Origin of the sequence: Pelagibaculum spongiae, assembly GCF_003097315.1 — a bacterium.
In the GTDB taxonomy this organism is placed as follows: domain Bacteria; phylum Pseudomonadota; class Gammaproteobacteria; order Enterobacterales; family Pelagibaculaceae; genus Pelagibaculum; species Pelagibaculum spongiae.
Window position 1 is genome coordinate 230,685 of sequence record NZ_QDDL01000002.1, and the last position, 57,671, is coordinate 288,355.

Below are 57,671 nucleotides of genomic sequence, written 5' to 3' on the forward strand. Positions count from 1 at the left end.
CAATTGCTTGCTGGATTGATTGCTTTAATGGCTCAGCAACTTTTTCACAGGCCTCGCTAATTTCCGTTGCAGATAACTGCAGCTGCTCCACCTGAACACCATCAAACTTCTGATTAAATTCAGCCAGCGCCACATCGCCTTTCTCGGCGACTGATTCAATAATCCCCCGGACGGTTTGCCCTAGACTTTCTGAACCAATTAATGGTGAGCGTTGCAAAGCTTGTCGTTGTTCACTAGCTGACAATTGCTGCCAATTTAAAACCTGCATTTTCTTTACCTCAAAACCCGCTGGTTTGATAAACACCTGCGCAACCAAATAAAAAAAACTGCGCTTTTACATGTTTGATTTCGCTAGTGCTCATCAAACCTACATAGAATTTAACCGAGCATTTTCTCAATCGGCATAACCAAAATTGAGCTTGCGCCCAGTTCGGTCAATTGCTCCATGGTATCCCAAAATAAATCTTCGGTACTGACGGCATGTACCGCAACCCGATTACTGTCATCATTTAATGGCAATACCGTTGGGTTTTCAGCACCCGGCAACAAGGCTACAATTTGCTCTAGTTTGTCGGTCGGTGCGTGTAACAAAATATACTTGCTTTCTTTGGCACGAATCACGCCATTAATTCGCGACAGAATTTTATCAATTAACGCTTGTTTGTCATCTGCTTGTGCGATTGGCGACTGGATCATGCAAGCCTTAGAACGGAAGATCACTTCGCTTTCTACCAAACCATTGGCTTCTAAAGTGGCACCAGTAGAAACCAGATCACAAATACCATCAGCCAAGCCAGAACGTGGCGCGACTTCCACCGAACCTTTCAACATGCAATCCAGATAACTTACCTGTTTAGCTGCTAAAAAACGATTCAATAAATTGGGGTAAGAGCTGGCGATTCGCAAACCTTCCAGCGAACTAGAATCTGAATATTCAAACTCTTGTGGCATGGCAATTGACAGTCGACAACTACCAAAATCTAACTGGCGAAGCTTGTCAAAAGTACAAGGCTTACCGGTGGATTGGCGCTCCAATTGCTCCTCTTCTAATACGTTTTCACCAAGAATACCTAGGTCGACTACGCCATCCATTACCAAGCCTGGAATATCGTCATCACGCACTCGTAACAAGTCGATTGGCATATTGTCGCTATGGGCAATCAAACGACGTTCATCAATGTTGAACTTCACTCCGCAGCCTTTGAGTAGCTTCATAGACTCTTTGGATAAACGGCCAGATTTTTGAATCGCAATACGCAGTCGCTTGTTGTCATTCATTACTTCTATTCCTGATTCGTTTTCAAATTATTGGTTGTTCAGGTTGCCTAGCCATTTTCGACTATGCAAAATAAAACCCCTGAAAGTTGCCTTCCAGGGGTTTTGATTATTCAGTGCCGCCGGAAGGATACAGACCTTCGGCAGTGAGCTTCCGAAGGCTACCGCTTATGATGGTGGTGATGCTGTGCTTTCGGAAATTGATACATTACATGTGCTCTTTTACGTCAAACTACATATTGATAGATGCTTTGCTAAGCAACTATCAGAAAATGGATTGCCATCAATCAGAAGTACATCTGGATCAGCAAGTGGATACAAGTTACCGATAGTGGCGCAGATTTTCAACCGGCAATTTGGAATAGCAAACCAAAGCTAATTGGAATAACTGCCAATTCCAGATCGAATGTTGCAGCTTACTAATTCATACCAGTAAACTGAGCCTTTCTCAGATGTTGTATTTTTTGTCTCATGACCCAACAAGCAGAGTTATTACACATTCGCTGCGGCAGCGATATTCATCCACAACTTGAGCAAGCTGGATTGCTAGAAAATGCTGACTTTCTGGAGTTCAGCGACCCTTTCTGCCTTGGGCCAATTAACCACAAAAGTCTTAACCTGAAAAATATTGACCCATGGGTATCGCAGCGCAGCCAGTTTATTGCTGAAGCTTTTGAATTGGACTTCACTGAAGTTCAGCAAAAGCAGCAATCCAGTTACCAGCTTTTAAGCAATGCCAGTCAATATTCACAAATTATTCTGTGGTTTGAACATGACTGCTACGACCAGCTTATTTTAATTTATTTATTATTCAGGCTTTCTCAGCAAAAATTAAAGCCGGGACAACTTCAGCTAATTTGTATTAACCAGCATGCTGAATTGGAGCAAACCCATGGACGGTTTATCGGCCTCGGCCAGCTCAATAGCGAACAAATCCAACAGCTTTGGCAACAAAAAAAGCCGGTCACTAATGGTCAGCTAATCGCTGCAAGCTGTTCATGGGAAAGGCTCGCCAAACAACAGCCGCTGCAAATCATCACCAGCAATACCGGTACAACACTGCCATTTCTCAAGCAGGCATTACAAAGATATGCTGAGCAACAATCTAAGGTCAGCTTAACCGATCAAATTACTTTAGATATTCTGCAGCAAAAATCACCAATAACATTTTCCGAGCTTTTTAAAGCCTACCAGGAAAAAGAACCGCAGCCCTGGCTGGGGGATTTAATGTATTGGTATTTATTGCGGGGGATGGCAGAAAATGGTTTGGTTAATATAGAGCCAAGCCAGCGAACTCAAAACAATTGCTGGGCTAGCTCTGTTATTTATCTTAGGTAAATTAAAATATTTTGAACTCATTGTCATCTTGAGTCATCAAGTGCATCAGCCTTGGATTAACAAATAGCTTTTCTCGACCAGAAGATATTTCCTGCAAAACGCCTGTATCGACAAGCTGCTTTAAATAAATAGAAGCAGTCTGTCGTTTAGCAATATTTTGTTCCGTTAGATTATTGATACGACAATAGGGTTGCTCAAAAATCAGCTGAACCAGTTCATAGCTATATATTTTTGGCAGCTGTGCCTTAATGTAATCTGTGGTGCTTTCCATAAGTAATTTAATAGCGGCAATTTTTTCACAGGTCCATTTGGCTGTTTGCTCGATACCTTTTAGCATAAATAGCAGCCACGCTTCCCAGTTTTGCTCACTTGTGACTTGATTCAGTAGTTGATAATAACCCTGTTTGTTATGAACAATATATCGACTCAAATAAAGAATCGGTAAAGTCAGTAAGTCCTGCTCAATCAGATATAAAACATTTAGAATACGGCCAGTTCGGCCATTACCATCATAAAATGGATGAATTGCTTCAAACTGATAATGGCTAACAGCCATTTTAATTAGTGGATCCAGATCGTCTTCAGCATGAATAAAGCGCTCCCAATTGGTTAGAAGATCTCGAATAACATCTTCTCCAACAGGCGGTGTATAAATAATTTCACCGGTTGTCTGGTTGCCAATGACCGTTCCTGGCATTTTGCGAATATCCATTTCAGTGTGCTTGAGTGTGCTGCACACCTCGATTGCTGTTGCAGTGCAAAGCGGTTTTCTCTCCAGCTGCATAAAACCTTGGTAGAGCGCCGTCCTATAACGCAGCGCTTCCTTGGTCGCAGGATCCGCGTCTTTGTTCTCATGCGCATACTGAAACAGCCTATCCGTAGTCGTTACAATATTCTCAATCTCGGAACTGTCTTTTGCTTCCAAAAGGGGTAGCAAGTTAGTTAGCATATTTTGATTGGGAATTAACTCTCCTGCCTTTTTCAACTCAGCCAATGCAGCACGCGCTGTAATACAAGCTTTCAATACCGTGCGTGTTTCCAGCACATCTACATCTGGTGGTAACAGTGGCAACTGGTTGTATGGCGCTTTGGCTTGCCAGCTCATGTTTAAATTTCCTCAAAATATCGACATATCCTGCTTTCAAATCAGCTTATGTCGATACAATCGACATTACAATCAAACGTGTCGATATTTTTCGATTTTATCGACATATCTCAGGTTCATGTCGATGCAATCGACACAACAACTAAACGTGTCGATATTTTGTAATTCTTTCGACATGCAGTCAGTCAGACCATGTCGATCAAATCGATTTCGTTGAACGCATCGAAGCATGAGTGTTTACCAACCGTAGACTGGAGGAGCTTGGCGCTTTATCGATTATAAGAAAAATTATGCGAGATTTTCCTTTAGCGAACATCAGCTGTATGAATAGGCGGGAATTCTGAATGGCATTTATTTCCTTGCTATGTCTTTTTATTAACCAGACGATGCAATGGGCTATTGCTTATCGAAGCAACTCCGATTAATTGCATTCCCCAACTAAAATAAAATAAAAACACTGCAAACCCGGCAAAACCAAAAACAAACCATAGCCAGCGCATATATTTGACTGAACCAAAAGGCCTAAAATTAAATATTAAAGCCAATAAAAACACCGCTGCACCGAAGATCAGAACCGGATCACTTGGAAAATCCTGACCTTGATACATTCTAATATCAAATAGTAACTGCCGGTCAATTAAAGCCATCGACCAAAGCAGCAGCCCCGTCAAAGAAAATAATGCGTTAAACCAGTTTCTTCTCATATTTATTGTTATTTTTTAAGTAAACTCTGAAAGCCGATAGCTCTGAGATATAGAAACTATTCACCGAGAAGCTATCGAAGGTACCTTACTGAAATTTATTCATAAAAATGAGCTGTTAATCAGCCCATTAGAAGTTGAGAAGAAATCATGCGTCTGATCTCTTTTCCCTTTGACCACAAGCAAATAGTTTTATGATCGCTTTTTATGCCCTACCCGTAAATGATCAATCGACTGACCAGCCAATGTGCCACCTTCGAGCTGGTAAGCCTTGCCAAATCCTTTTACATATCGGCCACCTTTAGGCAGCAGGCGGAACAGTCTGAAATCAGCCAGCTGGCTGAGGCTATTAATTCGATCACCATGTCGCGCAGCTAAAGTATTTATGCCAACCTGCCAATCGGTTGTTTGATATTCAATTAATTCAGCATCAACCAAATAATTTACTCTTAACCGAGCAAATATTTCATTGGCAGCATCTTCATCTTCAATAATCAAAACTGATGCTCTTTGCTCATGCTGTAAATTCACCGCATGCCGTGCAATTTCACTAATCAGAATATAAAGGCACTGTTCGCCGATTGCGAAAGGTGCGTATGAAGCAAATGGATGGCCATCAGCTTGTACGGTTGAGAGCTGCAAAGATTTTCGACTGCCGATAAAATCGAGAATCTCTTGGCTCAATCGCTGCTCCATTTCCTGATTTTTCATATTAATCTCTATAAAACATGGTTTAACTGGTTCGATTAAAACCAATTAAGCGCCGTGGAAGCAAAGAATTCTTATGAGCATTCTCGTAGATCATCTCGGAGCTTTGGCGCAACATGATATTTCATTAAAAAGTCGCTATTCGCTTCGCTCATGACGATCTACATTGAGGGTGTTTATTTTTTATAAATACTTAACCGGTTTAAAAACAGTGCATCGTTGGAATTAAAATCGGCAAAAAACCTAAAATCACTCTATTAAAACAATTTAATCCATATTTTTATCAGGCACCGCAATATCTAATAGCGGTGCAGCGTCGATATCTTCTGCATTCATCATGCTGGCAATCTGACTTAATGAGGCTAGCATCGAAGTTTGTGCGTCCACGTCGAGCCGTTCAAATTTTTCAATAAAGGCTTCATGCAATAGTGGTGGCACCTTGGCCAGCACCTCTTTACCAAAATCAGTCAAGCGGGCGTTAACAATTCTGCGATCCGTTTTGCTTCTAATACGTTCAATCATCAACCGGCTTTCCAATCGATTAAGAATCGTTGTCACGGTTGCTTGGCTCAATGATATTTCTGCTGACAGACATTTTACCGTCACGTCTCCGAGTAAATCGATACTCCGCATCACCATCACTTGTGGAATCGTCAGGCCGCAGCTCTTACTCATACGCTTCGATTGAAGATCTGTAGCACGAATGATCTTGCGTAACTCAGTCAAAACATCTTGCCAATGCGGCATATCACTCATCGTGGTTTCTCACATTTATCGAACATCATTGGAAATGGGAATAGCACTAAAGATTTGAGCTCTAATCATTAGACATGTAATATACATACCAAGCAAGTGAGAAAATACAATCACATAAAGCCCACAGCTTAGAGCTTAGAGCTTAAAAAAGGTACACCATGAAAAAAGTGCTTTACGCAGTATATCTTTCTAGTCTGCTAGCCATTTTACCTACAACCAGCTTTGCTGCGACAACTAGTTGTGGAAAAGTGACTATTGCTGATATGAACTGGAACTCAGCCACCCTGTTTGCTCACCTTGACCAGTTCATTTTGAACCACGGTTTTGGCTGTAAAGCAGAATTGGTTCCTGGCGATACCATGCCAACAGGCACATCAATGGTTGAGCGAGGCGAGCCGGATATCGCACCAGAAATCTGGATGAATGCGTTGAAAAAAACCATCAACCAGGGCATCGCTGAAAAACGACTACGCCATGCGGGAAGATCGTTATCTGACGGTGGTGAAGAAGGTTTTTGGGTACCTAAGTATATGGTTGATAAATACCCAGAATTGGCAACCATTGCCGGGATAAAGAAACACGCCAAGCTGTTCAAACATCCTGAAGACCGTAGCCTATCAGCATTTTATGGCTGCCCTGCTGGCTGGAATTGCCAAACAACTGGTACAAATCTCTTTAGGGCATTGGAATTAAAGCAAGCAGGTTTTGATTTAATCGACCCAGGTTCAGGAGCAGGTTTAGCCGGCGCAATTGCTAAGGCTTATGAGCGCAAGCAAGCTTGGTTCGGTTACTACTGGGCACCGACTGCGATCCTCGGCAAATACGAAATGGTCAAAGTGCAGTTGAGCGACAGTATCGATAAGCAACACTATATCGATTGCATCACTCAAGAAGAGTGCCAATCTCCTAAAGCCACTATGTACCCAGCGGCCGATGTTTTTACCATCACTTCTGAAAGCTTTGCCAGTCGTTCACCCCAAGCTTTTGATTATCTGACAAAACGAAGCTTGACCAACAAGCAACTGAACCAGATTTTGGCATGGATGGAAGAGAACCAAGCCGACGGCGAAAGTGTGATGTTGTATTTCCTGGAAAAGTATCCTGAAGTTTGGAGTCAGTGGGTACCAAAACAAAACATCCAGACAATAAAATCAGCGGTCAAAAATTATTAATTTTTGATTCGCAATCTCAAGCAAGCCTTCTTTATTGAGGCTTGCTTTTGCTTTGAAGAATAGAGTGTTTCGACTACAGGTTTAATTTTCTTTACTGAAAACAGTTAGAAATTAAACCCTCTAAGATTAAAATTTAATATTAACGGGTGAGCAGTATGTCCGACAAAAGCTGGTTAACTGAATTTCCACAGCTGGATAGAGGCGAGCTTCGAGATATTAGAAAATATCTTGATTCTGGTTATCGAGAATTTTCTCGCGAGTATGGTGATAGTATTGAAGCGTTTTTTGATCCACTACTGCAGTTTTTAGTGTGGTTTGAAAAACTTCTATTATCGACACCTTGGTGGTTAGTAATTGGCGTAATCAGCGCACTAGTTTGGCTGGCGAGTCGCTCATGGAAGTTATGTTTAGGCGTGGTTGCTGCATTATTGCTAATTGGTTATTTCGGCATGTGGGAAAATACCATGCGAACCACCAGCATTATTTTAGTCTGTACCTCGCTGGCAATCATAATTGGCATTCCGATTGGTATTGCCATGGCACGCTCCGACCGAGTTCAGTCAATCGTCACACCTTTAATGGATGTGATGCAAACTATGCCTGCCTTCGTCTATTTAATCCCAGTAGTCATGCTACTAGGTATTGGTAAAATACCTGGGGTTATCGCCGTTGTTATTTATGCCATTCCTCCGGTAATTCGTTTGACCAACTTAGGAATAAGGCTGGTCGATAAAGAAGTACTAGAAGCAGCAACTGCATTTGGCGCCAGTCCATTACAGCGGCTACTCAACGTACAACTACCGCTTTCTATGCCCACTATAATGGCTGGTATTAACCAAACAATTATGATGGCATTATCGATGGTGGTTATCGCTTCAATGATTGGTGTAAAAGGCCTTGGCCAACCGGTGTTAAAATCGATTACCAATCAATATTTTGCTTTAGGGCTATTAAACGGTTTAGCGATTGTCGCATTGGCGATTATTTTTGACCGAGTTTCACAAGCATTTGCTAAGCGTACTCAGCGTCACATGCAAGGAGTTCAGCATGATTAAACCAATCATCGAAATTAAAAACTTGTATAAGCTGTTTGGTCGCAAGCCTGAATCAGTGATGCCTTTAGTTCATCAAGGCATGGGAAAAGATCAGGTTTTAGAACAGACCAATCACGCCCTGGGTTTAAAAAATATTAACTTGTCGATTCAGCGTGGCGAAATATTCGTCATTATGGGTTTGTCTGGTTCAGGAAAGTCGACCTTAATTCGCCACCTGAACCGATTGATAGACCCCACTGAAGGACAGATTAATATTGACGGTGTCGATGTTACCCAATTAGATGCCAAGCAATTACAGATGTTTCGCCGCAAAAAAATGTCGATGGTATTTCAAAACTTTGGATTGCTACCGCATAAAACAGTGTTGGATAACGTCAGCTACGGCCTTTCAATTCAAGGTATCCCAAAGCTCGAACGCAATCAAAAAGCTATGGAATGGTTGGAATCAGTTGGGTTGCCTGGTTATGCCAAACAATATCCGTCTCAATTGTCTGGCGGGCAACAACAGCGAGTTGGCTTGGCTAGAGCCTTATGTACCGATGCAGAAATTTTGTTAATGGATGAAGCTTTTTCAGCACTTGATCCGTTAATTCGCTCTGAAATGCAAGATCAATTAATCGAACTACAACAAAAACTGCACAAAACTATCGTTTTCATTACCCATGACCTAGACGAAGCACTTCGGCTAGGTGATCGTATTGCAATATTAAAAGATGGTGAAATTGTTCAACAAGGCACCCCGGATCAAATCTTATTACACCCGGCCGATGAATATGTTGAAGCTTTCGTAAAAGATGTTAACCGGGCTCGCGCCTTGACTGTTGAAACGGTAATGCAACCTGCACGCTGTCGAATTACCGAGTCAACCATTGAAGGTGCATTACAACAAATGCGCGGCTTAAAACGCACTTATGGTTATTATGTTTCAGATCAGGGCTACCAAGGCGTAGTAACTGAAGTTGCATTGTGCGCAGCGGTAAAACTCGGTCAACCAAAAACCATTAACGATGAGATTTGGCAAGAGTTACCAGCGATTCAACCAGACGATATTTTGGAGTCGGTGATTCCTGGCACTCTGGAAGCTGAGTATTCAGTACCGGTAATCAATAAAGCTGGTGAATTAAAAGGCGAGCTATCTCGACAGAACTTGGCAGAAGCCTTTTCTGAAAGTAAGGCCAGTTAATTGACCCGATAAAAAAAGCCCCGCTGATTATTAACGAATAGTTATAAACAGCGGGGCTTTTTTATTTTTAAACTATTTGTAGCAAAACTAGCTTGAACGTTTTCGCTTGAATAATGCCGAAGCAGAGAACCCAGTCACCAACATAGTCCCCGCCACCACCACAGGTGCACCAACCCAAATATTCCAGCTCAATGGCTCAGCTAAAAATAATACGCCCCATAACACGCCAAAAAACGGCACGAGGAAGGTCACGGTTAATGCGCCCGGCGCACCGATATCAACAATCAATTTAAAATACATCAAATAAGCAATGCCACTACAAACAACACCCAATGCAACGACTGCCAAGGCGATGGTTGGAGAAGGCATATAGTTAGCCGGAGCGAACGGAATAAACGGCAATAGCCATAAACTAGCGGCCCACATGCTACCGTGCGCATTGGCAAATGGTTCAATCGGTTTTGCACCTTCTGCCTGATTATGCTGTACAAAATTACTAGCAATACCATAACAAAGCGCTGCCGCTAATGAAGCCATAACTGCCAAGCTATCAGACCAACCAACTGATGCATCAAAACCAACCAGAACCGCCACGCCTACCACACCGAGCAATAAACCCAGTGCAGTTTTTACGGTTAATCGACTGCCTTTCCACAGAAAACCAATCACAACGCCCCATACTGGCGCCATCGCATTTATAATTGATAAAAGTGAAACCGAAAGTGTTTGCGCGGCATAAGCAATTAATAAAAAAGGTAAGCCTGTGTTAAATAAGCCTAAAAATAAAAACGTGCGCCAATGTTGGCGTAAATTTAATTTCTTTTTAATTATCAATGCAACAATTGCTAAAAAGATTGCTGCAAATAGCACTCTTAGTTCAATCATCACTGCCGGACCAAGTGCCGGTACTGCCATTCGCATGAAGAGGAACGAACCACCCCAAATAGCTGACAACCCTAATAACTGAAACAAACTCGATAGACTCATTTACTCACCAAATGCAATATACCCAAAGAATTAATCTATCTATGTATTGCAGCGGTACATTGCAGGTTGATCATGACAAACTCAACCCTGCACAACACAACCGCCCTTCTCTTCGCCAGAAAAGGCCACAAGCATAACCGATGATAACGCCAACCCTAACAAGTTTGCTGGCAATAATTGGATATCAGAAGGTGATTTTGAGATTACTCCGATCGGCTACTGCTTTTCATTCCAATAATCATTCTTGTTGCTGACTGTACTCTTTAAAGCGGGCCAAAATAGAAAAAATTGAACCATTAGAACCAACGGCGCTTGCAGCCAACACCAAAGCAGCTTTTAATAGCACAAAGTCTACAGAGATTGACAATGAAAGCTGCCAAAAACATGGCCTGGAAGCCAAAGCTGATCGGATTTTTCACTGCCCTGATCATTACCTTTGTCCTTGCCAGCATTAGCCATAGCCAACAGGTATTAAACCAACTACAAGCGATTGGTATTGAACTGTCTTGGCAAATTCGATTAACCGCCACATTTGACGACCTACTCGGCTTATTGCCAGGATACGGCGCAATTATCGCGATCAGCCTACTACTAGGTTTCGCCATTACCCATCAGGTGAGGCAACGTATTCTAAAGAAAATTTTTAACAAAGATGGTTCAGAATTTTCAGCCACAGTCGATTATTTAAGCTGGGGTATATCCGGTTTTCTCAGCATGCTGGTGCCATTACTTTTAATGAAGCCTTTGCTGGATATCACTCTAATTGCCGGCGCCAGAAGCACTAGCGGTCTGTTACTTCAATGCTTATGCGGCGTTTTAGGCGTAGTTTGTGGCCGTTACATCTATCAGCAGTTAAATAATAAAACCCATAAAAACATTACTAATCAATCATCTAAAATTAAATCGACCAGCAGATCAGGGAGCGATCGCCATGAAGTTTAAGTCATATTGTCAGCAGTATAAGTCAAGTGCGGCGCTTTTCTTGAGTAGCATTACTTTCGCGACAGTCAGTCTGATGTTTCCAGCTCAAACTATGGCGACTGAGTCTCCAGCCAGTTTTTCATCCCAGCTATTAACTGCTGAACAAGCCGAGCTTCAAGTTCAGGCCTTAGCATTCAGTGTTGAGCAAATCACCGACCAGTTAGATCGTCCATGGTCATTAGCTGAATTACCCAACGGTCAACTTTTGGTCAGTGAACGCTCCGGGCAACTTCGCATAGTCGACGGCGATAAGATTTCAGCACCGATCGCTAATATCCCACCGGTCTATTTCGCCGGTCAGGGCGGTTTGTTAGATGTAAAACTACATCCTCAGTTTCTGCGTAATCGCTGGGTCTATTTAAGCTTTGCCCATGGCACTAAAAACGATAATGCACTGCGAGTAATTCGTGGTCAGTTGAGAGATAACCAGCTAGTAAATCAGCAGGTAATATTCACTGCCAGCAGTAAAGACACTCCGGTTCATTACGCCGGAAGAATTGCATTTCTGCCAGACAACACATTGTTAGTCACTGTTGGTGAAGGGTTTGATTACCGAGAAGCGGCACAAAAAAAAGATAGTCTGCTAGGAAAAATCGTCAGAGTTCGTGACGACGGCAGCATTCCTGAAAACAATCCTTTTGTCGCCGAAGCTAACAGTAACAAAGCCATTTTCAGCTTGGGTCACCGCAACCCTCAAGGGCTAGTTTACGACCAACAACGCAATATCATTTACTCAAATGAACATGGCCCGGCTGGTGGCGATGAAATAAATATTATCCAGGCAGGCAACAACTATGGCTGGCCAGTGATTACTTATGGCCGAGATTATTCCGGAGCGATCATTTCTCCCTACAAAGAATACCCGGGAATGCAGCAACCCTTCATTGACTGGACACCTTCGATTGCCCCTTCATCACTGGCAGTTTACTACGGCAAAATGTTTCCTCAGATGAATGGCGATTTACTCACCACCACCTTAAAAAGTCATGAGCTCCGTTGGGTCAAAATGGATGGAAACCAACCGGTACAGCAAATTTCTCTGCTGGCCGAGTTAGATGAGCGATTGCGTCATGTGGAAATCGCTAGCGACGGCGCAATTTTACTCCTCACCGATAGCGGCAAGCTGTTAAAGCTAACAGCCAAATAAACTTGCTTAAGATTCAATCAGTGGTTTTCTCAATAGCTTGATCACGCATCAAGCTATTGATCAATTGGTCGGACATTTAGAGTTATGGTGATTTTGCAGTATTGAAGGTGCATCAATTAACCATATATCGAGCGCTTTGACGATTTCATTCAACAGATTGACCGGATAGTTTGACCACTCTTTTTACTCAGCCCAGAATAGCGGCAACTGGCCCACATTTACCAACAATGAGAATCTGTGATGAATAATGCGATCCATACTGACCAGGCACCTGCAGCAGTAGGCCCATACTCGCAAGCAATCCAGGCTGGCAATCAGCTGTTTGTTTCCGGTCAGATCCCTTTTATCCCAGAGACCATGACTCTGGTTTCTGAAGATGTTGCTGAGCAAACCAAACAGTCATTGGTGAACTTAAAGAGCATTATCGAGAGCGCTGGCTTTGCCATGACCGATGTTGTTAAGTGCACCATCTTCATCAAAGACATGAACGAATTCGCCACCATCAACGAAGTTTACGCCGGTTTCTTTGAACAACCATTCCCGGCGCGTGCTTGTGTTGAAGTGGCGCGCTTGCCAAAAGACGTCAAAGTTGAAATCGACGCAGTGTGCATCAAAAGCTAATCACTGGGTTTGATCGGTCGCTACCAACTACTTTTTATGCGCACGTTATGCCGCAGTAGTGGGTAGCGATTTTAAACGCCAATTAAATATTACTCGGTATGATTAAAATTCACTTTAAACTACCTATATTGATAGAATCAGATAAGAAGCTTATCGCTGTGTTTTCTGCAAATGGGCTAGATAGCGCAATAGCTAAAGCCGAATTCAATCTTAAAGATACTTATTTTTCGATTGATTCTAAAGGAGAAGGCTGGGGTTATTACTCAAAATTAGAATACTTCTCACCGCTAATTACAAAAAAAAGATGGTACAAGAAAGAAATTATTGAATTACATAATAAATTTGTAAAAAACAAAAATGATAAATTTATCGGCAGATCATTATCATCAAAAACACTACCTAAAGTCATCCATGAAATCGTAGCATTTTCCGCTAATCGATAATTCGAGCTAAAAAATTTCTAGCAACCAATCGACCTTTCGTTTTTTGGCAATACATTCTAGTTAAAATCCGTACTAAGATTTTTTAATATCCCAGACAATTTGGTTATATAGTTTGGCCACAAATTATCAAGTATTGAAAAGCCTCTCTCTTTACATAATGCCAATAAAGTTTGGTTTCTGGATATTACTACAACATTTTTTCTTTTGATTGGCTGATCTCTAACATATCTACCTTGCAATGCTTCACTTTGGATACCGTGTCTTTTACCGTAACTAGCAATTTCAATACTAATTGGTATTGGCTTTCGATCGAATTCAAGCCACGCGACCAACCCGATAACCCCTTCGAAAAAGCCCATACTGCTAAGTTCATGCATTGAATTTATTGAAACTTTATCAATCCAATATTTAGAAAACTTAAACGATATTATTTTTTAATATCATTTATAAGAAGATCACTTATAAGGCATAAATACAATGGCTATCTGTTTTAATTAATAATTCGACAAACTGCTTATGGAGTAACTCATGATTGAAAACAAAACATCTTTCTAATTCTGGCAGCGTCGTAATTGAAGACAGATCAATTTCACTAGACGATTGTCCCTTTAGTGTTCGTCTTGACCAAAAAACTTCATCCAAATGAATATAAATTAACACTCCCCTCCATGGGTTATTGGCCACGAGATAGCAACCACCTAAGACTAGTACAGCAAACACTTAAATGAAGGCGTTTGATAACTAAAACCTGCCTAATTAGTCTGCAAAATTCTGATAGTCATTTTGTCCGCTTCTACGCCCCTCTCTCGTGCAATGACAAGCCCTGCGGCTTACTCAGGGCATCTCATTGCGAGCGTCGATACTTGATTATATTCAAATCAGATAACTACAAACCATCAGAAGAATATACTGAATAGATACCAATCTACCAATATTAATATACCGTCACTTTCGACAGCTTCGTCTTTTCCAACTTGAACCCCTTATCTTGATCTTGCATTTGATAGCCAGCTTGTAAAATTAGCTCTCGCAGCCTGTCAGCTTCTAACCAATTTTTTTGTTTACGCGCCTGCCAGCGCTGCTCTGCCAAGGTAATTACTTGCAGCGGTATTTCTGACGATACTTGGTCAGCTTTCAACAAATCCAGCCCAAGCACTCGCTCCATTTGCTGCAAGGTTGCCCGTTTATTTTCATCGGCTATTTCACTGGCGATCATTTCAGATAACACCGCCATTGCTTGTGGCATGGCTAAGTCATTATTAATTTTTTCAGTGAATTTATTCCAAAAATATCGATCAACCTGGCCATCTTCAGGCCAAGCACTGACTTTAGTTTTTAATTTAATCATCCGGTCTGAAGCCTGTTGCAAGCTTTGCCAACTGAAATTCAAATGACTGCGATAATGACTGGTCAATACCAGGTATCGATAAGCTAATGGCGAAAAGCCACGCTGCACCAATTCACTTAATAACAGAGACGTTCCAGACTTAGATATTTTTTGTTGATCTAGCTGCAAGAAATATCCATGCATCCAGTAGCTGGCTTGCCTGTGACCATTTTTAGCCTGAGATTGAGCAATTTCATTGGTATGGTGCACCGGTATATGATCTTCACCACCGGCATGAATATCAAATTGCTTGCCTAAATAGTGTTCCGACATCGCAGAACATTCGATATGCCAACCGGGAAATCCAATACCCCATGGGCTTGGCCATTCCATTTGCCGCTGTTCGCCTCGGCTAAATTTCCACAATGCAAAATCAGTAATTGAACGCTTTTCAGCGGCTTCAACTCTTACACCTGATTTCAAACCAGCAATGTCTAACCGTGCCAGCTGGCCGTAATCTTTCAGTTTACTGGAATCAAAATAAACACCATCACTGGTTTGATAAGTAAAGCCTTTATCTTGTAGTTGCTGGACGAATTCAATTTGCTGCTGAATATGCTCGGTGGCCCGGCAAATCGTTTCTGGCGTTTCAATATTTAATTCAGCAAGATCGCTCAAAAATTTGTTTTCAAAATACTCGGCAATTTGCCAGGCAGATTTGTTATGTTTCCTAGCACCCTTTTCCATTTTATCTTCGCCGGAATCAGCATCTGAAACTAGGTGTCCCACATCGGTTATGTTCATCACATGGTGAATCTGATAACCATTTAATTTCAAAGTGCGCCGTAAGATATCGACAAAAATATAGGTTCTCAGATTTCCTAAATGAGCATAGTCATAAACCGTCGGGCCGCAGGCATAAAGCCCGATTTTCGCTGGATCCAGTGGTTGAAATGGAATGATTGCTCTTTGCCAACTATCAAAAAACTGCAACTGACTTTGCGGTTTAAATGACTCAGACTCATATTGATCGATTGATTTTTGTTGCATTGGCCACCCGGGGAATCATTAGCTTGCGAATGAATGTTCGGCGGTAGCGCTAATGCTGGTGTTTCTGTAGAAGAGTCTAGTGACTAAAAAACCACAAAAAAGGCCGTAGCATTGCGTCTACGGCCTTTAAAAAATACTTGTCTGTAATGAGTTACATAAAGCACAGCCGTCGTGACGAAGCACAACAGCAACAACAGGCAATGCCTACCGGGAAAAGTAAAACAATTGAATTTACAGATTTCATAAAGCAATTCTAACACAACAAATTAATGGATCAAGCGCCAGCAACCTCAAGCAATTTTATTCTCAAACAACACTGGACTATCAGCTAACATGGCTACTAATCAATAAAAGTGCTCAGAAATTTAAAATTATCCCAGGCTTTGTAGGTTTGATGAGCGCTAGCGAAATCAGACAGCTGGCCATAGGTTTCAAAAGTGCCTGATTGCGCCAAAGGCTTATCAAACCACAGCAAAATGTTCGATACCTCGGGAAACAAGATGTTTATTTTATTCTACCACTCTAACCATTATTTGAATAAATCATTCAATTATCAAACAATCTGATTAGCCTATTCTGCATCGATCATTGCAAAAAATATTGAAGTTAACGCCAACCGTTATTTATCACCGGCAAACAACTCATTAAAATTTATCAGAAAACCATTCTCTATTTTTTTCTGGCTAGCAGCCTTTGATTTAAATTATGATTCGCGACAACCAATAGCATAGATTTATGCTGAACAGCCAAGCTGCAAGCCTGCATAATCAATCAAAAAAAATATCTATCTACTCGATCAAACAAGACGGTAAAGGCTGTTTGAAAATGGAGGCAATCTGATAGCACTGCTTTCTACTGCGACTACCCTCTCTAATCTAAAGAAATTGTTTTACTAAGACCACTCTACGAAGCCCCTGCATTATAGCGATAACTGCCAATATAATTTGAATATCAAACACCCAGCATAAGGCTTGGTTACATGCAGAACTAGTCATCGCCTTAAAAAGGAAATACTCAACATTTACATCAAACAAGCACTGATAGTCGATCGCCAGATTATTCAGCAACAGCGCCTGACTAGCTAGTTCGCCCACTAAAAAACAACAGCTAAGCCAAAAATAATACGATTTTTAGCAAAAAGTGTTTAACCCGGAGAGAAAAGAACATATAATGCGCGGCAGCGTATGCGAATTGATCTTTGCTTATTCTCTATATACAAATGTTATATAACAGTGACATCTAGTGAACTGCGAAAAGTAACTGTTCTGTAAATTTCAACCTGCTTCGTCAGATAATATCGTCGATGAATCCAAGCTGCTTGAATAGCTGCCAACATAAATGAAAACATCAACCGTCTGTTTTCATTTAATTATTATGGTCGACTATCATTTTAGTTTGGCTTAACTCAAACTAGTTCAGTTAAATTCGCACAAAAAACAATCAAAGTTTCATATTACTAATATCAAATTCCCTGCAACCCATATCGAAGAGAAAACTTCAAGCATTGAGCATCTCCTGAAACCTTATCATGATCAATAGCATATAAAAACCTTTTTCTGGTAATAGCTACTTTCGGCGCAAACCTTTCACGGCCGATTTACTGTAAGTTAATAATCTATTGCTTCCTGTCAATAAGCAGCGATTTGGCCTTTTGCTCACTTTTTCCCAACAGCTAGCATTGCTTCAACTCAAATTACTAAAAAACTTCATAATTGACATGCACGCCCCAAGCCCACCAAACACTACAATTTCAAAGACTTGCGAGAAATCGACCTTAAAAAAAACAAATAAGTGATCTTTCGCAATTTACAAACAGCTCCCAAATGCGCAAAATACTTTTTTTGAATGTTTAAATAGTCTAATAATGCGTCCTCTGTCTGTCGAAGAACTCTATGATTTTTTTGATCCTGATGAGATCAAACGCGGAATGTCTTATTACTCCGATCGCCGGGTTCGTGAAGTTGACTTCGCCGGCAATCGTGTCCGCGGTAGGGTTCGGGGTAGTGCCCGACAAGCTTATCGAGTAGTAGCGACCATTGCCGAAAAAGAAGATGGCGACTTACACATCGAATCTCGCTGCTCTTGTACCCATAAAGAAAACTGCCAGCATGGCGTTGCTTTGGTTATGGAAGCACAGCGACTGAAAGGCCACGATCCAGAAAAAGCTGATTCAAGAGATCACCTAGATCACACGCTCAAGACTTGGTTCCAGGAACTGGACAAGTCAATGCAGCCAGAACCTGATCTATGGCCGGACAATGTTAAAGAACGTCTACTTTACGGTTTATCCCTTTCTCCAGGCATTCGCCGATTGAATGTTACCCTGGCAGTTGGCCGACTATTAAGTAGTTGCCAGTTGTCAGACTCCGAACCTCGCCCTTTCCAAGCAGAAAATGTATTCCGCGGTAAAAGCCCGGCGCGATTCTTAGTTGAATCAGATTTATCGATTTGCCGTCGAATTGTGGCTAACGAATCTAGCTTGCTGCAAGGCGAAGAAGGCTATGAGTTGCTGCGCGCCATGTTACGAACCGGCCGCTGCTACTGGATCGAATGGGGCCATATGTTCCCCTTGTCTCTCGGTTCTGATGAAGCACTCAACTTGGCATGGGATGTCGATGACCAATGTCGCCAACATTTAAAGCTGGCTGGCAACCGCACTGCGCTGCCCGTCACTCCAGCTTGTTACCTCGAGCCAGAACATAGCCAGATTGGTGTGATTGAAAGTGATATCGAAGAGTCAATGCTGACTTCTTTATTGTCGATGCCTCCGGTACCTGCCGATCAAATTCAATCATTTCAGAAGCGCTGGACCAAGCTGGCCCGCGAATTCCGTTTGCCACGTCCTAAAGCACTGGAATATTCAGAAGTTGCGGCGATCGAACCTAAACCCATCATGAAGTTTGTACTGCAAGCGGTACCCACCTATGACTGGCAGACCGAAACCGCTTGGGAACAGCCAGCAATCAAATTGTTTTTTGATTACGACGGCCACCTGATCGATGCCGGCAACGCTAAAAAAGAAATGACGGTTTTCCAACAAGAGCGTCAGGTACACATTCACCGTCATTTAGAACTGGAAAAAGACTGGTTAGCACGCTTAACCAAATCTTCAGTTCGCGCTGTCACCGCCGTTTACGGCAACCGCCCACTGAATAACTCCTATGCGCCTACCGGTGAAAAAGGTTTGAGCCAGGAAAATTTATGGCTGGGTTATTTACAGCAAGAATTACCAGAACTGCAAAAACAAGGTTTTAACATTGAATTCACCGAAGACTTCCCATGGCGTTTACATAACGGCGAAGATTCTACTTGGATTCTCGATGTCGCTAAATACGACAACGACTGGTTAAGCTTTGCAGTAAAAATTCAAATTGATGGCGAACAGATTGATCTGCTTCCGGCGATTATGGGCTTGATCGAAGAAATGGGAGATGACATCACCAAAATCACCCCCGATCAAACGCTACAGCTGCCGCTTGAAGACGGTCGCCGCATGCCCTTGGCTGCCAACTTAATTTTGCCGCTATTAACCAGCTTAATGGAAATCTTCCAAGAAAAAGATCTGGAAAAAGGCCGAATTAAAATCAGCCAAGCTGCAGCGCCTACTTTATTAGAAGTAGAAGCCGCACTTTCCCGCGTATGCCGCACCACCTGGCAAGGTGATGTCGACGTGCAAAAGCAGATTATGCAATGGGATAACGAGCAAAAGAAAACCGTTAATATTCCTAACCAGTTCTTGGCTGATTTGCGCCCTTATCAGTACAAGGGTTTGCAATGGATGCAGCTACTGCGTCGCCTAGGTTATGGCGGTATTTTGGCTGACGACATGGGTCTGGGTAAAACCATTCAGACTTTGGCTTATTTATCGGTAGAAAAACGTAGCCGCCGCTTGGTTAATCCAGCGCTTGTTCTGGCGCCTACCAGCTTGGTTAGTAACTGGGCACGTGAAGCAGATAAATTTACGCCAAACCTGAAAATTCTAGTATTGCATGGCCCTGACCGGGATTGGATGTACGAACACATCCCAAATGTCGATGTTATTATTACCACCTACCATTTATTGGTTCGCGATTCAGAAGAACTGCTAAAACAGCATTACTCTAATGTAATTCTCGATGAAGCACAGGCAATCAAAAACCCGCGCGCACGCTGGAGTCAAACGGTTCGTTCAATCAGTGCAGACCAGCGTTTCTGCCTGACTGGTACACCGATGGAAAACCATTTGGGTGAATTATGGAGTCAATTCGATTTCTTATTACCTGGCTTTTTGGGCAAGCAATCGCATTTCCGTACTTTATTCCAAGTGCCGATTGAAAAGCACGGCGTAGAAAGTCGTCAAAAAATGCTCAGCAAACGCATTCGTCCATTTATGATGCGTCGAACCAAAGAGCAAGTCGCACCAGAATTACCACCCAAAACCATTACAATACAAACCGTTCGTATGGAACAGCAGCAGGCTGAACTATATGAAAGCGTGCGTATGGCAATGCTGGGTAAAGTCCGCAAGGAAATCGACAAAAAAGGTATCGGTGCCAGCCGAATGATGATTCTTGATGCATTATTAAAAATGCGTCAAACCTGCTGCGACCCTCGCCTATTAAGTTTAGATGCAGCCAAAGATGTAGAAGAAAGCGCCAAGCTCACTCTACTGATGGAAATGCTGGAAAACTTACGGGTTGAAGGCCGCAAGGTTTTGATCTTCTCTCAGTTCGCTAAAATGCTGGGATTAATCGAAGAGAAATTAATTGAGAAAGAATATTCTTACAGTAAATTAACTGGCCAAACTCGCAAGCGCCAAGAACAAATTGACGCTTTCCAGGACGGTGAAAAAGACGTATTCCTGATCAGCCTTAAAGCAGGTGGTGTCGGCCTGAACTTGACCGCTGCAGATACCGTGATTCACTTTGACCCATGGTGGAACCCAGCAGTAGAAAACCAAGCAACCGACCGGGCGCACCGTATTGGCCAAGACAAACCCGTATTTGTTTACAAGCTGATTGTCGAAGGTTCGCTGGAAGAACGTATTATTGAAATGCAAGAAAAGAAACAGGCACTCGCCGAAGCGATTTATGCAGAAACGGCAGTAGCGGGTAGTACCATTACTGAAGAAGATATTGAAATGCTATTCTCGCCTTTGGCAGAAAGTTAATTTCGATTATTTATTTCAGTTTGAAAATGCCGGCTTTTTAGTCGGCATTTTTTGTTCTACTATTTATACATTCTCATACCCTTGTTGTTTACTATGTTATTCCTTCCCGTAGCCAGCTTTAATCTAACCCTCATAAAGGGGCGCTCATCTGACCTTTGTATTCTGAAAAAAGGTTACTGCGTAGGCATATCATATGCTTGGCTCAAACATGTAATGCTCGCTGGCAATGATCAACTATTATCCTCTGAAGAACGAAAGTATCACGTAATATCACAAGCGCACTTAATTCATCATGCTCAAGCAGACAGCCGCATAATTTTGTTAGACAAAACCAGTTCGGCGACAATGGCAAGCGTCTTTTTTTTCGAACTCTATTTTTCAGCCAAAATCTTTTCTCTTGAAGTTAGCCGCCCGCCTGCAAATAAAGGAAATCTAATTTATGCGCATATACCATTCCGTCAGCTAGAAAACTCTAATTCTTTAGCAGAAACAATTATCCACCACCTCAATTCATCTAAGTCAACGGCTATAATACTAAACTTATGGTTTTACATTAAAAATGGGGATTCAATTGCTCATACCACAGCTATATACAGACATAAGGAGCTACAGTCTGAGGAAAAAACAACATATGTTTTTTTCGATTCAAACCTTGGAGAATATCATCTGAATGAAAAAGAACTGCCATTATTTTTCATGTGGTTTTATTTTCAATATAACTATGAGAATTTAATATTTCAAATATACCCCGTCAGTTTAAAAAATACCGCCAAACCTAAAATTCCAGGCACCTCAAATACTAAATAAACCACTTGAGGCATAAACACATAGTCATTGCATGATAAACTGCGCAGTATGGATATGATCACTTTTAGCGCAGCATTAGCTGGAAGCCGCCACCCTTCATGACGTGATTGGTTTTGCCAAGCAGTGTTAGCAGCACCGCTACTTTTTCTACTCAATCTAGAATTTATTACGGCACCAATTCTAATTTGTGGCATCGTCATGTCATTAATGAATAGCTGGGGTTATCGCAGTGAAAACATTGGTGAATACTTGGACAGATAACCGACCGGCGCACCGTATTGGCCAAGACAAACCCATATTTGTTTACAAGCTGATTGTCGAAGGTTCGCTGGAAGAACGTATTATCGAAATGCTATTCTCGCCTTTAGCAAAAAGTTAATTTCGATTATTTATTTCAGCTTAAAAATGCCGGCTTTTTAGTCGGAATTTTTTATGAGTAGATTTTAATTATTTAAATAGCGCGCATTAATTAATAGCGAACCAATCGTTTGATAAGCCTTCGGCGGAATTGGGACATAAAGGCGTGTCTATTTCTATAACACCCTTTTATTTAAATATTTTTTTGATACAACCATTTAGCACCACCTCCATGTGACGAGATGACAAACCCAGCTCCACACTCAGAACCCGTCATTCCGAGCATGGATGCCAGAACCCAGACGCAATGGATGGCAATTCAGCAGTTATAAATAGATATTTAGTTTACGGAGTGTTTGCGATTCTGATATTTTATTTTTTGAACTGGTTATGCGGTGATAAAATTAAGCGGCTTAAGCTGTGAAGTGTCTATTCTTTTCTTTGCTTGCCAAATTTCATAATTATCTTGCATTGAGAGCCAGCTCTCCGGAGTACGACCTAAGACCTTCGATAGTCTTAACGCCATTTCAGGAGAAACAGCACTCTTACCTTTAATTACTCGGTTGAGAGTCGAAGCTGCTACCCCAAGCTTCGCTGCAAGATATCTGCAACTAATATCATATGGTTCCATATATATGGAATCGATAAATTCTCCAGGATGCGGTGGATTGTGCATAGACATTAGTGATAATCCTCATAGTTAAGGATGTACGCATTGCCATCCCGAAATTCAAAAGTAACACGCCAGTTACCACTTACTGAGATTGACCATACTCCTGAACGATTTCCCTTCAATGGATGCAGAGAGAAGCCTGGAAGGTCAATATCATCAATCACTTGGGCCGTATCAATAGCGGCTAACTGTATTCTCAGTTTCTTTGCGTGCTTGACCTGAACCCCAGCCTTCTTGCCCGTCTCGAAGAACTGTTCCAGCCCTTTATGTTTGAATGATTTAATCATAATATCAACTGTAGCGTGTTGCGCAACACAGGTCAACGCCAAAGCTGTTGCTCATGTTTCGTAGGGCCTAACGCTTAAATTAGAAACACCGTATTGGCCAAGACAAACCCGTATTTGTTTACAAGCTGATTGTTGAAGGTTCGCTGGAAGAACGTATTATCGAAATGCAAGAAAAGAAACAAGCACTCGCCGAAGCGATTTACGCAGAAACGGCAGTAGCGGGTAGTACAATTACTGAAGAAGATATTGAAATGCTATTCTCGCCTTTGGCAGAAAGTTAATTTCGATTATTTATTTCAGTTTTAAAATGCCGGCTTTTTAGTCGGCATTTTTTATGGGCGTGGTTTAATTGTTTAAATAACGCGTATTAATTAATAGCGAACCAATCGTTTGATAAGCCTTCGGCAGAATTGGGATACAAAGGTTTTTCTATTCCCACAACAGTCTGCTATTTAATCAGTTTTCTTTATTGCAACAAACTAGATCCACCTCCGTGTGACTGGATCCCGTCAATCCTTGACGGGATGACGTGCCCAGCGGCATGCTCCGAACCCGTCATTCCGAGAATGGATGCCGGAACCCAAACGCCATGGATGGCAACACAGAAGTCATAAATTAAAAACCAGAACTTTTTTAATTCAGGCATTTATTACTTAAGTTAGCGCCATTGGATCCATCGACATGGAAGTTAAATCTGAAAGCTTATAACGCTATAAACTTATTGAAAATAACAGTTAAAAAATTCTAAACAGGTTCTAAAGCAGCGTGAAGCCTTTGTAAGATTTGAATGCTACAGCCACTGACTCAAAATCAACCAGCTTGTACTCGGTTGGGCTGATAACACCAACCCAATAGCGACTGTTGTCACCCCAAGGTTCATTCACGACACAGTCATAACCATGATATTTGAATGAAACTCTGTCGTCGTTAAACCAGCTCCGTTTTACATCACTTACACCGCTAACGGAAATCAAAATTTTCAATAACGGGTCCATTCTAACCCAGGTGCTAGTCACTTCGAATGCTCGGAGCTTACCGTTCTCATCATGTAAAGAATGTACTTTCATAGGCAGTTAACTTTTACGTCTGGTGCAAGGTACGAGTAGCAAGCCGGCACTTATTTAATCTTCCGCCACTCACTTCTAGGCAGTTCATAATGCTTTAGCTCTCGATCACCCACTAACACATCATTTTTGTAAGTAAATCCGTTTTTAATCATCACTTTTCCTGATGCTGGATTTTCAGGTAAATGCCTTGCATAAATTAAATCCAAATCAAACTCGTTGAACCCATATTCAATTAATAGAGCGGCCGCTTCTGTACAGTACCCTTTACCCCAATAGGGAACGCCCAACCAATAACCTAGGTTCCCAGCTGCTCCATTAATTTGAGTAATGCTGATTGTTCCAATGAGACTTCCTGAGTCGACAAGCTCAATAGCCAGCACTATTGTTTCTCTATCGTTGAACCACTGAACGTGCTTCGATATCCAATCTTCAGCCATCCCATCGAGATAGGGGTGAGGAATATTAGCCGTCATTTCAGCAATGATTTTTTGCCCAGCTAACTTCTGTACCGTTTTGGCGTCGGATTGCTGATATGGGCGAAGAATAATTCGATTAGATTTAAGTGTCGGTATCAAATTTATTCCTTGGAAATTAATGCTTTATTATGCAACATAAAATTGTTAACTAAAATATTAAGATAAATATAACTGATTGTTTTTATTTATCTTAAATACGTTACCAGGCAGTACACCTACTGCAATTTAAAGATCATCATTAGCATCTTTCTCTGTTTTTTTATGATGCAATTCATTTACAAATGAAACGTTGGTAATCATGACAATGAAGATAGCTTTTAGTTGTAAAAACACTAAGTAAAAAACTGATGATATTCCTAAAAGCCTTAGTATATACAAACTATTTAAATCTGAAATCGATTTGTAAAACAATAAATAAATCATATTAATTAGTAGCAAGGACGATATTACGAAAGCAGAAGTCAATACAATTAAAACTAGATTTTCAATTCTCTTGGTTTCATCTGTGGCTATGACGCTTACGGAACTCGGTGATGTATATGCAGCTATAGCTTGAGGGTATGAATAAGCAATCCAAATCCCAGCAAGGGTGAAAACAGCTGCTGCTATATTTTGTAAGGTGCTCATTATTGGTTTTAAATCACCTAACGATACATTATCAACGAGGTAATAACCTAAAGCCAAGCTAGCCACAACATACAACGAATGCGGAATAATCCTACTTTTAATGAAAATTAATAATGTTTTTAGCACTTCTGTAGATTTTTTATTAAGCAGCATCTTCCTCTCCTACGACATCTTCCTGCTCTGCAGGTTGATCGCTAGGTATCTGAATCAGTAAATCATCACGAAGCCTAATCAGTTCATTCAAAACGGTTTCTGCAGGATAATATGTGTCATCACCAGCAAGTGGAGCTAACAATATCTGTTCACGACTGACGTATTTATTAAACCAACGAGTAGTATCATTTCCTGCTTCTCTAAAACCAACATTATTCCATTTATCTAGAGGATCATACTCTGCATCATGTACTTTAATAATTTCAGAAACTTCAGCTTCCGAAAGTGTTGCTTCTTCAATAATTTCGACATGTTTACTAAATGTTTTTTTACCTTTTACTTTTGACCAAAGATTGAAAAACGAATCTTTTTCATCGCTTTTTTGCGTTGTAATAGTGTCCCTTACAACAATATGACTTATCCTTTGTGCTAGCCTCGCTGCGTTGGCTTTATCAGAATTTAATTCTTTTGTGCTTACATGGAACTTAGAACGCATCGCTCTGGCGTTATCTTGCGTCATATATGTGATGAACTTCCTAATAATAGCGGCACCATTATTAGGATTTACGCTTTCACTTTCATTAACTTTTTTTCTTTGATGATCAATTCGATAATCTAGGCATCTCTTTAAGTAATCACAAACATCTTTAGTCATGGCTGATGAGTGAGTGAAGTTCACTGACGCTATTACATTTCTATTCGGAATAAACCAGTAATACATTGGCTGCCCTAAAAATGCACTCTGACCTTTAACTTTAGGGTCAATTTTTATTGAGTCACTGGTATCAGAGCCGACTTTTGCATCGGGGGATATACCACTAACTTTTCCACTATCATCACCAAACCTTTTCCAAAGCACTAATAGAGTATCTTTGGTTGCAGGATCCTGTGAAATACTTTTACAATAAATTTGAGCTCTTCTCGGATGTGACTTCGTATCCCAAGGAATAGTTTGATTAAAATCTCGATTTTTAACCCATACACAGAAGTTATCAATTATTTCTTCCATTGAGCCTTCTTCATAAACAGATTTATGTTCTTTTGTTGAGTAAAATCCACATTGCTTTACCTCAAAGAAGCTAATTGAACCTTTGTCCATGATTTCCCTTATCCTTTTTGTTACTCATAAAGTTAATGTTTACAAAAATACTGAAGCACTACCTAGCGCCCAAAGCAGCGTCCGCAGCCTTTGTTTGTTAGAACAAGCCTGCAATTTTACCGACAAGCCCTGATATTATTGCAACAATCACTACTACAGACCATAACCAATGATCTTTGATATATTCAATGATTGCTTTAGGGTGGATGCCATATTGATCTTGCCATGTTGCATTGGTATTCAATGATCCATCAATCGTTCTTTCAAAGATATTTGACATACAATCAATTTTTCTTAATGTAGAACGATGTAATTGAACATACTCTCCCGCTTCAAACGCGTCAGCCTCTTCTTTTCCGTCAAGTGCATCCTTATCGGTCATTTTGTTTAATTCAACAATTGCAAGAAAACGACCAGCCTTGCTGTGTCCCACATATTGCCTACCAAATAGAGATACCAGAGCCCGGGCTAAATCAGTTTTTTTATCGTCTTGAATTTTGTGAGGTTCTCCGCCTAGCGCTTGAAATCTATGTTCAATTGCAGAAAACCCATATGCTCCATCGCGCATATTCCAGTGAACAAAATGAAATGTTTGCCGGTATTTTACAAATTCAAAAAAATCTTCAAGCATCTCTTTTTCAAGCTCATCATATCGCTCAGGTATGTCACTTATAGAAATACCATTTCGTTCTGCAATTTTATGAACAGAGAAGCTCTCTGCTTGTGCTGTCTTTAAATTTCTAACGGCAATAGATGTAACTCTAGGAGTTCTTCCATCCTTAATGTCATAGAATGATTCACAAGAGTAATGAATAAGTAAAACCTGATCTGATTTTTCATAAAGGGAAACCAGTTCTTCTCTTGTCTCTTTCCGTTTCTTTATTCTTAATAACTCAGAGGCCATTCAGATTTCCTTGCATGTTCTAACATTCTATTAAAAAAACTATTTCCCTGACTCGACTAATCCAATGCCTTTGTTATTATTCATTAAGATGAGAAATCACCGTTTTTCTCACTCGGCTTTAACTCCCTACGTCGTCGCTCTACCTTCATTTGGTCGTCAGCTTCCAACGCAAACATTCTTTCTTGATGATTCTTAAGAACGGTTAAGTGACCAACAATCCGCCACTTCTTCGGTGCTTTATAGCGATTTTACCTTTATCGATTGATCTATCAATGAAAACAGTCATGTTTAAGGCATTTGCTGTGATATCGGTATATCAGCAGTGGGTTGTCAGGATAGGTGGCGGTGTATAACAAAATCAGGCTAAGGCGCAGCATTACCCTAAGCAACCCTTGCCTCAATCAAACCACACATTGATTCGATTTCGGCATAAGCATATAACTAAGATGTGATAAACTGCGCGCCATGGATATGATCACTTTTAGCGCAGCATTAGCCATTATGCTGGCAGCCGCTACCCTTCATGGCGTGATTGGTTTTGGCCAAGCCGTGTTAGCAGCGCCGTTGCTTTTTCTACTCAACCCTGAGTTTATTCCGGCACCCATTCTGATTTGTGGGATTGTGATGTCATTAATGAATAGCTGGCGCTATCGCAGTGAATTACAACTTCCGGCGCTGGCCAATACTTGGGCCGGTTACTTGCCAGGCAGTTTGATGGGTGGTTGGATGCTGGCAATTGCTGACCAACAAATTATGTCTTGGTTGTTAGTCGGCGTAGTCGGCATTGCTTTATTAGTCAGCATGACTCGGATTACCATTCCATTTAACCGCTATACCCTTTCGGCATTTTCAGTTTCTGCCGGGGTGATGGGAACCGTCAGTTCCATTAGCGGCCCGCCATTGGCTTTAGTTTGGCAACATCAGCCGGTGAACAGCATTCGCGGCAACTTAGGTGCAACTTTTGCCAGCTGCAACCTAATCGCCTTGATGGTGTTAGCTTGGCACGACAAGTTAAACCTGCACCTGATTACACTCGGCCTTTCTCTGGCACCGGCAGCCATTTTAGGCAACTGGCTTGGCTCGAAATTAGCACCCCACGTTAGCCACCACCACATGAGAATGGCAATGTTGGCGGTCTGTTTTATTTCTTGCAGCATGGTGCTTTTCTGCTGAAAATTTAATGTTTGAAAACATGGTTTCTAGAAAAGTCTTGGCATGTATCGAAATGCCAGAAAAAACACAAGTACGCGCCGAAGCAATTTGCGTAAAAACTGCAGTGACCGGTGGCACAATTACTGAAGAAGATATTGAGCGGATATTCTCGTCTTTAGCAGGAAATTAGCTTTTATTATTGGTTTTAGCCTAAAAACGCCAACTTTTTTCTCGGTATTTTTTGTTCTACAGTCAGTATTATTATCATCTTTTATATACTTACTATGCCACTGACTCCCGTTATCGAATTCAAGCAATCCTTAATAGCAGGGCAATTTTCTAATTTGCGCCTTTTGGGCGGAGGTTGCTGTGTCGGTATATCCTACGCTTGGCTCAAACATGCATTACTGACAAGTCCTGATGAATTGCTATCTTCTTACCAAGAAAGAAAACATTACGTGATTTCACAATCAACTTTAATACATCAGGCCCAAGCTAATCACAGCGATACAACAAATACCCACTATGTTTTTAGAAAAAAATTTCATGGATCAACCCAATGTGATTTTTTTATTCTCTTTATTTTCCAGCTAAATTATTTTCTCTTAAAGTCCAGCGTTCACCCTTGATGGATTATAATAAAAGGGGTACCTGCGAATTCATCTCGTACCAACATTCAGAAAACAATGATTCATTAGAAAGAACAATAAATCTCTATGTTTTTGAACACTCACACGCTGTTTTTCTTCAGTTTATTTTTAAAGATGAGAGTAGCGGCAAGCTCCCATCGCATACAACTGTTTTTATTAAACATGTGCCTCAAAAATCAGACGAGCAAGATACTTATATTTTTTTTGACCCCAACGCTGGAGAATTTCATTTGAAAGAGGATGAGTTGCCAAGTTTTTTTTACAATCATTTTTTACGCTATAAAATGCATAATGACTTATTATTTCAGCTCTACCCTGTTAGTTTACAAACTTCAGCGTCAACCCCAAAGATCTAGATACCTCCATTCCATTTAATCACTATACCCTTTAATCACCATACTCTATCGGCATTTTCGGTTTCTGCTGGGGTGATGGGAACCGTCAGTTCTATTAGCGGCCTGCCATTGGCTTTAGTTTGATAACATCAGCCGGTGAACAGTATTCGTGGCAACTTAGGTGCAACATTTACCAGCTGTAATTTAATTGCATTGATGGTGTTAGCTTGGCACGATAAGTTAAATTTTCACTTAATTACACTCGGATTTTCTTTGGCACCCGCAGCCATTTTAGGCAACTGAATAGATGCCAAAATAGCCAACCGAGTTAGCCAACATCACATGAGAATGGCAATGCTGGCGGTCTGTTTTGTTTCTTACAGCATGGTGCTTTTCTGCTGAAAATTTAACGCTTCGAAACATGATTTTCATTAATGAAAAATATCGAAACTAACGACAAGCAACCCGTTGATTCAATCAAACAATAACCATAGATCGAATAACACCACCAATAGCCATAGATAGCTTAATACTATGAAACAGATTGAGATTATTCGCTTCACAAGTGCTCATTTCAAGCATATGATTAGCTCAGCTTTTAAGATTTCGTTTTAAATTAAACATCGAACTGAGGTAAACATTATGTCGCTTAGCATTATTGGTTTGGATCAAAAAAAATCAGAAACAATCGCTAAAGACCTTAATGAGCTTTTAGCCAATTATCAGATATTTTATATGAATGTTCGTGGCTACCATTGGAACATTAAAGGTGAGAAGTTTTTTGAACTGCATCTAAAGTTTGAAGAGCTGTATAACGACTTACTACTGAAAGTTGATGAAGTTGCAGAACGTATTCTAACGCTGGGCTACCAGCCAGAGCACGCTTACAGCGTTTACACCCAGCATTCTGAAATTACTGAAAAATTGAATATCACCGATGGCAAACAAGCCGTTGGCGATATCGTTGCTTCTTTAGCACTGTTGATTAAAAAGCAACGGGCTATTTTAAGCTTAGCGGCCGATGCGGAAGATGAAGGTTCTAGTTCATTAATGAGTGATTACATTAAAGAGCAGGAAAAACTAATCTGGATGTATTCTGCATTTCTTGCTTAATAGTCGTAAGCACAACTGGGAGCGCGGGCGCACCGCCCGCGCTCCCAGTGAAAACCTTGCGACATACATTACATCCGCGTAAATACCCGCACCGGCATCCTGCCTCTTTGCGGCATACATTACATCCGTGTAAATACCCGCACCGGCATCCTGCCTCTTTGCGGCATACATTACATCCGTGTAAATAAAAGGCCAATCAATGATTGGCCTTTTATAATTCTTAATTATCAAAAATCAATTTATTAACCGCTCTTAGATACTCGATAAATTACCAAATCGGCAAAAGGAGATTCAATTTGGTAACTAGCAAACCGAGTGGCCATGCTACTTAAAAAAGATTTATGAATGCTGGAAACAATTTTCGAGGTACTTAACACCGTATTTTCAGCAGACATTTTTTCAGCCACATCTAATAATAAAGATTTAGCAAGCGGGTAATGCTTCCAGTAACCATCTGGGTAGCTGTCGGCATAAGGCACAAAAGCAAAACGCACATAGACTGGAACGCCACTAGCGCCATCTTGAAACACCAAGACATCATCAAGATCATTATATATGCCTAACTGACGACGCTCAGGAACCATTTTAGGCTGAGTAGCTTCAGATCCAGCGCTAGTAGATTCTGTAGTGACAAAGTCATCAAGATGAACTTGTAATTGCTCACAACCACACAGCGCTAGCAAACTAAGCAAAAGGACTGGCAACAACTTATACACCGGGCAACTCCTATCGCTGAGTACTGAACCAAAACCAATACTAAAACAGCGATGGCGATAATAAGTCGTCATGCAAAATGAGTCTGTGAGCAATTTCTCACTCAACAGAAATGAATCTTAAGAATATTGTTTGATAAGACCCTGGATCCGTAAGTTTGATAAGCCGCAAGCGCAATCAGACACTTTTGAATTTGTTAGAAAATGTCTGATTACGTTCACACTTATCAAACCTACAATGGGCAGCCAAAATGACGCTATCACAGCTTGATAAAACGCCGCTCCGATTGGGATCAGTCCAATTTTTTCTTTTCAGCTTGCTGCCACAAAACTTCGCCACCGGTTTGTCTGGCCAAAATTCGAGACAGCACAAAGAAGAAATCAGAAAGGCGATTTAAATACTGAACCAGCGGCAAGTTAATATCTTCACCGGCTTCTCTAGAAGCAATTACATTGCGCTCGGCACGACGCGCTACTGATCTAGCCATATGGCAGTAGCTTGCTAGACGAGAACCACCAGGCAGAATAAAGTTTTTCAGCGGCGGCAAACTTTCATTCATCTCGTCGATTAAGGTTTCTAGCTCAGTGGTAAATTCTTCCTGCATCAGCTGATAACCCGGCATTGCCAATTCACCACCGGTATTAAACAAGTTATGTTGAACCATTTCTAAGGGTTCTTTGAACTTATGTAACATTACCCGCTGTTCTTTTAATTCCTGAATTAATAAACCAACCCAAGTATTTAGTTCATCAACCGCACCAATTGCTTCAATACGCGGATGAGACTTTGAAACTCGGCGGCCTTCACCTAGGCTAGTTTCGCCTTTATCACCACCACGGGTATAAATGCGAGATAAACGGTTGTGTTCTTTATCGGTTTTTTTATCTGACATTATTTCTACCTACAATTGGTACACCTATAAAGAGTGGTGTTTTATTAAAAAGATAAACCTGCAATCCGCTTAATTTGCGCTATATCGAGATGTTGTTCAACCGCATCTGCTAAACGATCGATTCCCTGCTCTCGAAGCAAATCAAAATCCATGGCTTGTACTTGGTCCAAGCCAGCCCAACGCAGTATGGCATCACGCGCTTGGGACTGCTCAAATATACCGTGCAAATAACTGCCAATAATCAGCTGATCTTCACTGACAACGCCATCGGCATGCTCGGGCAGTTGAATCAATGGCTGCAAATCATCTGATAGCTGCTCGGTCACTCCTGCATGAATTTCATAACCGCGAACCAGACATTCTTGGCCATTTAGCTGTAATAAACCTTCTGCTCGGCGCAACTGCTTATGCTGTTCAAGTGTTGTTTTAATCGGTAAATAGCCAAAGCCAGCCATGCTACCGGCTGGGCCTTCAATGGCATGCGGGTCATCAATTAGCTGCCCTAACATCTGATAACCACCACAAATTCCGATTATTTTGCCGCCGTGGCGAACATGGCGCTGGATTGCTTTATCCCAGCCATGGTCGAGTAAAAATTGCAGATCATTTCGTACGTTTTTACTGCCCGGTAAAATAATTAAATCAGCTGAAGGGATTGGCTGATCTTTTCGGACAATCTGCAAGTCAACCTGTGGATGCAATCGTAATGGGTCAAAGTCGGTATGGTTACTCATTCTCGGTAATACCGGCACCACCACCTTTATCTTGTCACCTTCAGGATTGACCTGCTGGTGAGCGATGGCATCTTCCGCTTCCAGGTACAAGCCATGCAAAAAAGGAATAACACCCAATACTGGAACACCGGTTTCTTTTTCTAACCATTCAATGCCTGAATCCAACAAGCTGGCATCACCACGAAAACGGTTAATGACGAAACCTTTTACTCTGGCTTGCTCAGAAGCAGAGAGTAATTTTACCGTGCCATACAAATGGGCAAATACACCGCCCTTGTCTATATCAGCCACAATAATGACCGGCACATCGGCAGCTTCGGCAAAGCCCATATTGGCGATATCATTTTCACGTAGGTTGATTTCGGCGGGGCTACCGGCACCTTCTACCATGACGATTTGATACTGCTGTTGCAGCCGAGAAAATGAGTCCAAAACATAGGGCAGCATGGTCGGTTTATAGGCGTGATAACCACGGGCATCTTTCTCGGCCATCACCTTACCCTGCACAATTATCTGAGCACCGGTATCCGAATTGGGTTTAAGCAACACCGGGTTCATGTGTACCGATGTATCGATGCCACAAGCCTGAGCCTGCACCGCCTGTGCCCGGCCAATCTCACCACCATCGGGGGTTACCGCACTGTTTAATGCCATGTTCTGTGGTTTGAAAGGGGCAACTAAAACGCCCTGTCGCTTCATCACCCGACACAACGCAGCCACTAAAACACTTTTCCCAGCATCAGAAGTAGTGCCTTGAACCATTAAGGATGCTGACAGTTTCACCGGTGAGATATCAGATACTTTAGAACTACTCAAACTCATTACTCACTTCTCATTGCCCATCATGTTGATGTTGACATTATTGCTGGCACTGCGTTTGGCGGCCATTGGGTTGCTGCTGACCCACTAGGTGAACAACGTTGTAGCTAGTGTGCCAGAAGCATTCTGTATTGGCATTTGAATAGATCAATCAAGCAGATCGGCGGCAGATACGTTTTGAGTGAGAACACTAAATACAACGCTAATGACACAAATTTTCTTGCAAGCATTGATTGCATTAAACACAATCAGCATGAACTGAAAATTCAGATAAAATTTACGACACAATAACATTCATAAAAAAGGCATAATTAAATGAAGAAGGGCTGGTTACTTATCCCCTGCATGCTTTCTTTAGCAGCATGCGAAGATCAACATAAAGAATCCAAGGATCTTACCGCAGCTGACGTAGTGGCAGACATTCGCATAAATCGTCAAGGTAATGCCGCTTACACTACGGCAACCCGTATTATTGCCAATCTTAAAAGTGATGATATTGATGTCAAATTAACCAATGGCGATCGAATTCAAGCAATACAAGGCAACAGCCGAGTAACCTTGCTACGTGATCGTCAGCTAGGTGATCACACCTATTCAGCCACGACTGATATTAAATTTGATCCCGATACGCGAATTCAAATTGTAATGGCGCAGGGCATCGATGAATCCAGAGATGATCGCTGGTATCCGATTGACTTACTGCCGATAGAGCTTGAGGAAGGAAAATTACACGCCGAAAGCTTTATTAATATGCCGACTCCTTTAGCTGTAACCCAACCAAGCGGTGCAGTAACAATTAATAGTTCAGCAGAAACTGTCACTCTGAGCTGGGAGCAAAGCAATAACCAGGCTGATGATATGCAACTGTTCTATCAGAGCACCTGCAATACCGCGCCACAAAAAAGAAGCGGAGAAATTAGTATTTCAGGTGACCCTGGAACCATCACAGTTCCTGTCTCTGAGCTATTAATGGACCAAGGTTTGGATGACAGTACTTTTGATAATAACGACCAAGCCAGTGAAGTTATATTCTGGTTATTAATGGCGCTGTTGTATCAGGATTATCAAACCACAATAGAGAGCGAAAATTCCGCCCGCAGTGAACAATTCATTAGCCAAAATATTCAAGCCAATGCAACTTCTGATAATAGCTGCGATATCAATATGACCTTAGTGCGTGAAAGCCACGGGGAAGTTGATCCAGGTTTAAATGGCCAAAGCACACTGCTGGCAACTCATTCTGTGGTACAAAAAGTTTACTACCGCCCATAACCTGCGAAAAAGGCATTTTAAATGAAAAAGAATATAATTATTGCCATGGTTTTGAGCGGTATGATTACACCTGTTTATGCTCAAAATTTTTTTGGTGAACAATTAATTGCAACCACTGCCCAACAAACAGATAACAGCCGATCTGATCTTGATGGCGATACACTAATGAAGCTGGGCGCGGGCTGGAATTTCACTGAAAACCTAGCACTGACTTTAACCTACATGGAATCGGAAGGTGATGAGAGTAACCGCGATGCGGCTAGCAGCAACACTTTTACCGTAAAACCTCAAGATATTGTTTTAGCGGCTAGATACACGGGTAAAATCAATCAAAAAATAAGTTGGTTTACCAGCGCAGGCATTGATTTTTGGCGCTTAAAAATTACTGAATCTAACTCAGCAGATGGTTGGTCAAACAGCCCGTCAGCGACTGACAGTGGAATGGGTTTTGCAGCTGGTCTAGGTGCAAACTATCAATTCACATCTATTTTTTCTTTAATTGCAGAAACCGGCTATATCCATCGGCCCGATACGTTTGAGAAATCAGTTAACAAATTCGATCTAAATACACCCTACTTTGGTATTGGTGCACGATTAGGTTTTTAATGATTTCTTATTTGCTAGCCAGGCACGCCTGGTTAGCAAAACTGCTTCTGCCATTGATCAACCGTATTATCTAACACTTGAATAATTTCAGCTTCCGTCATCCCCAGTTGTTCGGCAAGCACCAGACAACCACCCAAACCACAGCCTTCTACCACTTGGCCTTGTTCGTATAAACGAATTGACTGATGCCGCGACAGTGAAAAATTAGTTTGATGGGTTTTTACTGCCAAGCTAGGCTGAATGTCTTTTTCAATCGACAAATGCGAATCAACACCTTGATAAATCCAGCGAGTCGTCCATTGCTCCAACTGATCGACTAAAGCCTCTTTGGAAATTTCATTTAATTTTAATGCCGCCAAAATGGGCGCTAAATACATTAAGCCACCGGCGAGAATCGCCTTATGTTTCAATGGCTCAAAACTCAATGGGAAATCTGCCAGATTTTTCGCCATGGCCAGCACAACTCGCTGGAAATGATCATGGTAATTGCTGCTGGACAATAACTGGTCAGTTGAGGTTAATGAACTATTTTCAGTTACAAACTGCTGCTGCAGTTGATTAATTAAAGCTAATTTTCTTTGTAGCTTTTCTGCTTTAGCGGTACTGCCCACTGGCGGAAACTGCTGGTTAAATAACAAATTGAGCCATAAAGTAGAAAAGGTTGTGCCGCCCACGCCGCACTCACCCACAATACTAATGCTTTGCTGATCCGCTTCCTGCCGGAGCTCCTTAAGCAGTAAAGTTTGTACAAAATCTTCTATATTTTCTGACTGGCAAAACCAATGCTGATAACCATCTAGTTGGTAATCTGCAATCTGCGGTAAATGGTCGAGTGCAAAGCTGTAAACCTTCATTTGCACCAAATGGCCGCGCTGCTGAAACGCTTTCAACAAGCCATGAACCAATACCGCAGGCGATACTGCACCGCTCGATAGAAATGGTTGTGCGGTAATACCGGGGATTTCAGTCAAGTGATAACCGCTAGCAATTATTTCTGCATCTAGCGCCGGTGTCATATCCATTAAGCCAACACCGGCACCGGCATCACTCAACAAATGTAGCTGTGGTAATTCAGTTGCTGCACAGTTAATCATGGAAAAACAAATCGCTGGTTTTTCAGATGCCAAATTCACTGACTTCGCCTTTTAAAAAAATTAACTCAACAATCACTAACTAAAGCCGGTGATATTAACCTTATCATTGGAGAATAAATAATGTGAAGCAAACTAGTACTAAATAAACAAAATACCAAAAGCCAGCAAAGCAACTTCTGTAAGTTCGATTGAAGCCCCGGCAACATCTCCGGTAAATCCACCCAATCGCTGATCACTGGTTTGGCGTAAAAAATAGAAGGCTAGAAATGCTGCTAATAAACCCGGCCAGTAACCAATCAACAGTACGCTGCCAATGCCCAAGCTGCCACATAATACTTTTCCAGCAATATCTGATTTTGCTACCGTAACAAATGCGCTGCCCATACCTTGTTTTCTTAAATAATGACCCTGTCGATAAAATGCCAAACCCGAACAACGCGCTAATGCCGGCGCTAGCAATAATAACAACCAACTACCTTGGTCAATAATTAACCAGCAAGCAACAAACCGTACTAATACCGAAAGTACCACAGCCATAACAGCCATTGGCCCACAGGTGGGGTCTTTCATAATATCTAATGTGCGCTGCTGGTCGCCTAGCCCACCGACCCAAGCATCCGTCATATCGGCTAAGCCATCAATATGCAGCCCGCCACTCAACCAAATCATTAATACCGTCACTAACGACGCAATTAAAGCACTATGCAGCAAAGTATCACCGGCAAAAGTTGACAACAGCAAAGCACTTAATAAATAAATTGCACCTAACAACAATCCTGCCGCTGGAAAATATAAAATGGCATCTTGCCAATCTGACAAGGCATTTTTAGCTAAAGGCTTTTCTCCAATTGACGGATCTTCTTCAACTAAGGGCTCTTTTGCCAACAAACCACTAACTGGTAATCGCGTAACGAATTGCAGGGTCATCAAAAAAGTCTGGTATTTAAACATGCTTTTTTCTCAATTATTTGTTTTTATTGCAACTTGTTTTTTCAATATCATTTTTGGTCATTATGAAGTGCCAAGAAAGTCTAGTTGCGGCCAATCTTGATGATTGCCGCTGTTATCGGTTTCTCGCCAAATTCTCCAACTAATCCGTGCACCATGCTCTAGCTTTAAACGGCTATTAGCTGCATCGGTTTCTAGCGGAATATTTAATAGCTGACTAAATAAAGCCCGCATAACACCGCTATGACAAACCAATAAAATAGTTTCGCCTTGAAAACGATCAATCAACTGTTGCCAGCCTTGTTCTATTCGCTGATGAAAATCATAAAAGCCTTCACCCTCTGGCGGCTGATATTTCCAAGGTTCAGACCAAAAATCGCTCAGCTCTTTTTGGTGTTTTTGCCATAGCTGAGAATAATTTTCTCCATCCCAAAGACCAAAATCTCTTTCCTTGAATGCAGCATTAACCATTAAAGGAAAACCTTTATCTTCAGCCATTGAACGAGCAAAAACCTGACAACGCAATAGTGGTGAGCAAACAATCCGCTGGTACTCTAAGCCATCGACAGCCTTGATCATTTTCTGCCAACCTTTGCCGGTTAATGGATCATCGGTCGACCCTCGCAGCTTATCACCACCGGCCGGTTCACCATGGCGAATTAAATGCACCAGTGTTTCCATTACTTGGTTAATTCCTGTTTATTTAGTTGGTTTTTAGTAGCCGGTTGATGGCCACAGGTCGGGCAGCAAGTGATGGTAGAAGTATCCTTCAAAACTTGCGGTAAGCCGGCAAGGCTAAAAATGACTTTATCTGCCCTAGCTGCCACTGCTTGATGTAACCAGCCTGACTCATCAACATAGCGACGGCTTAATTCACCCATAGGAATAATTCCCTGGCCGACTTCGTTGGATACCAGAATCAAATGGCCCGGCAGATCTTGCTCTAACAAGGCTAACAGCTGCTGCTTCTCAGATTGAAAAAGTGCCTCATCTTCCTTACACAGTAAATTGCTCAGCCAAAGCGTCAAGCAATCAACTAGCAAACAGCTATTTTCAGCCGCAGCATTTTTTAACTGCTCCGCCAGTTGGATCGGTTCTTCAATTACTTGCCATTGACTGGGGCGTTGCTGACGATGGCGCTCGATTCGCTTAGCCATTTCACCGTCTTGGTTGAAACACTCTGCGGTAGCAAAATAGATTACTTCTAAGCCACTATCGATTGCAGCCTGCTCTGCCATACGACTCTTACCCGAACGGGCACCACCTAAAAACAGTTGTTTCATTGATTGTTCCATTTATACGTATACGTATACCCAAACCATTTCAAGGCATGCATTTTGAAGTGGTTTGGGTATAGACCCAGTACAAAACCGATCCACTTAACTGCAACCTCAATTCATCTTCTTTAACCATTAACGCTTAGCAGCAAAGCCACCGATATGACTTGTTGTCAGCATAAGCGGTTACCTAATCATAAGTGCTGATCAGCATCAGCTCACTGATATGCTGCTTTATATAATAAAATCAGTCAAAAGTATTGGTAATACCAAATTGATTTTAAATAGAAGAATCGGCGTTAACTAATACAACCATGCTGCAATTAATGAATTTAGCAATTAAAATAAAACACATATCTAAATTTTTTAAAAACTACAAAACATGTTTCACAAGCCAATTCGAGTTACTACGCAGTATTTCCATACCTAAAATGCATATCTCATTCATTCAAAATAAAATCTTCATAAAATGACAACCGACACCATCAAGTCGCCCCTTTGAAAGTCACAACCTATCACGTTGCGCCGTTAATCCGACAATTTATAACAGCTATGAATTAAATTGTTTCGAATATTATAAACTCGAATAATCTGCAGCATGGATTGGGAACTTTATTGTGAACAATTCTACTAACAAACCTTATTGCAAACAGGTGATCAACATTATGAAACATAACATTACAACCGCCACCACCAGTGCCAATGAATTGAAGAAAAAGCTAGAAGCAACTCAAGTTGCCCGGCTTGAAAAACGCTTTGAATTCAAAGGCTCCCCTAGAGCTAGACAATGTAATTTTGTAGACGCTGGCGCCGGAATGACTGTCGAACAGTGCGAGTAATCAATAATGAAGCCAAATAAAATCACTGCTGATCAATTGATCAAAAAAATGAAGTCTACTGATATAACTAAACTAGAAAAAAGATTCGAATTCAAAGGGTCAAATAAGCCTCGCTATCACGAATGCACTACTCAGGAAAGTGGTTTGCGAATCTGCGAATAGTTACTCAACCAGATGAAATACGATTTTATCTGGTTTTTTTACGCCTTTATCGGAGCAATGCATGGCTAATTATTGTCATTTATTTGTTGAGTCTCTCAATCTTGATAGTGATATCAAAAGAAATGCCATTGAGCTAGAAGATCAAGTTCATATCAAATCTTTATTGTACCGATTGGCTGAGATCTTTAAACCCGGTTACCCAAATGCAACTGAGCAACAAATTCAACTGGCAGCTGGTTATGGCTATTGCGTTCATCAAAGCCTGTTTTTAGCTGATGATCAGTCTGTTGCTCTAATGCTCGCCTGTGATGAAAAACTTCAATTAGCGATTCCTGCTGATAATCTGTTTTGGCAACAAAAACAGCGTTTAGATCAGCAAGGGCTGTGGTCCGAAAAACAAATCAGTGATGTATTAGCAGAAACATTCAGTAGTGATTCTTTGAATGACGCATCTTTAGAAAAATTTGAAAACTTACAAATTCGCCATCGTTCATACGGTTTGTTTTTTCCACTAATACTGCAAGCATTTTCAGTTGATGAAAAGATATCAACCGAATGGTGTATCGATTTAATCGGTTATTATTTGAAAATTTTTGGTTACATCTATGATGCAGATGCAATACTAGAACCCAATGCTGAGACGACACTTCAAAAAACACCCGTTTATTCTTTAATTATCGCTAAGAATTTGTTATTGCAATATCAGTTGAATGATATTGCACAAGACAATAAAGAAGTCATTAAAACCGTCTTCGCCAGCGGTATTTACCAAGCCATGATGGAGCAAGCTATCGAGCAGTGTAAATTGGGCAATTTACATTTGGATAATCGCCCTGATTTGCCGGTTACTCGCGGCCGCATGTTATTTCGAGCATTCAATAAAAAATGCCGCCAGCAGATTAAATCGGTAGCTAAAATGTATGACTGATTGTTGGTGGCATTCACTCAAGCAATTGGTTGATCAAATTCAACTTTCTGAATTTGACAATGACAGTTATTCTGTAAGGATTCAGCATCAAACACTGTTACTCGGCGCAGAGCAGGCATTATTGATTCAATGCGCCCAGCAAGCTACTTCAGCAGAGCAACTACAACAAAACTTATCTGAGCATATTTCAGGCCTCACTACTGAGCTGTTACAGCAAATTTCTCAGATCTTAATTGAAAAAATAAATACGCTTATAGATAGCCCCGAACACATTTATACCAGCATGAATGTACCATTATATAAACTCGGTTGGATCAATCACCTCGCTTGGAAGTGTCGTGGGATAATGAAGCCAACTATTTTTTATAAATGGTTTCCAGCTACTATTTTCATGCTTATTATCAGCTTTATAATGACGCTAGATAAGTGGGAAAATGTAAGCCTTGATTTATCCACAGTCGGTGCGTTCTATCTGGTTTTAATTTTAAGTGGCCTGATTCATGAAACAGGTCACATGATTGCAGCTCAAGCAATCGAAAGAAAAAATGTCCAAGTATCTTTTGGTTTTTATTTATTTATTCCTGTTCTCTACTCCGATTTGTCGCATATTTGGTCGGCGAGTCGAGAAAAAAGAGTGGTGGCCAACCTAGCGGGCGTTGCGGTAGAAACTATTTTTTCTTTGCTGCTCATTAGCATTCATATTATTTCGGGTGAAGTAATATGGCTGCATTTAGCATTGCTCATCAGCTGGTCAGGGTTATCAAACATGCTGCCATTTGGCCGCAGCGATGGCTACTGGATTCTTTGTGATTTATTCAAACAGCCCAATCTACTGCCAAGGTTTATTCCTTCTCTATTAGATTGGCACCAAGGAAAAAAGCAAAGTAAAGGCGAACGTTTCCCTGCACTCTACGGACTGTTTAACCTTACCTTTATGCTGGTGTTGTTTACGGCAATCATTAGTGAAATGCATAGCCTAATGCTTAGTTTTCCACAGAGGGTTTGGGTTTTTATACGCGATTTTTTTCAAAGCAACCAAGTTGTCCCACTCACTATTGAAGATCTGTGGCTGTTAGGGTTGTGGTTTTTTTGTTTTCGGATTCTTTATATGCTCAGCAGGTTTGTTAAAGCGCTACGAAGCGGAAAGAGTGCTGTAGATAGCACCTTACTCGGTTAAAAATCACCCATAAAAAAACCTGAAGAAATTAAACTTCAGGTTTTTTGTATTCGGCTTATTGAAAACTAGCGCTTTGCCATTTTTCTAGCGGCTTCGACCACAATTTTAACTGCAGTAGATTCTGTTTTCTTCATTACCGCTTCATCAGGGATTTCCTGTTGGGTACGGTTAACGATAACACCGGCTACCATACCAGCTTTCCAGCCTTGGCTGGCGCACATGGTCAGCAGCGTTGCAGATTCCATTTCATAGTTCAGAACACCCAACGCTTGCCACTCAGCCATTGAGTCTTTAAAACGGCGGATTACACGACCAGAAACTGTGTCGTAACGTTCCTGACCTGGGTAAAAAGTATCTGAAGAAGCCGTAACACCAATGTGAGGTTCACAACCTTCCGCTTTAGCGGCTTCAACCATTGCTAAAGTACATTCAAAATCAGCTACCGCAGGGAATTCCATTGGTGCGAAATGCTGGCTAGCTCCATCTAAACGAACAGAACCTGTTGTGACAATTACATCGCCTACATTGACATGCTTTTGGATCGCGCCGGTGGTGCCAACACGTAAGAAAGTATCTACACCTAACTGGGCCAGTTCTTCCACTGCAATAGAAGTTGAAGGGCCACCAATACCGGTAGAACAAATTACCACTGGATTACCATCTAAGTGCCCAAGATAACTGGTGAATTCACGGGTACTTGCCAGTGGTTGTGGGTTATCCATCAATGCAGCAATACGCGCTACACGCTCTGGGTCACCGGGAACAATGGCGACTTTTGCGCCAGCTAACAAGCCTTTAGTCAAACCTAAATGAAATACGTCACTCATCCCTTCACCTATCTAATGAAGATTAAAAAAACATGCTACAGCAACTTATGACGGCTCGCAGCCAAAAAAGATCGGTCAAGCGGCTTTAGTCAATAATGACAATTATTCACGTTAGAGATATGTATGATTTGACAGCATAAATAGCAGTTAACTGATTGTTTTTTTAATCATCGGCTTACTACAACTGAATTTATAACCATCGTTCCAAGCCTAAGTTAAATTGAGTATTGCTTGGCGAGCTGACTAGACCGACAATATAACGCTAACCACATACGGTCGTACTTTCACCCATGACTCTTTTCATCTTGATCGCACTATTGATATTTGCTGTGCTGGCCTTGCTGCCGCAATGGTGGATCAAACACACTCTCGCCCAGCATGGCCAGCAACGAGAAGACTTGCCTGGCACCGGCTCTGAGTTAGCAGCCCATCTTTTATATGAAATGGATTTGCATGATGTTCGAGTGATTCGAGGTGGAAAAGGGCAGGATTATTATGACCCCAGCAACAAAAAAGTGTCGCTGTCACCGGAGCATTTTGATGGTAAATCGTTAGCGGCAGTCGCTGTAGCCGCCCATGAAGTTGGCCATGCGATTCAACACCATAATATGGAGCCCGATTTTTTGCGCCGCATTGATATGAACATCAAGGCACAAAAAATTGAGAAATATAGCGCTTGGGCAATGATGGTTACACCGGTGCTGCCACTGCTAACTCGGTTACCTCATACCAGTTTGTTGACCATTGCCTTTGGCTTAGCTGGAATGCTTGCAGCCACTTGGGTGCATGTTCTGACATTACCTGTCGAAACGGATGCCAGCTTTAATAAAGCGCTGCCTATGCTACAAAAAATGGAAAAACTATCTGAGACAGACCTCAAAGGTGCTAGGCAAGTACTACGCGCTGCTGCATTTACTTATGTCGCTGCGACCTTATCTAGCCTGCTTAGTATTGGTCGATGGTTAATGATGATTCGCCGATAAAGACAGCATTCAGATAAAATTTAAATCGTACTGCCCATAAAAAATGGCTCAAACTTTATAGTTTGAGCCATTTTTTATTATTTAGATAACACCTGCCAAGCTTGGTCTGCTTCAACTTTGTATGTCTGCCAATTTCCATTGACCCAACGCTGGCGGCCACGATCGGCATAAAAAAGATATAATTGATCTTCAAATATCTTCCAATGGGAGCCATCAGTTTTCACCAATCCTTCACCCAAACTCAATGCATTGGCACAGAAGCCATTATAAGCAGGGCTAAATGCTTCGGGATTGTCAGAAAACTTTTGTGCGTCTGCTTTTGAGATAAAATGCCAGTTAGCACCCTTCCACTTCACACTGAACCGGTCATTACCTTCAATTGCTTTTGGTTTTCCTGCTTTTGCTAGCTGATGATAAGCAACGGTGTCGTGACCACCAATTGCAACGCCACCAAAAAAGGACTTGCTGACCGGCTCAGCCTGCAGCGACAACGAAACCAGTAACAGTGAAAGTGCCGATAAGCTGCGAATACCTATAAGTCTTAAATACTTGCTTAAATGTGATAGCCGGGTCATGTTATCTCTCAAAAATTCAATGCGCTTTGTAAAAGATAAGATTCTAGACCAGATTCCAATCAAATGGTTTCATCTTCACTTTCCAATAGAAGACTAAAGTTTTTATTTTATAAAATCTCAGCAAAAAAAATGCAGGTAGTATAAATGAATTGAAAAAATTCATACTGCAACTCCTTACAACTTGAACAAACCTAAATATTCATCAATTTTAACCACCAACAAAACTAGCAGCATATCAAATACTTGACACCTAACGTTTCGAGCGCACACGAAACTAGTATTTATTGAGATCTAATTCCCCTATATCTGATGCACGTAGACATAAAAAAGCTCAGAATTTATCTGAGCTTTTTAGCTTCAAGATTGAGACACACCTGCTACATACGCATATTTTTCATAGTGGCTAGGTCATAATTTACATCTAGAACACCCTGCTTTTGCTGGATCATTTGTTTCATTTCTAGCAAATTAACATGGGCAGCATACTGAACAATAATCAAACCATCCGCTACAACTAAAATATTTCCTACAGTAGCGCTGTCCAACAGGGTCGTATGATCAACCCCTTGATCCAACTTGACAATGATTGCACCGGTGACTCGTGCCATTTGGCTTGTATCGGCGAGCATTATATTCTGACCAGAATACAATTCAGATGAACTATTTTTCTCACCATCGGAATCTTGGATGAATAATTCCTGATTTGCATTAATTACCATTCCCCGATAACTAGCAACTGCTGACTGAATGAACATCGAAAAGCTATTAGCTGCTGGTGCTGAATTGCCCTGTAATTCACTTTGAATTTTCTGATCTTCAATTGGCAAATCTGCTTCAGCGTGAATATTCATTGCCACCAACAAAAAGGGAACTGCAAAAACTGCTAACTTTTTCATAATCATTCTCCTGTAATTAGTGACCTAACACTCTGATTTTCCAGTTTTGCAATATACCTTCCACCGCATTATTTCCCTTGCTCAGTGGATCAACACTGATACCCAACAATGATCGATTGTAGTTACGTGTCGTTGTCGAAGTATCGATTAAACGAATCCTCCACTCTCCAGCCGATCTTTCATTGAAGAATGCATTGGATAACAATAACGTATCAACATACCCATCTGGATTATTTGAATTAATTCCTAAATCAGCATCCAGCGCATTATTAGGCGTCATCACCACACTACGAGTACCAGAAGGGCTAATCAATTCGACTGCTAAATCGGGTATACGAGAATGTTTTGCATCAAGACGAATTTGTACTCCTTCAATGATTAGGTCTTGTGGAATATCTAAAATGTGCGTTGCTCCAGTGACATCACCTTCAGCAATCGTTAAATCCAGTTCGCCACTATCTTGCCAAGGTGTAATTATTAAATCACCCAAGTCTTCATCATAGCTTTTGGCCAAAACAACAGCCGCATCAACATTAACACGACCAAAGCCGTACTTACTGTTAAAGCTATGTCCTGCTGCATTAGTTACCCATCCACTATGCGCAACATAATCCACGCCACCAACATCGATTGTTCTTACTGCATCGTCTTCATTAACTTTTTCAGCAGATTTCGCTAAAATATTCCGTGCATCTCTCCATGTTAAATTCGGATTTACACCTAATATTACCGCCAATACACCGCTGGTTACTGGTGTAGCTGAAGACGTTCCATTCATTAAATTGGTGTAATCACAATCAGTATTTTCAGGATGATTATTAAAAAATGGATAAATATTACTTTTCGAATAATCTGATAAGATCGCACTAGTTCCTGCACCACACCCAGAGCGATCTGTAGTCACCATTGCTGGTTCATTACTGATATTCGATAGATATTCGCTATTAGCGCCATATTCTCCACCAGGTGCAGATACAAAAACATTACTGCCCCAGCTTGAATAACTGGATAACTCACCATCAGCATTCATTGCACTAACGACAGTATTATAAAAATTGGCATTACCCGAGTCTTGATTAGCATTCTGGAATGGCAATCCATCTGATTGATTAGCTCGCTCATATGCAACTACAAAACCAAAGATTCGATAGCGATGGCTAACATTTCCATTTCCAGCAGCCTTTACATACAGCGTACCTTTGCCATCATGGCCATTGACTGATTGTTCATGATAAACATTACGGTTATTTTTTAGCTGATTATTATTCCATGAAAATGGGACGGTATTATTAAAACCATAACTTTGATTATAAATTCTGGCATGGTTGCCATTTAAGCCACCATGGCTAATAGAGAAACCTAAAAAACTTTGTTCTTCAATAAAGTTAAATCCGATTAAATTTGCTTGGGAGGCAACACCTCGACCGCCAATATTGTTCCAACCCCTTGAAGCGATAATTCCACCAACGGCAGTACCATGTGAACTATGGCTAGAGCTTGGCACCGGATTATCTGAGCCGTTACTCAAGTTTAAAGAACCATCAACCACATTTTCTATTAAATCCGGATGATCTATTTGCAAACCATCATCAACTACTGCAATAGTAATACCTTGCCCGGCATAATTATTACGAATACTTTCGGAAGTAGTAATATCTTCACCTACAACACCACTTCCCCGCGCGAAAGCATGTTGCCCGGTGTTTTTAAGGTGCCATTGGTGGTGAAACAAAGGGTCACTTTTATTTTCAAACACAATGGTGCCTTGCTGGATTATTTCAGTGCCATTTGAAATTGAATATGTCATTTCATGAGTGGTGCCCATATCTTCAAGATTTTCGGCAACATCAAACTCAAAAGTACCTAGCCCTGAATCAATCATAACCAAACCTTCTGGGGCATCGGATACAGCAAAATTTAACCCGGCAACCAAGGTAGACGCTATCGGAAGCGCTCCTTTGAGAATTTGTCCCTGACGGGCTTCAAACAGGCCATCTACTGGGTACAAATAATCTGGATCAACCAGCAGTTCTTCTATTGACGTTGGCGGTATCACTAGATCTGGGGTAGGTGTTTCTTCAACAGGAGGAGTACCTAAATCAGCACCTGGAGGAACATAGGTGGTTTCCGATGCCTGACCACAAGCAGTCAGAATTGCGATTAAGCTTAGGGATAAATAAAACCTTGGCTCCTTCATTAATCGGTCTCCATAAAAACTCATCAAATCAAAATGCAAAATGATTCCTACAGTAGAAACCAACTTACTAACACGGTATTAAGGTCAATTATTGACAGCTTGGTTATTTATTCAAAATAAGAACAAGTCTTTTGTAGAGGGCTCTACAAAGATATTTTTTTTTGTGAAGCAGTTTTATTGAGAACATTATTTCAATATGCATTTTGCTAAAATTTGGTTACTTTAATCCGAGTCGCTTAGCCAACCGATACAAATTACTTCGGTCTACTTGCAAGCTTCTGGCAACATGCGCCCAGTTACTATTGCAAAGCTGCAAATGGTGGCGAATCAGTTGCCGCTGATAGTCATCAACCAAGTCCTTCAGGTCTGCACCTTCTTTTGCAGACACCGTGACTGGCTCTTTATCAGGCACATCTAACCCTAAAGATTCTGCTTCCAAGACCAGTTGTGATTGATGACCCGCGGGTTGGATTCGAACGGCTCGATAAATTCTTTGTGCTAGCTCAGGAACATTACCTGGCCAGCGATGTTGGTACAAAGCCTGAATAGCGTCATCAGAGAGACGAACAACTCTCAACCCCATATGACATTTTTGCTGCTCTAGATAAAACCCAGCCAACAACTCAAGATCCTCACCACGTTCATTCAGTTTAGGGACAGAAATACTATAAGCAGATAACCGCTGGTAGAGCTCTTTTAAAACCTTACCTTCTGCAACAGCCCGGGGTAAATCAACTGAGGTAGTAACCAAAATTCGAGCCGGTAGTGTTATTGAAGATGCTGCTTTAGAAGCATTTTTTTGTAACCAATTAGTCAAGTGCCGCTGTGCAGATAATGGCAGAATTTCAAAAGAAGAAATGACCAGTGTCCCTTGGCAGGCCTGCTTAAGCTTTCCTAAGTGTTTATTGGCAACTGCGCCCAGCTGATTTAATCCAAACAATTCACTATCCAAGGCTTCTACAGGCAAAGCTTGGCAGTCTACTAATTGCATTGATCCACTGCGGCCAGATAGGCGATGTAATTCTCTAGCTACCAATCTTTTACCGGTTCCGGCTTCGCCACAAATCATTACTGTCATATTACTATTCGCCGCAGATACAATTTGCTGGCGTAACTGACGCATGATGATCGAGTTACCTGCTAACGCGCTATTAGTTGGTGTCGGAGCCATCGCCGATGGCAAATTATCGCTGGAAATTGTTCTGAGTTGCTCAAGTGTTTGTAAGCTTTGTACTCTGGCTTCAACCATTGAACAAACTGCTTGCAAGGTTTGCTGATTTAATTGATGAAATTGCTGCGGTTGTGCAGCATCCATCAATAAAATACCCCAGCATTGTTCGTGTACCATCAGTCGCACACCATAACTATCTTGTATCAAGGATTTGGATAACAGTAGACCATCCAAGGGGTGACTACTTAGCTCACAAGGAATAAATCTAACTGGGTTTTCACTCAATAGAACTGCTTTTAACCATGGCTGCTCAGTCACCAGAAAGCTCCGCCCCATAGCTTCTTTAACTAAGCCAATAGAAACTAAAGGTTTTAATCCGCCAGGTTCCAAACGTAGAAGTGTATATGCGTCACCCTGGACCCAAGGTGCGATGGTTTCGAGAACGGTTAAGTAATCAGTAAATTCGTCTTTATCTAAAGCGTATTCAGCAGTTAACATTAAGAAATCTCAAGGAAAAACATACATCCCTGATTTAAAAGCAGCTCTTTGATCAATTAATCTCACAAGAACTCAATACTTATCTGAGTCATTCAGACAACTTTCAGCTTAGTTCACAAAACAATAGCTAGAACTGAAATAGATCGCTTAACTGCATAGCCGGTATACAGCTATGAATTAACGTCAATTTTGACGAAGAACGACTTACTAACCGGTTAACATTTTTCAGCTATAAAATTAGTTTATACCCAAAAAGAAACATTTCGCTCACTTCAGTTTGCCGAGTATCAGGAAGATATCACCATGCTATTACTATATTTACCATGGGGTGACAAACCCACAATAGAATAGAATACAATACAATTCAGATTGGAGTACTTAATTAGATTTTATTATCTATGGCCAATATTAAAAGAGTTGGACAGAAAAAAGTCCCTCGATGGTTTTTTAAAATATTAAATTGCCTTTAATTTATCAAAAGCCCCAAATGGTCGCAGGTAAATCACGATCAACTTGTCGATGACTGATTAAAATAATCGTCTTGTTCATCGCCATTAAATGTTCAGAAATTTGTTGGGCAATCTGATCATCTAAACCTTCAAATGGTTCATCCAACAAAAGCACTTGAAAATCTGCAACTAATAGCACTGCTAATGCTAACCGCCTCGCTTGGCCACCAGACAAATTAACACCTGATTCACCCAACCAACTATCGAGTTTTTCTGGCATGTTTAAAATGGTTTCTTTAAGCCCAACTAATTGCAATGCATTCCAAAGCTGATCGTCGGTAATTGTTTTACCATGGGCCGCCAGCCTTAAATTGTTTGCTACTGTGTCGCTTAAAAGTTGAGTTTGCTGCGGTAAATAACCCATTAATTGATTACGCGATTGTTCGCTGTAATCATTCAAAGAGCGATGATTAAGTAAAATATTTCCAGAGTCAGCGTCCAGCTCGCTAACTAGTAACTTGGCCAATGAGCTTTTTCCACAGCCACTAGCACCCGATAGCAAGACCTTTTCACCCGGTTGAATCTCGCCATTAAAATCACTCAACACTTGCGTTTCTTGCAAACTCAACTGAATGTTTTCAAGCGCAATCAGGGGCGGACGATCAAGATTGATATCTAAGGTGTTCTTAGAAGATTGTTGGGTGTCTGTTTTAATCTGCAATAGCCTTTTGGCTGACTGAGTCGTTTCAACCAATTGCCGAAATGCTGGTGCCAGAGGCAAAATCGCTTCTGACAAGCCCATTAAAATAAAAACTGCAGCTACCAGCTTCGGCCCATCAAATGAACTTGTGGCTATTTCAGCTGAAATTTTCGACAAATCAGCAAGGTAGTCAACACCAAACCACAACAAGCTACACAGCGCAATACCGGTCAATCCGCTGGCAATAAATGCTGCAAAACCTTCTAGCTTAACTTGTTTAAGCACTAGCCGATTTCTTTGCTGATCCGATGTTTGTATTTTTTTAAGCTGATCATCAAGCCTATTAAATGACTTTAATTCGGCCAATCCTTGTACGCCATCCAAAACATTAATACGAATTTGGCTAGTAAATTCTGGTAATTTATTGGCATCGCCTTGTGCTTTTTTCTGAGTCCATAGCGGCAACAAAATACCTGCAGCCAACATCAAACCCAAGCCGGGCCAAAGCAACGGTGGCATCAACCATTGGCTGACGACGACCAGTATCGCTGCCAGCAATGCTGCAGCAATTAACGGTGCAATTACTCTTAAATATAAGTTGTCTAATGCATCTATATCGCTAGTTAATCGATTTAATAAATCACCTTGTCGCAATTTACCTAAGTGCTGCAAGGGTTGAAATAGCATTCTTTTAAATAGCCAGACTCTAAGGTCGGCTAATAATCGAAAAGTCGCTTCATGGCTTACTAATCGATCAAGATAGCGAGTTGCGGTGCGAGCCATTGCAGCAAAACGTACCGTACCGGCAGGATAAAAGAAGTTAAAAGTAATCGCTGAACCAACCACTACTGCAGCACCAGCAATACCTGCAGCACTAATAAACCAGCCAGAAACACCTAACAGCATCAGGCTGGATAACCAGCTAAATAGCAAGGTCAGCACACCAGCCAATAACCACCAAGGCCGTTGCTTAACAAAAAAACCAATGAAAAAACCGAGTGGAGAAGATTTCATTATTCACTCCCTCCTACAGACTGTTCTTCTTGCGAACCTGGAGTTTTTTGTATTTCAGATAACTCAATATGGCGATCTGCCCAATCTAAAACTGCTTTATCATGACTGACTAAAATCACCGATCGTTGACTAGCATATTGTTTTAATTGCGCCAGTAATAAATCACGGTTTTTATTATCTAAGCCTGCGGTTGGCTCATCGAGCAACAATACCGGTGCATTGTGTAAACAGACTCTTGCTAATGCAATTCGCCTAGCTTGGCCGCCAGAAATACCTTGGTTATTCTCACCTAGAGGAGTGTCTAACTGTTGTGGCATTTTTTTCACAAACTCTGCCGCGCCTGCTTGCTCTAATGCCTGCCATAATTGCGACTGATCGGCTTGAGGATTGGCCAACAATAAATTACTGGCTAGCGAGCCATGAAACAATACAGGCGCTTGCCCTAACCAACCAAATAAGCGGCTACGAGACGTTTCACCGAGACTTGAAAGTGCTTGGTCATTGACTAGGATTTCCCCTGATGTAGGTTGAGAAAACCCTAATAGCAGACGAATTAAACTGGTTTTTCCTGCACCACTTGGTGCTCCAATCGCAATAATTTCGCCCGGCTGCAGTTGCAGGTTTAACTGATTCAGTACCATTGAATCGCCATAACCAAAATCAACATTTTTAAAGGTAATTAAAGGGGGTGTTGAGAAAAACTGCTGATCCTCTACTGGTACTTCTTTTCCAGTTTCTTCAGCAGTCAACTGCTCAATCGCAAGTCCGGGAGATGTTTCAGCCAATAATTCAGTAATATCATCGGCAGCACCCATCGCGGCAGATCGATCATGATAATGGGTAGCTAATTGGCGCAATGGCGCATAAAAATCAGGTGCCAACATTAAAAGAAACAGTCCACTGCGGAAGTCCATCGTACCAGCAGGGCCCCAATCTAAATAGCCCAACAAAGAGAAGCCGACATAAACCGCAGTTAACGCTACTGAGATTGCCGCAAAAAACTCTAAAACGGCTGTGGATAAAAACGCAACACGCAGCACCGACATAGTATGGGTGCGAAAATCTTCCGCTACTTTTCCGACTTGTTTTAATGCGGCATCGGTTTGATTAAAACGTCGCAACAATGACAAACCTTGCAGTCGATCCAAAAAGTGGCCGCCCATTCGGATTAAAGCAGTCATTTGTTTTTTCTGTGCAGATTCCGCGCCCATGCCGGTTAATATTAAAAACAAAACCAGCAAAGGTGCTGTCACCAGAAAGATCAACCCACCAATCCAGTCATGGGGAAAAACCACCGCCATAATGACCAGCGGCAAAACAGCTGCGATCATCTGCTGCGGAAGAAACCGAGCAAAAAAACCATCGAGTGCATCAACTTGCTCCATCAAACGAACCGCAATCGCACCAGAGTGATGGTTAGCTAACCAAGATGGCCCTAACTGAGCAATTTTCAGATATAACTGCCGGCGCAGACCGGCCCGCACTTCTGCCGAAGCTTTCTGCCCAGAAACCAGCATCACCCACTGACAAGCACCACGAAATAGATATAGCCCGAGCAATCCGGTAAGTTCTGCCCAAGGTGGCTGGCGCAATTGCCCATCAATTACATCTGCCAGCAAACCGCTCAATATCCAGGCTTGAATAATCAGGCTGATACCAGCAAAGCTACCCGCTATCACTGAATAGCGTAAAAAACGAGTGCTCTTGCCCTGCCCTTTTAGCCAACGCATCAGCATTCGACGGCGGTCTGCTGCGGGGGGTTGCCGAATATCCATAACACTCCGGATCATTGGATGAAATCAGGTAGTATACGCCCAAGAATGAACAGGCTCTAACTAGATAACTATGTTGCTAACGCTTGAAAACCCACAGATTCAGCTCGAGCACCAACTGCTCAAGCTAAAAGGACAATTAAATCTGCAACCTGGAAGTACCCATGTAGTCAGTGGGCCATCTGGCTGCGGCAAAAGCAGTTTACTATTGGCGATCTGTGGTTTGTTGCCGCTGAAAAGCGGTGCATTACACTGGCAAGGTGAGCCTGTCACCTCGCACAACATTCACAATTTCAGACAACATATTGGATGGTTACCGCAGCAACCTTGGTTAGGCGATTCAACTGTTATTGCAGCATTAAAAGAAGCTTGTGAGATCAATCATCAGCCATGGCAGCCACAGCAAGTGGCAGAATTAATCCAGCAGCTTCAGCTCAAATCAGAATTGCTACAACAACCCTGTGAAAAACTTTCTGGCGGAGAACGTAGTCGGTTTGCTCTACTCAGAATTTTGCTACTCAAGCGCTCAATCATATTGGCAGATGAACCAACCGCTGCTTTGGATTCATCAAATACTCAATCATTAATCCGGCTTCAGCAAAGCCAACCATTTAAACAGACCTGTTGGCTGAGTATTTCACATGACCCAGAGTGGAGCAGTGCTCAGCAACACCAATATTTACTAAATAATGGCCAGCTAACCCTGCGAGAAGGCAATTAATGAGTGAGCTCACACCCAGCCCGAATATCTGGTTTGCCAGCATATTGCTTTTACCTCTGCTAGCCATTATCTACTTTGAAAGACTAGCGATGATCAAACAGAGTTTATTGGCATTATTGCGGATGTTAATACAACTCAGCTTGATTGGTATTTATCTGGAGTTTTTATTTCAGTTAAATCATTGGGGCATCAATTTGCTGTGGCTCGCTATCATGCTCACTACGGCAAACCTGCAAATACTTAAAAGATCAGGTCTTTCCAAACAATTTTTCCCGGCGGTTTTTGCTTCTCTATTTATTGGCTGTTTCGGTAGTGGCGTTATAATACTTCTCGCTTTAATGCCAGAAAACCTATTCCAATCCATAGCCAGTACACTATCCGACACGACTAGCAACAAAAGCTGGCAGACAGTGTTTGATGCCCGACAAATGATCCCTCTAACCGGGATGATTTTAGGCAATAGCTTGCAGGCCAATTTATTGGCATTGGAACGTTTCTACAGTGAAATACGACAAAACCCGCAAAAACTATATGAAAGAGTAATGCTCGGCGGCACACTTAACCAAGCTTTACGGCCATGGCGTCAATCTGCCTTGAAAGTCGCATTAGCGCCAACACTTGCGACCATGGCAACGCTGGGTATCGTATTCTTACCAGGACTAATGACCGGCCAGATTCTCGCTGGAATAGATCCCTTCGTTGCAATCCAATATCAAATTTTAATTATGCTCGGAATTTTCAGTTCAATTACTATTTCCTGCTGGTGTTCATTGAAACTGTCACAAAAGATCGCTTTTGATTCGATGAATCGGTTCTGCCAATAAAGTCACGGACTTTATTGGCAATTTTCTACTGTTTTGTGAGTTATTGTCGGATCTCCCTTGACCCAGATTATGCGCCCATCACTCTACAACCTCTAAACTAGCTAAAATTTAAAATAGAGCTGCAAGAGTGACGCGAGTCTTACTGATTTTATTGCTATTAGCTGGACCCAGTCTGGCACCCGCTGAAAGCCCAAAACAATTGGCTGTCGCCTTTGATCAGAACTGGCGACCTTTCAGTTATGTGGATCAAAAAGGACAGCCCCGAGGATTATTAGTCGACTTCTGGATTGAATGGTCGCGCATTAATCAGGTTAATGTCGATTTCCAAATGTTGCCATGGCATGAAACGCTACAGGCCGTTAAAGATGGTCGTGCTGATTTGCATTCCGGCCTATTTATCACTTCAAGACGTGATCATTTTTTAAATTTTGCCGACAGCGTTACGGAATTGAACGGAGGACTATTCTTAAATCGAAAATACGCCAGCTATAGCGAAACCGAGTTATCTGGTTTACGCATTGGCGTTATTGAGGGCGGTTTCTCTAGTCAATACGTTCGAGATTATCTTCCCAAAGTTGCTTCAGTAATTTTTGAATCAACCAGTGAAATGATTCGCGCAGCCGGTGATGGAAAAGTTGATGGTTTTTTTAGTGGCCAAGTGACAGCCAACTACAACTTACAACGCAGAAATATTTCAGATCAGTTTATCTACTACAAAGAAACTTTTAATCGGCCGCTCTATATCAGTATTGCTAAAAATAACAAAGAACTACATCGCTGGGTTAGCGCTTCTATGAAGCCGGTTCCAGATGCTGAAAAAAGGCGCATTTACGAACGCTGGGTTGCAGTTGAACGACAATTACCAGAAGATTTTTACCTATGGCTCTCATTCGCCATTGTGTTGCTCGTGTTGTTACTTTCTTGCGGCCACATCTACGTGTTACGGCGGCAGGTTCATGCTAGAACCACTGAATTAAACCGCAACCTCAAAGCCCGTGAAGTCATTCTTAATGATCTCCGTCAAGCCAATCGGCAAATGGAAAAGCACCGGCTAATGCTAGAGCGAATGTCATTGACCGATGCGCTTACCGGCATTGCAAATCGACGTGCTTTCCAAACCAGCTTTCGCCGCTCATGCTATGAATCTGCTGCATTAGACCGACCATTAGGCTTATTAATGATCGACCTAGATCATTTTAAGCGCTACAACGATGTTTGTGGTCATCAAGCTGGAGACACTGTTCTTGGAAGAGTTGCCGATTTATTGTCATCAGGAATGTGCCGAGCAGGCGATCTTGTCTGCCGCTATGGCGGTGAAGAATTTGTTTGCCTGCTACCCGATACTGATCAAAAAGGTGTCGAATGCGTCGCCAATCGATTAGTCAATCTCATCTTCAACAAACAAATCAAACACCCATCTAGCGAATTCGGCGTCGTCACAATTAGCGTAGGTGGTTCAATCGTCGATGGAAATCCTGGCAATGGATCAGCGCTATTACAATTAGCTGACCAACAATTATATGAAGTAAAACGTAATGGTCGAAATGGGGTTCGAGTCGCAGCAATGAAGCCGTGTGAAGAACCACAAGCATCTGTGGTTCTTGATTAAAAATTAAAAGAACACGGCGTTAAAAGTTGACCTAACCGGTGAATACCTTATATTCAGTATTATATTACGCATTTCAGGTTAACTCATTGTAATGATACAAGCAAAATACTCTATTTATGCTTGTATCTTCTAACCTATTTTCATTATAACCTGATGTGTGGTTTTATTTAGTTCACAGACTAAGCAACCAAGGTAATTCAATGAAGCTCAGCCAAATTCTCTCTCAAATAAATCAAGTCGAACGCTCAAAATTTATTAGCTGCCTCGATAAGATTTGTGATAGCGTCAAAAAAAATGATATCGACTTCAAAGAAACCATCGAATCAAAAATCGAAGGCCAACTTAAGTCTGCGTCTGGTAGCGAGATCACAGAATTATTCAACCTCGCGATAAATCACTACAAAAATTATATAAGAGATCAAATTTCTCTTAGTGACTCACAAACATCTCTCTTGATAAACATCCTAAGCCGTGACGGGAACTGTATAGCCAGAGATGCTTGGATTGAAACCTTATACGCCAAAGAATATGACTCTTTGCAAAAGCTCTCCAAAGAACTCGAATCACTCATCGAATCTAGTCAAGATGATGATTCTTTTGGTAGAGGACAAAGGCTCTCGGTATACAAAGATTGTTTAAAAGTAGCCTATGAAAACGACTTAAAGGCTAATAGAGAAGCTCGCATTACTGATGAAGAAAGAATGATTTTAAATACACTCTCCAAGCGATTGGGGATTTCAACTGAAGATGCTTTCGCTATTGAAAACATAATCATTCCTTTAGCATCTAACAACGTAGAAAATGCAATAAATGGCCTTCGTGAGAAAGGTGTTTTATTTGTTAACCGAAGAAAAAAAGAAATTTTAGTAGCAGATGAAGTTGTAGAGATATTTCATGAAATACAGGGTAAAGAGCTGCCAGATAAATATACATTACGGATACTAAGATCCCTCAGTGATTCAGAACTGTCTAACATCCTAAAAAACTATGGTCAAAAGAGCCGAGGCAGAGAAAGAATAGAAAAAATCCAATACATTTCACATGCAGGAATTTCTGTTCGTGCCATTTTACTACATGATATTTACTGTGAAAAAGAAACACTAAACCAAAGAAAAGATCGTTTAAAAACATTATTCGATGAACTAAACCTACCCGTGTCAAAACTGGGAACAACTATTAATGAACGTATCGATATATTGATTCAATCTTTAAAAAATTGTTCCACGCATGAGTTTGATACGTTAAGTGCAAGTGGATTCTCCTCACTTGTCGAAG

At 41.4% G+C, this 57,671-nt stretch carries 56 protein-coding genes (2 of these 56 cut by a window edge); 25 read left to right on the forward strand and 31 right to left on the reverse strand.

Features of this window, described 5'->3' with window-relative positions; translation table 11 throughout:
- Both hisD and hisG read right to left on the reverse strand, forming a co-directional pair.
- Positions 1-268: the start of a histidinol dehydrogenase gene (hisD, locus tag DC094_RS07005; protein WP_116686752.1), read on the reverse strand. Its footprint begins 1,037 nt before the window's first position; 268 of the gene's 1,305 nt are visible here — the first part of the coding sequence; it begins with the start codon at positions 266-268; its stop codon lies beyond the left edge, outside the window.
- A gap of 110 nt (positions 269-378) precedes the next feature.
- A complete protein-coding gene (gene hisG / locus DC094_RS07010) occupies positions 379-1,278 on the reverse strand; it encodes an ATP phosphoribosyltransferase (protein ID WP_116686412.1) in 900 nt (299 codons plus the stop codon).
- Positions 1,279-1,746: 468 nt separating this feature from the next.
- Here hisG and DC094_RS07015 point away from each other — a divergent pair, with 468 nt between their 5' ends.
- Positions 1,747-2,613 carry a DUF1835 domain-containing protein gene (locus DC094_RS07015; protein WP_116686413.1) on the forward strand — a complete coding sequence of 289 codons (867 nt, stop codon included), beginning with the start codon at positions 1,747-1,749 and terminating at the stop codon, positions 2,611-2,613.
- Position 2,614: 1 nt separating this feature from the next.
- On the opposite strand, the gene fic is transcribed toward DC094_RS07015, so the two are convergent.
- The 5 genes from fic to DC094_RS07035 form a co-directional block, all read right to left on the reverse strand.
- The gene (gene fic / locus DC094_RS07020; RefSeq protein WP_116686414.1) at positions 2,615-3,718 is read right to left on the reverse strand and encodes a protein adenylyltransferase Fic; all 1,104 of its coding nucleotides are present in this window, start codon (positions 3,716-3,718) and stop codon (positions 2,615-2,617) included.
- 72 nt (positions 3,719-3,790) lie between these two features.
- Entirely contained in the window at positions 3,791-3,949 is a 159-nt protein-coding gene (locus DC094_RS22060; RefSeq protein ID WP_158527243.1) for a hypothetical protein, read from the reverse strand.
- Positions 3,950-4,080: 131 nt separating this feature from the next.
- Complete coding sequence (locus DC094_RS07025; RefSeq protein ID WP_133245490.1) at positions 4,081-4,422, reverse strand: hypothetical protein; 342 nt, start codon at positions 4,420-4,422, stop codon at positions 4,081-4,083.
- A gap of 189 nt (positions 4,423-4,611) precedes the next feature.
- Positions 4,612-5,130, reverse strand: coding sequence for a pyridoxamine 5'-phosphate oxidase family protein (locus DC094_RS07030; RefSeq protein ID WP_116686416.1), 519 nt, complete (start codon positions 5,128-5,130; stop codon positions 4,612-4,614).
- 264 nt (positions 5,131-5,394) lie between these two features.
- Positions 5,395-5,883 carry a MarR family winged helix-turn-helix transcriptional regulator gene (locus DC094_RS07035; RefSeq protein WP_116686417.1) on the reverse strand — a complete coding sequence of 163 codons (489 nt, stop codon included), beginning with the start codon at positions 5,881-5,883 and terminating at the stop codon, positions 5,395-5,397.
- A gap of 158 nt (positions 5,884-6,041) precedes the next feature.
- Here DC094_RS07035 and DC094_RS07040 point away from each other — a divergent pair, with 158 nt between their 5' ends.
- From DC094_RS07040 to DC094_RS07050, 3 genes are all read left to right on the forward strand, one after another.
- On the forward strand, positions 6,042-7,055 hold the full coding sequence (locus DC094_RS07040; protein ID WP_116686418.1) for an ABC transporter substrate-binding protein: 1,014 nt from the start codon (positions 6,042-6,044) through the stop codon (positions 7,053-7,055).
- A 155-nt stretch (positions 7,056-7,210) separates the two neighbouring features.
- Positions 7,211-8,110, forward strand: coding sequence for an ABC transporter permease (locus tag DC094_RS07045; RefSeq protein ID WP_116686419.1), 900 nt, complete (start codon positions 7,211-7,213; stop codon positions 8,108-8,110).
- On the forward strand, positions 8,103-9,293 hold the full coding sequence (locus tag DC094_RS07050) for a quaternary amine ABC transporter ATP-binding protein (protein ID WP_116686420.1): 1,191 nt from the start codon (positions 8,103-8,105) through the stop codon (positions 9,291-9,293). The genes DC094_RS07045 and DC094_RS07050 overlap by 8 nt, the downstream gene beginning before the upstream one ends.
- A gap of 87 nt (positions 9,294-9,380) precedes the next feature.
- Here DC094_RS07050 and DC094_RS07055 read toward each other — a convergent pair whose 3' ends face one another.
- Positions 9,381-10,280: a DMT family transporter gene (locus tag DC094_RS07055; protein WP_116686421.1), complete on the reverse strand. Its 900-nt coding sequence runs from the start codon at positions 10,278-10,280 to the stop codon at positions 9,381-9,383.
- Between the two features lie 366 nt (positions 10,281-10,646).
- On the opposite strand from DC094_RS07055, the gene DC094_RS07060 reads away from it, so the two are divergent.
- The 4 genes from DC094_RS07060 (at position 10,647) to DC094_RS07075 (ending at position 13,472) form a co-directional block, all read left to right on the forward strand.
- Positions 10,647-11,222 carry a hypothetical protein gene (locus DC094_RS07060; RefSeq protein ID WP_116686422.1) on the forward strand — a complete coding sequence of 192 codons (576 nt, stop codon included), beginning with the start codon at positions 10,647-10,649 and terminating at the stop codon, positions 11,220-11,222.
- A complete protein-coding gene (locus DC094_RS07065; protein WP_206605597.1) occupies positions 11,212-12,408 on the forward strand; it encodes a PQQ-dependent sugar dehydrogenase in 1,197 nt (398 codons plus the stop codon). Before DC094_RS07060 ends, DC094_RS07065 begins: the two co-directional genes overlap by 11 nt.
- Positions 12,409-12,648: 240 nt before the next feature.
- Positions 12,649-13,029 (forward strand): RidA family protein, encoded by a 381-nt coding sequence (locus DC094_RS07070; RefSeq protein ID WP_116686423.1) that lies wholly within the window; start codon positions 12,649-12,651, stop codon positions 13,027-13,029.
- Between the two features lie 98 nt (positions 13,030-13,127).
- Positions 13,128-13,472 (forward strand): hypothetical protein, encoded by a 345-nt coding sequence (locus tag DC094_RS07075; protein WP_116686424.1) that lies wholly within the window; start codon positions 13,128-13,130, stop codon positions 13,470-13,472.
- Between the two features lie 56 nt (positions 13,473-13,528).
- Here the strand turns inward: DC094_RS07075 and DC094_RS07080 are convergent, their stop codons facing one another.
- Positions 13,529-13,849 carry a hypothetical protein gene (locus DC094_RS07080; RefSeq protein WP_133245491.1) on the reverse strand — a complete coding sequence of 107 codons (321 nt, stop codon included), beginning with the start codon at positions 13,847-13,849 and terminating at the stop codon, positions 13,529-13,531.
- 557 nt (positions 13,850-14,406) lie between these two features.
- Complete coding sequence (cysS, locus tag DC094_RS07085; RefSeq protein ID WP_116686426.1) at positions 14,407-15,849, reverse strand: cysteine--tRNA ligase; 1,443 nt, start codon at positions 15,847-15,849, stop codon at positions 14,407-14,409.
- Positions 15,850-17,713: 1,864 nt separating this feature from the next.
- Between cysS and DC094_RS07095 the strand changes: the two genes are divergently transcribed.
- From DC094_RS07095 to DC094_RS22065, 3 genes are all read left to right on the forward strand, one after another.
- Positions 17,714-20,998, forward strand: coding sequence for a DEAD/DEAH box helicase (locus DC094_RS07095; RefSeq protein ID WP_116686428.1), 3,285 nt, complete (start codon positions 17,714-17,716; stop codon positions 20,996-20,998).
- 213 nt (positions 20,999-21,211) lie between these two features.
- Positions 21,212-21,805 (forward strand): hypothetical protein, encoded by a 594-nt coding sequence (locus DC094_RS07100; protein ID WP_116686429.1) that lies wholly within the window; start codon positions 21,212-21,214, stop codon positions 21,803-21,805.
- Between the two features lie 229 nt (positions 21,806-22,034).
- Positions 22,035-22,184: a hypothetical protein gene (locus tag DC094_RS22065; protein WP_158527244.1), complete on the forward strand. Its 150-nt coding sequence runs from the start codon at positions 22,035-22,037 to the stop codon at positions 22,182-22,184.
- A 366-nt stretch (positions 22,185-22,550) separates the two neighbouring features.
- On the opposite strand, the gene DC094_RS07105 is transcribed toward DC094_RS22065, so the two are convergent.
- The 7 genes from DC094_RS07105 to DC094_RS07135 all read right to left on the reverse strand — a co-directional run bounded on the left by DC094_RS07105 (position 22,551) and on the right by DC094_RS07135 (position 27,448).
- On the reverse strand, positions 22,551-22,844 hold the full coding sequence (locus tag DC094_RS07105; RefSeq protein WP_116686430.1) for a HigA family addiction module antitoxin: 294 nt from the start codon (positions 22,842-22,844) through the stop codon (positions 22,551-22,553).
- The gene (locus tag DC094_RS07110; RefSeq protein WP_304598348.1) at positions 22,844-23,164 is read right to left on the reverse strand and encodes a type II toxin-antitoxin system RelE/ParE family toxin; all 321 of its coding nucleotides are present in this window, start codon (positions 23,162-23,164) and stop codon (positions 22,844-22,846) included. The genes DC094_RS07105 and DC094_RS07110 overlap by 1 nt, the downstream gene beginning before the upstream one ends.
- A gap of 713 nt (positions 23,165-23,877) precedes the next feature.
- The gene (locus tag DC094_RS07115; RefSeq protein ID WP_116686431.1) at positions 23,878-24,189 is read right to left on the reverse strand and encodes a hypothetical protein; all 312 of its coding nucleotides are present in this window, start codon (positions 24,187-24,189) and stop codon (positions 23,878-23,880) included.
- A gap of 50 nt (positions 24,190-24,239) precedes the next feature.
- Positions 24,240-24,764, reverse strand: a complete 525-nt coding sequence (locus tag DC094_RS07120; RefSeq protein ID WP_116686432.1) for a GNAT family N-acetyltransferase — start codon at positions 24,762-24,764, stop codon at positions 24,240-24,242.
- Between the two features lie 126 nt (positions 24,765-24,890).
- Positions 24,891-25,445 carry a hypothetical protein gene (locus tag DC094_RS07125; RefSeq protein WP_116686433.1) on the reverse strand — a complete coding sequence of 185 codons (555 nt, stop codon included), beginning with the start codon at positions 25,443-25,445 and terminating at the stop codon, positions 24,891-24,893.
- Entirely contained in the window at positions 25,435-26,544 is a 1,110-nt protein-coding gene (locus tag DC094_RS07130; RefSeq protein WP_116686434.1) for a hypothetical protein, read from the reverse strand. Before DC094_RS07130 ends, DC094_RS07125 begins: the two co-directional genes overlap by 11 nt.
- 97 nt (positions 26,545-26,641) lie before the next feature.
- Positions 26,642-27,448: a hypothetical protein gene (locus tag DC094_RS07135; RefSeq protein WP_116686435.1), complete on the reverse strand. Its 807-nt coding sequence runs from the start codon at positions 27,446-27,448 to the stop codon at positions 26,642-26,644.
- A gap of 465 nt (positions 27,449-27,913) precedes the next feature.
- Between DC094_RS07135 and DC094_RS07140 the strand changes: the two genes are divergently transcribed.
- From DC094_RS07140 to DC094_RS07150, 4 genes are all read left to right on the forward strand, one after another.
- Entirely contained in the window at positions 27,914-28,621 is a 708-nt protein-coding gene (locus tag DC094_RS07140; protein ID WP_116686436.1) for a sulfite exporter TauE/SafE family protein, read from the forward strand.
- Between the two features lie 7 nt (positions 28,622-28,628).
- On the forward strand, positions 28,629-28,790 hold the full coding sequence (locus DC094_RS22070; RefSeq protein WP_158527245.1) for a hypothetical protein: 162 nt from the start codon (positions 28,629-28,631) through the stop codon (positions 28,788-28,790).
- A gap of 438 nt (positions 28,791-29,228) precedes the next feature.
- The gene (locus DC094_RS07145) at positions 29,229-29,606 is read left to right on the forward strand and encodes a YopT-type cysteine protease domain-containing protein (protein WP_116686437.1); all 378 of its coding nucleotides are present in this window, start codon (positions 29,229-29,231) and stop codon (positions 29,604-29,606) included.
- Between the two features lie 618 nt (positions 29,607-30,224).
- Positions 30,225-30,698: a Dps family protein gene (locus tag DC094_RS07150; protein WP_241504003.1), complete on the forward strand. Its 474-nt coding sequence runs from the start codon at positions 30,225-30,227 to the stop codon at positions 30,696-30,698.
- A 242-nt stretch (positions 30,699-30,940) separates the two neighbouring features.
- Here the strand turns inward: DC094_RS07150 and DC094_RS07155 are convergent, their stop codons facing one another.
- The 3 genes from DC094_RS07155 to DC094_RS07165 all read right to left on the reverse strand — a co-directional run bounded on the left by DC094_RS07155 (position 30,941) and on the right by DC094_RS07165 (position 33,860).
- Positions 30,941-31,414: a hypothetical protein gene (locus DC094_RS07155; RefSeq protein WP_116686439.1), complete on the reverse strand. Its 474-nt coding sequence runs from the start codon at positions 31,412-31,414 to the stop codon at positions 30,941-30,943.
- A 290-nt stretch (positions 31,415-31,704) separates the two neighbouring features.
- Positions 31,705-32,304, reverse strand: coding sequence for a cob(I)yrinic acid a,c-diamide adenosyltransferase (locus DC094_RS07160; protein WP_116686440.1), 600 nt, complete (start codon positions 32,302-32,304; stop codon positions 31,705-31,707).
- 44 nt (positions 32,305-32,348) lie between these two features.
- Positions 32,349-33,860, reverse strand: a complete 1,512-nt coding sequence (locus tag DC094_RS07165) for a cobyric acid synthase (RefSeq protein ID WP_116686441.1) — start codon at positions 33,858-33,860, stop codon at positions 32,349-32,351.
- A gap of 312 nt (positions 33,861-34,172) precedes the next feature.
- Between DC094_RS07165 and DC094_RS07170 the strand changes: the two genes are divergently transcribed.
- Entirely contained in the window at positions 34,173-35,129 is a 957-nt protein-coding gene (locus DC094_RS07170) for a hypothetical protein (protein ID WP_133245492.1), read from the forward strand.
- Positions 35,130-35,150: 21 nt separating this feature from the next.
- On the forward strand, positions 35,151-35,735 hold the full coding sequence (locus tag DC094_RS07175; protein ID WP_116686443.1) for an outer membrane beta-barrel protein: 585 nt from the start codon (positions 35,151-35,153) through the stop codon (positions 35,733-35,735).
- Between the two features lie 32 nt (positions 35,736-35,767).
- Here DC094_RS07175 and DC094_RS07180 read toward each other — a convergent pair whose 3' ends face one another.
- The 4 genes from DC094_RS07180 to cobU all read right to left on the reverse strand — a co-directional run bounded on the left by DC094_RS07180 (position 35,768) and on the right by cobU (position 39,060).
- Positions 35,768-36,868, reverse strand: coding sequence for a nicotinate-nucleotide--dimethylbenzimidazole phosphoribosyltransferase family protein (locus DC094_RS07180; protein ID WP_116686444.1), 1,101 nt, complete (start codon positions 36,866-36,868; stop codon positions 35,768-35,770).
- Between the two features lie 99 nt (positions 36,869-36,967).
- The gene (cobS, locus tag DC094_RS07185; protein ID WP_116686445.1) at positions 36,968-37,780 is read right to left on the reverse strand and encodes an adenosylcobinamide-GDP ribazoletransferase; all 813 of its coding nucleotides are present in this window, start codon (positions 37,778-37,780) and stop codon (positions 36,968-36,970) included.
- A 60-nt stretch (positions 37,781-37,840) separates the two neighbouring features.
- Entirely contained in the window at positions 37,841-38,458 is a 618-nt protein-coding gene (locus DC094_RS07190; protein ID WP_116686446.1) for a histidine phosphatase family protein, read from the reverse strand.
- Positions 38,458-39,060, reverse strand: a complete 603-nt coding sequence (cobU, locus tag DC094_RS07195) for a bifunctional adenosylcobinamide kinase/adenosylcobinamide-phosphate guanylyltransferase (protein WP_116686447.1) — start codon at positions 39,058-39,060, stop codon at positions 38,458-38,460. The genes DC094_RS07190 and cobU overlap by 1 nt, the downstream gene beginning before the upstream one ends.
- Positions 39,061-39,719: 659 nt before the next feature.
- Here cobU and DC094_RS22075 point away from each other — a divergent pair.
- The 3 genes from DC094_RS22075 to DC094_RS07205 all read left to right on the forward strand — a co-directional run bounded on the left by DC094_RS22075 (position 39,720) and on the right by DC094_RS07205 (position 42,160).
- Positions 39,720-39,893 carry a hypothetical protein gene (locus DC094_RS22075; protein WP_158527246.1) on the forward strand — a complete coding sequence of 58 codons (174 nt, stop codon included), beginning with the start codon at positions 39,720-39,722 and terminating at the stop codon, positions 39,891-39,893.
- Between the two features lie 223 nt (positions 39,894-40,116).
- Positions 40,117-40,983 carry a hypothetical protein gene (locus tag DC094_RS07200; protein ID WP_116686448.1) on the forward strand — a complete coding sequence of 289 codons (867 nt, stop codon included), beginning with the start codon at positions 40,117-40,119 and terminating at the stop codon, positions 40,981-40,983.
- A complete protein-coding gene (locus DC094_RS07205) occupies positions 40,976-42,160 on the forward strand; it encodes a zinc metalloprotease (protein WP_116686449.1) in 1,185 nt (394 codons plus the stop codon). The genes DC094_RS07200 and DC094_RS07205 overlap by 8 nt, the downstream gene beginning before the upstream one ends.
- 65 nt (positions 42,161-42,225) lie before the next feature.
- Here the strand turns inward: DC094_RS07205 and udp are convergent, their stop codons facing one another.
- The gene (udp, locus tag DC094_RS07210) at positions 42,226-42,987 is read right to left on the reverse strand and encodes a uridine phosphorylase (RefSeq protein WP_116686450.1); all 762 of its coding nucleotides are present in this window, start codon (positions 42,985-42,987) and stop codon (positions 42,226-42,228) included.
- 290 nt (positions 42,988-43,277) lie between these two features.
- Between udp and DC094_RS07215 the strand changes: the two genes are divergently transcribed.
- Positions 43,278-43,970, forward strand: a complete 693-nt coding sequence (locus DC094_RS07215) for a zinc metallopeptidase (protein ID WP_116686451.1) — start codon at positions 43,278-43,280, stop codon at positions 43,968-43,970.
- A 77-nt stretch (positions 43,971-44,047) separates the two neighbouring features.
- Here DC094_RS07215 and DC094_RS07220 read toward each other — a convergent pair whose 3' ends face one another.
- From DC094_RS07220 to cydD, 6 genes are all read right to left on the reverse strand, one after another.
- Positions 44,048-44,545: a YHS domain-containing (seleno)protein gene (locus DC094_RS07220; RefSeq protein WP_241503986.1), complete on the reverse strand. Its 498-nt coding sequence runs from the start codon at positions 44,543-44,545 to the stop codon at positions 44,048-44,050.
- 377 nt (positions 44,546-44,922) lie between these two features.
- Positions 44,923-45,441: a serine protease external chaperone gene (locus DC094_RS07225; RefSeq protein WP_116686452.1), complete on the reverse strand. Its 519-nt coding sequence runs from the start codon at positions 45,439-45,441 to the stop codon at positions 44,923-44,925.
- Positions 45,442-45,457: 16 nt separating this feature from the next.
- Positions 45,458-47,638, reverse strand: coding sequence for a S8 family serine peptidase (locus DC094_RS07230; protein WP_158527247.1), 2,181 nt, complete (start codon positions 47,636-47,638; stop codon positions 45,458-45,460).
- Positions 47,639-47,855: 217 nt separating this feature from the next.
- Positions 47,856-49,307 (reverse strand): sigma 54-interacting transcriptional regulator, encoded by a 1,452-nt coding sequence (locus tag DC094_RS07235; RefSeq protein ID WP_116686454.1) that lies wholly within the window; start codon positions 49,305-49,307, stop codon positions 47,856-47,858.
- Between the two features lie 474 nt (positions 49,308-49,781).
- Positions 49,782-51,470, reverse strand: a complete 1,689-nt coding sequence (gene cydC / locus DC094_RS07240; RefSeq protein ID WP_116686455.1) for a thiol reductant ABC exporter subunit CydC — start codon at positions 51,468-51,470, stop codon at positions 49,782-49,784.
- A complete protein-coding gene (gene cydD, locus DC094_RS07245) occupies positions 51,470-53,245 on the reverse strand; it encodes a thiol reductant ABC exporter subunit CydD (RefSeq protein WP_158527248.1) in 1,776 nt (591 codons plus the stop codon). Before cydD ends, cydC begins: the two co-directional genes overlap by 1 nt.
- A 70-nt stretch (positions 53,246-53,315) precedes the next feature.
- Here cydD and DC094_RS07250 point away from each other — a divergent pair, with 70 nt between their 5' ends.
- From DC094_RS07250 to DC094_RS07265, 4 genes are all read left to right on the forward strand, one after another.
- Positions 53,316-53,963 (forward strand): ABC transporter ATP-binding protein, encoded by a 648-nt coding sequence (locus DC094_RS07250; protein ID WP_116686457.1) that lies wholly within the window; start codon positions 53,316-53,318, stop codon positions 53,961-53,963.
- Positions 53,963-54,787 carry an ABC transporter permease gene (locus tag DC094_RS07255; protein WP_116686458.1) on the forward strand — a complete coding sequence of 275 codons (825 nt, stop codon included), beginning with the start codon at positions 53,963-53,965 and terminating at the stop codon, positions 54,785-54,787. The genes DC094_RS07250 and DC094_RS07255 overlap by 1 nt, the downstream gene beginning before the upstream one ends.
- Positions 54,788-54,914: 127 nt before the next feature.
- Complete coding sequence (locus tag DC094_RS07260; protein WP_116686459.1) at positions 54,915-56,396, forward strand: transporter substrate-binding domain-containing diguanylate cyclase; 1,482 nt, start codon at positions 54,915-54,917, stop codon at positions 56,394-56,396.
- A gap of 200 nt (positions 56,397-56,596) precedes the next feature.
- A protein-coding gene (locus DC094_RS07265; protein WP_116686460.1) for a hypothetical protein crosses the window boundary here: on the forward strand, positions 56,597-57,671 show its 5' portion. The gene runs 773 nt beyond the window's last position; the window shows 1,075 of its 1,848 coding nt (coding positions 1-1,075); its start codon is at positions 56,597-56,599; its stop codon lies beyond the right edge, outside the window.

What these genes read in the sequence shown, in the direction of transcription:
- hisG (WP_116686412.1), bottom strand. Translation starts at nt 1,278, where the DNA reads ATGAATGACAACAAGCGACTGCGTATTGCGATTCAAAAATCTGGCCGT.
- DC094_RS07015 (WP_116686413.1), top strand. Translation starts at nt 1,747, where the DNA reads ATGACCCAACAAGCAGAGTTATTACACATTCGCTGCGGCAGCGATATT.
- fic (WP_116686414.1), bottom strand. Translation starts at nt 3,718, where the DNA reads ATGAGCTGGCAAGCCAAAGCGCCATACAACCAGTTGCCACTGTTACCA.
- DC094_RS22060 (WP_158527243.1), bottom strand. Translation starts at nt 3,949, where the DNA reads ATGCTTCGATGCGTTCAACGAAATCGATTTGATCGACATGGTCTGACT.
- DC094_RS07025 (WP_133245490.1), bottom strand. Translation starts at nt 4,422, where the DNA reads ATGAGAAGAAACTGGTTTAACGCATTATTTTCTTTGACGGGGCTGCTG.
- DC094_RS07030 (WP_116686416.1), bottom strand. Translation starts at nt 5,130, where the DNA reads ATGAAAAATCAGGAAATGGAGCAGCGATTGAGCCAAGAGATTCTCGAT.
- DC094_RS07035 (WP_116686417.1), bottom strand. Translation starts at nt 5,883, where the DNA reads ATGAGTGATATGCCGCATTGGCAAGATGTTTTGACTGAGTTACGCAAG.
- DC094_RS07040 (WP_116686418.1), top strand. Translation starts at nt 6,042, where the DNA reads ATGAAAAAAGTGCTTTACGCAGTATATCTTTCTAGTCTGCTAGCCATT.
- DC094_RS07045 (WP_116686419.1), top strand. Translation starts at nt 7,211, where the DNA reads ATGTCCGACAAAAGCTGGTTAACTGAATTTCCACAGCTGGATAGAGGC.
- DC094_RS07050 (WP_116686420.1), top strand. Translation starts at nt 8,103, where the DNA reads ATGATTAAACCAATCATCGAAATTAAAAACTTGTATAAGCTGTTTGGT.
- DC094_RS07055 (WP_116686421.1), bottom strand. Translation starts at nt 10,280, where the DNA reads ATGAGTCTATCGAGTTTGTTTCAGTTATTAGGGTTGTCAGCTATTTGG.
- DC094_RS07060 (WP_116686422.1), top strand. Translation starts at nt 10,647, where the DNA reads ATGAAAGCTGCCAAAAACATGGCCTGGAAGCCAAAGCTGATCGGATTT.
- DC094_RS07065 (WP_206605597.1), top strand. Translation starts at nt 11,212, where the DNA reads ATGAAGTTTAAGTCATATTGTCAGCAGTATAAGTCAAGTGCGGCGCTT.
- DC094_RS07070 (WP_116686423.1), top strand. Translation starts at nt 12,649, where the DNA reads ATGAATAATGCGATCCATACTGACCAGGCACCTGCAGCAGTAGGCCCA.
- DC094_RS07075 (WP_116686424.1), top strand. Translation starts at nt 13,128, where the DNA reads ATGATTAAAATTCACTTTAAACTACCTATATTGATAGAATCAGATAAG.
- DC094_RS07080 (WP_133245491.1), bottom strand. Translation starts at nt 13,849, where the DNA reads ATGCATGAACTTAGCAGTATGGGCTTTTTCGAAGGGGTTATCGGGTTG.
- cysS (WP_116686426.1), bottom strand. Translation starts at nt 15,849, where the DNA reads ATGCAACAAAAATCAATCGATCAATATGAGTCTGAGTCATTTAAACCG.
- DC094_RS07095 (WP_116686428.1), top strand. Translation starts at nt 17,714, where the DNA reads ATGCGTCCTCTGTCTGTCGAAGAACTCTATGATTTTTTTGATCCTGAT.
- DC094_RS07100 (WP_116686429.1), top strand. Translation starts at nt 21,212, where the DNA reads ATGCTCGCTGGCAATGATCAACTATTATCCTCTGAAGAACGAAAGTAT.
- DC094_RS07105 (WP_116686430.1), bottom strand. Translation starts at nt 22,844, where the DNA reads ATGTCTATGCACAATCCACCGCATCCTGGAGAATTTATCGATTCCATA.
- DC094_RS07115 (WP_116686431.1), bottom strand. Translation starts at nt 24,189, where the DNA reads ATGAAAGTACATTCTTTACATGATGAGAACGGTAAGCTCCGAGCATTC.
- DC094_RS07125 (WP_116686433.1), bottom strand. Translation starts at nt 25,445, where the DNA reads ATGCTGCTTAATAAAAAATCTACAGAAGTGCTAAAAACATTATTAATT.
- DC094_RS07130 (WP_116686434.1), bottom strand. Translation starts at nt 26,544, where the DNA reads ATGGACAAAGGTTCAATTAGCTTCTTTGAGGTAAAGCAATGTGGATTT.
- DC094_RS07135 (WP_116686435.1), bottom strand. Translation starts at nt 27,448, where the DNA reads ATGGCCTCTGAGTTATTAAGAATAAAGAAACGGAAAGAGACAAGAGAA.
- DC094_RS07140 (WP_116686436.1), top strand. Translation starts at nt 27,914, where the DNA reads ATGGATATGATCACTTTTAGCGCAGCATTAGCCATTATGCTGGCAGCC.
- DC094_RS22070 (WP_158527245.1), top strand. Translation starts at nt 28,629, where the DNA reads ATGTTTGAAAACATGGTTTCTAGAAAAGTCTTGGCATGTATCGAAATG.
- DC094_RS07145 (WP_116686437.1), top strand. Translation starts at nt 29,229, where the DNA reads ATGGATTATAATAAAAGGGGTACCTGCGAATTCATCTCGTACCAACAT.
- DC094_RS07160 (WP_116686440.1), bottom strand. Translation starts at nt 32,304, where the DNA reads ATGTCAGATAAAAAAACCGATAAAGAACACAACCGTTTATCTCGCATT.
- DC094_RS07165 (WP_116686441.1), bottom strand. Translation starts at nt 33,860, where the DNA reads ATGAGTTTGAGTAGTTCTAAAGTATCTGATATCTCACCGGTGAAACTG.
- DC094_RS07170 (WP_133245492.1), top strand. Translation starts at nt 34,173, where the DNA reads ATGAAGAAGGGCTGGTTACTTATCCCCTGCATGCTTTCTTTAGCAGCA.
- DC094_RS07175 (WP_116686443.1), top strand. Translation starts at nt 35,151, where the DNA reads ATGAAAAAGAATATAATTATTGCCATGGTTTTGAGCGGTATGATTACA.
- cobS (WP_116686445.1), bottom strand. Translation starts at nt 37,780, where the DNA reads ATGTTTAAATACCAGACTTTTTTGATGACCCTGCAATTCGTTACGCGA.
- DC094_RS07190 (WP_116686446.1), bottom strand. Translation starts at nt 38,458, where the DNA reads ATGGAAACACTGGTGCATTTAATTCGCCATGGTGAACCGGCCGGTGGT.
- cobU (WP_116686447.1), bottom strand. Translation starts at nt 39,060, where the DNA reads ATGAAACAACTGTTTTTAGGTGGTGCCCGTTCGGGTAAGAGTCGTATG.
- DC094_RS22075 (WP_158527246.1), top strand. Translation starts at nt 39,720, where the DNA reads ATGAAACATAACATTACAACCGCCACCACCAGTGCCAATGAATTGAAG.
- DC094_RS07200 (WP_116686448.1), top strand. Translation starts at nt 40,117, where the DNA reads ATGGCTAATTATTGTCATTTATTTGTTGAGTCTCTCAATCTTGATAGT.
- DC094_RS07205 (WP_116686449.1), top strand. Translation starts at nt 40,976, where the DNA reads ATGACTGATTGTTGGTGGCATTCACTCAAGCAATTGGTTGATCAAATT.
- udp (WP_116686450.1), bottom strand. Translation starts at nt 42,987, where the DNA reads ATGAGTGACGTATTTCATTTAGGTTTGACTAAAGGCTTGTTAGCTGGC.
- DC094_RS07215 (WP_116686451.1), top strand. Translation starts at nt 43,278, where the DNA reads ATGACTCTTTTCATCTTGATCGCACTATTGATATTTGCTGTGCTGGCC.
- DC094_RS07220 (WP_241503986.1), bottom strand. Translation starts at nt 44,545, where the DNA reads ATGACCCGGCTATCACATTTAAGCAAGTATTTAAGACTTATAGGTATT.
- DC094_RS07225 (WP_116686452.1), bottom strand. Translation starts at nt 45,441, where the DNA reads ATGAAAAAGTTAGCAGTTTTTGCAGTTCCCTTTTTGTTGGTGGCAATG.
- DC094_RS07230 (WP_158527247.1), bottom strand. Translation starts at nt 47,638, where the DNA reads ATGAAGGAGCCAAGGTTTTATTTATCCCTAAGCTTAATCGCAATTCTG.
- DC094_RS07235 (WP_116686454.1), bottom strand. Translation starts at nt 49,307, where the DNA reads ATGTTAACTGCTGAATACGCTTTAGATAAAGACGAATTTACTGATTAC.
- cydC (WP_116686455.1), bottom strand. Translation starts at nt 51,470, where the DNA reads ATGAAATCTTCTCCACTCGGTTTTTTCATTGGTTTTTTTGTTAAGCAA.
- cydD (WP_158527248.1), bottom strand. Translation starts at nt 53,245, where the DNA reads ATGGATATTCGGCAACCCCCCGCAGCAGACCGCCGTCGAATGCTGATG.
- DC094_RS07250 (WP_116686457.1), top strand. Translation starts at nt 53,316, where the DNA reads ATGTTGCTAACGCTTGAAAACCCACAGATTCAGCTCGAGCACCAACTG.
- DC094_RS07255 (WP_116686458.1), top strand. Translation starts at nt 53,963, where the DNA reads ATGAGTGAGCTCACACCCAGCCCGAATATCTGGTTTGCCAGCATATTG.